The organism is Mesorhizobium neociceri (assembly GCF_013520985.1).
Taxonomy (GTDB): Bacteria; Pseudomonadota; Alphaproteobacteria; order Rhizobiales; family Rhizobiaceae; genus Mesorhizobium; species Mesorhizobium neociceri.
In genome coordinates this window covers 1-47,594 of sequence record NZ_JACDTY010000033.1, presented here as the reverse complement: position 1 = coordinate 47,594, position 47,594 = coordinate 1, and the positions used below count along the sequence as shown (strand labels likewise).

Annotated in this window: 36 protein-coding genes and 17 pseudogenes; 11 read left to right on the top strand and 42 right to left on the bottom strand. The window is 58.6% G+C overall.

The window, feature by feature from the left end:
- The 7 genes and pseudogenes from H0241_RS35490 to H0241_RS35980 all read right to left on the bottom strand — a co-directional run.
- Positions 1 to 185: pseudogene (locus tag H0241_RS35490) on the bottom strand (hypothetical protein); the annotation flags it as partial.
- A gap of 196 nt (positions 186 to 381) precedes the next feature.
- Positions 382 to 1,728 carry an aspartate aminotransferase family protein gene (locus H0241_RS33570; protein WP_181062004.1) on the bottom strand — a complete coding sequence of 449 codons (1,347 nt, stop codon included), beginning with the start codon at positions 1,726 to 1,728 and terminating at the stop codon, positions 382 to 384.
- Positions 1,729 to 1,781: 53 nt separating this feature from the next.
- Entirely contained in the window at positions 1,782 to 2,786 is a 1,005-nt protein-coding gene (locus H0241_RS33565) for a Gfo/Idh/MocA family protein (RefSeq protein WP_181062003.1), read from the bottom strand.
- Between the two features lie 152 nt (positions 2,787 to 2,938).
- Positions 2,939 to 3,784 carry a fumarylacetoacetate hydrolase family protein gene (locus tag H0241_RS33560; RefSeq protein WP_181062002.1) on the bottom strand — a complete coding sequence of 282 codons (846 nt, stop codon included), beginning with the start codon at positions 3,782 to 3,784 and terminating at the stop codon, positions 2,939 to 2,941.
- A 14-nt stretch (positions 3,785 to 3,798) separates the two neighbouring features.
- A complete protein-coding gene (locus H0241_RS33555; RefSeq protein WP_181062001.1) occupies positions 3,799 to 4,476 on the bottom strand; it encodes a hypothetical protein in 678 nt (225 codons plus the stop codon).
- Positions 4,477 to 4,493: 17 nt separating this feature from the next.
- Positions 4,494 to 5,078, bottom strand: a complete 585-nt coding sequence (locus tag H0241_RS33550) for a 2-keto-4-pentenoate hydratase (protein WP_181062000.1) — start codon at positions 5,076 to 5,078, stop codon at positions 4,494 to 4,496.
- 734 nt (positions 5,079 to 5,812) lie between these two features.
- Positions 5,813 to 6,260, bottom strand: a pseudogene (locus tag H0241_RS35980) (cytochrome P450); the annotation flags it as partial.
- Between H0241_RS35980 and H0241_RS36535 the strand changes: the two are divergent.
- Positions 6,189 to 7,031, top strand: a pseudogene (locus tag H0241_RS36535) (IS110 family RNA-guided transposase); the annotation flags it as partial. The pseudogenes H0241_RS35980 and H0241_RS36535 sit on opposite strands and share 72 nt — an antisense overlap.
- Here H0241_RS36535 and H0241_RS33535 read toward each other — a convergent pair.
- The 4 genes and pseudogenes from H0241_RS33535 to H0241_RS36305 all read right to left on the bottom strand — a co-directional run bounded on the left by H0241_RS33535 (position 7,026) and on the right by H0241_RS36305 (position 9,772).
- A pseudogene (locus H0241_RS33535) lies at positions 7,026 to 7,738 on the bottom strand (adenosine kinase). The pseudogenes H0241_RS36535 and H0241_RS33535 sit on opposite strands and share 6 nt — an antisense overlap.
- Positions 7,739 to 7,770: 32 nt before the next feature.
- A pseudogene (locus H0241_RS33530) lies at positions 7,771 to 8,699 on the bottom strand (serine hydroxymethyltransferase); the annotation flags it as partial.
- 39 nt (positions 8,700 to 8,738) lie between these two features.
- Entirely contained in the window at positions 8,739 to 9,080 is a 342-nt protein-coding gene (locus tag H0241_RS33525) for an ArsR/SmtB family transcription factor (protein ID WP_235984606.1), read from the bottom strand.
- 488 nt (positions 9,081 to 9,568) lie between these two features.
- Entirely contained in the window at positions 9,569 to 9,772 is a 204-nt protein-coding gene (locus H0241_RS36305) for a helix-turn-helix domain-containing protein (protein WP_407941794.1), read from the bottom strand.
- Positions 9,773 to 9,918: 146 nt separating this feature from the next.
- Between H0241_RS36305 and H0241_RS36300 the strand changes: the two genes are divergently transcribed.
- Entirely contained in the window at positions 9,919 to 10,179 is a 261-nt protein-coding gene (locus tag H0241_RS36300) for a hypothetical protein (RefSeq protein ID WP_328824957.1), read from the top strand.
- Between the two features lie 174 nt (positions 10,180 to 10,353).
- Here the strand turns inward: H0241_RS36300 and H0241_RS33510 are convergent, their stop codons facing one another.
- Positions 10,354 to 10,566 carry a helix-turn-helix domain-containing protein gene (locus H0241_RS33510; protein ID WP_065012446.1) on the bottom strand — a complete coding sequence of 71 codons (213 nt, stop codon included), beginning with the start codon at positions 10,564 to 10,566 and terminating at the stop codon, positions 10,354 to 10,356.
- A 124-nt stretch (positions 10,567 to 10,690) separates the two neighbouring features.
- On the opposite strand from H0241_RS33510, the gene H0241_RS33505 reads away from it, so the two are divergent.
- Entirely contained in the window at positions 10,691 to 10,942 is a 252-nt protein-coding gene (locus tag H0241_RS33505; RefSeq protein ID WP_181062008.1) for a DNA -binding domain-containing protein, read from the top strand.
- Positions 10,943 to 10,971: 29 nt separating this feature from the next.
- Here H0241_RS33505 and H0241_RS36530 read toward each other — a convergent pair whose 3' ends face one another.
- The gene (locus tag H0241_RS36530; protein ID WP_181061997.1) at positions 10,972 to 11,241 is read right to left on the bottom strand and encodes a DNA -binding domain-containing protein; all 270 of its coding nucleotides are present in this window, start codon (positions 11,239 to 11,241) and stop codon (positions 10,972 to 10,974) included.
- Here H0241_RS36530 and H0241_RS33495 point away from each other — a divergent pair.
- Positions 11,223 to 11,564, top strand: coding sequence for a hypothetical protein (locus H0241_RS33495; protein WP_181061996.1), 342 nt, complete (start codon positions 11,223 to 11,225; stop codon positions 11,562 to 11,564). The two genes, H0241_RS36530 and H0241_RS33495, sit on opposite strands and share 19 nt — an antisense overlap.
- A gap of 34 nt (positions 11,565 to 11,598) precedes the next feature.
- On the opposite strand, the pseudogene H0241_RS36525 reads toward H0241_RS33495, so the two are convergent.
- From H0241_RS36525 to H0241_RS33430, 14 genes and pseudogenes are all read right to left on the bottom strand, one after another.
- Positions 11,599 to 11,766: pseudogene (locus H0241_RS36525) on the bottom strand (transcriptional regulator domain-containing protein); the annotation flags it as partial.
- Positions 11,767 to 11,773: 7 nt separating this feature from the next.
- Positions 11,774 to 12,409, bottom strand: a complete 636-nt coding sequence (locus tag H0241_RS33490) for an acyl-homoserine-lactone synthase (protein ID WP_181061995.1) — start codon at positions 12,407 to 12,409, stop codon at positions 11,774 to 11,776.
- Between the two features lie 99 nt (positions 12,410 to 12,508).
- Positions 12,509 to 13,234: a LuxR family transcriptional regulator gene (locus H0241_RS33485; protein WP_181061994.1), complete on the bottom strand. Its 726-nt coding sequence runs from the start codon at positions 13,232 to 13,234 to the stop codon at positions 12,509 to 12,511.
- A 684-nt stretch (positions 13,235 to 13,918) separates the two neighbouring features.
- Complete coding sequence (locus H0241_RS33480) at positions 13,919 to 15,325, bottom strand: aminotransferase (protein WP_181061993.1); 1,407 nt, start codon at positions 15,323 to 15,325, stop codon at positions 13,919 to 13,921.
- Between the two features lie 161 nt (positions 15,326 to 15,486).
- Positions 15,487 to 15,984: an Lrp/AsnC family transcriptional regulator gene (locus H0241_RS33475; protein ID WP_181061992.1), complete on the bottom strand. Its 498-nt coding sequence runs from the start codon at positions 15,982 to 15,984 to the stop codon at positions 15,487 to 15,489.
- 68 nt (positions 15,985 to 16,052) lie between these two features.
- Positions 16,053 to 17,597, bottom strand: coding sequence for a fumarate hydratase (locus tag H0241_RS33470; RefSeq protein ID WP_181061991.1), 1,545 nt, complete (start codon positions 17,595 to 17,597; stop codon positions 16,053 to 16,055).
- A gap of 6 nt (positions 17,598 to 17,603) precedes the next feature.
- Positions 17,604 to 19,037 carry an NAD-dependent succinate-semialdehyde dehydrogenase gene (locus tag H0241_RS33465; protein WP_181061990.1) on the bottom strand — a complete coding sequence of 478 codons (1,434 nt, stop codon included), beginning with the start codon at positions 19,035 to 19,037 and terminating at the stop codon, positions 17,604 to 17,606.
- A 208-nt stretch (positions 19,038 to 19,245) separates the two neighbouring features.
- On the bottom strand, positions 19,246 to 20,172 hold the full coding sequence (locus H0241_RS33460) for a LysR family transcriptional regulator (protein ID WP_181061989.1): 927 nt from the start codon (positions 20,170 to 20,172) through the stop codon (positions 19,246 to 19,248).
- Between the two features lie 135 nt (positions 20,173 to 20,307).
- The gene (locus H0241_RS33455; protein WP_210285169.1) at positions 20,308 to 21,210 is read right to left on the bottom strand and encodes an HpcH/HpaI aldolase/citrate lyase family protein; all 903 of its coding nucleotides are present in this window, start codon (positions 21,208 to 21,210) and stop codon (positions 20,308 to 20,310) included.
- A gap of 118 nt (positions 21,211 to 21,328) precedes the next feature.
- Positions 21,329 to 22,480: a CaiB/BaiF CoA transferase family protein gene (locus H0241_RS33450; RefSeq protein ID WP_181061988.1), complete on the bottom strand. Its 1,152-nt coding sequence runs from the start codon at positions 22,478 to 22,480 to the stop codon at positions 21,329 to 21,331.
- Positions 22,480 to 23,748, bottom strand: coding sequence for a methylaspartate ammonia-lyase (locus tag H0241_RS33445; protein ID WP_181061987.1), 1,269 nt, complete (start codon positions 23,746 to 23,748; stop codon positions 22,480 to 22,482). Before H0241_RS33445 ends, H0241_RS33450 begins: the two co-directional genes overlap by 1 nt.
- A gap of 584 nt (positions 23,749 to 24,332) precedes the next feature.
- Positions 24,333 to 25,328, bottom strand: a complete 996-nt coding sequence (locus H0241_RS33440; RefSeq protein WP_181061986.1) for a D-alanine--D-alanine ligase family protein — start codon at positions 25,326 to 25,328, stop codon at positions 24,333 to 24,335.
- A 1,495-nt stretch (positions 25,329 to 26,823) separates the two neighbouring features.
- Complete coding sequence (locus H0241_RS33435) at positions 26,824 to 27,135, bottom strand: hypothetical protein (RefSeq protein ID WP_181062009.1); 312 nt, start codon at positions 27,133 to 27,135, stop codon at positions 26,824 to 26,826.
- A 31-nt stretch (positions 27,136 to 27,166) separates the two neighbouring features.
- Positions 27,167 to 27,419, bottom strand: a pseudogene (locus tag H0241_RS33430) (IS21 family transposase); the annotation flags it as partial.
- A gap of 864 nt (positions 27,420 to 28,283) precedes the next feature.
- Here H0241_RS33430 and panD point away from each other — a divergent pair.
- On the top strand, positions 28,284 to 28,733 hold the full coding sequence (gene panD, locus H0241_RS33425) for an aspartate 1-decarboxylase (RefSeq protein WP_181061985.1): 450 nt from the start codon (positions 28,284 to 28,286) through the stop codon (positions 28,731 to 28,733).
- A 35-nt stretch (positions 28,734 to 28,768) separates the two neighbouring features.
- Here panD and H0241_RS33420 read toward each other — a convergent pair.
- Positions 28,769 to 28,922, bottom strand: a pseudogene (locus H0241_RS33420) (IS630 family transposase); the annotation flags it as partial.
- 66 nt (positions 28,923 to 28,988) lie between these two features.
- On the opposite strand from H0241_RS33420, the pseudogene H0241_RS33415 reads away from it, so the two are divergent.
- From H0241_RS33415 to H0241_RS33400, 4 genes and pseudogenes are all read left to right on the top strand, one after another.
- Positions 28,989 to 29,147, top strand: a pseudogene (locus H0241_RS33415) (IS110 family transposase); the annotation flags it as partial.
- 86 nt (positions 29,148 to 29,233) lie between these two features.
- Positions 29,234 to 30,585 (top strand): IS3 family transposase gene (locus tag H0241_RS33410; protein ID WP_181061984.1). Its coding sequence is split into 2 segments (ribosomal slippage): positions 29,234 to 29,570 and positions 29,570 to 30,585, totalling 1,353 coding nucleotides; the frame shifts between segments, so codons are not numbered across the junction.
- A gap of 65 nt (positions 30,586 to 30,650) precedes the next feature.
- Positions 30,651 to 30,893: pseudogene (locus H0241_RS33405) on the top strand (transposase); the annotation flags it as partial.
- A 241-nt stretch (positions 30,894 to 31,134) separates the two neighbouring features.
- Positions 31,135 to 32,361: an ATP-grasp domain-containing protein gene (locus H0241_RS33400; RefSeq protein ID WP_181061983.1), complete on the top strand. Its 1,227-nt coding sequence runs from the start codon at positions 31,135 to 31,137 to the stop codon at positions 32,359 to 32,361.
- A 185-nt stretch (positions 32,362 to 32,546) separates the two neighbouring features.
- On the opposite strand, the gene H0241_RS33395 is transcribed toward H0241_RS33400, so the two are convergent.
- From H0241_RS33395 to H0241_RS33375, 5 genes and pseudogenes are all read right to left on the bottom strand, one after another.
- On the bottom strand, positions 32,547 to 33,014 hold the full coding sequence (locus H0241_RS33395) for a sarcosine oxidase subunit gamma (protein WP_235984604.1): 468 nt from the start codon (positions 33,012 to 33,014) through the stop codon (positions 32,547 to 32,549).
- A 28-nt stretch (positions 33,015 to 33,042) separates the two neighbouring features.
- Positions 33,043 to 33,602: pseudogene (locus tag H0241_RS33390) on the bottom strand (aldehyde dehydrogenase family protein); the annotation flags it as partial.
- Between the two features lie 187 nt (positions 33,603 to 33,789).
- On the bottom strand, positions 33,790 to 34,719 hold the full coding sequence (locus H0241_RS33385; protein WP_181061982.1) for a LysR family transcriptional regulator: 930 nt from the start codon (positions 34,717 to 34,719) through the stop codon (positions 33,790 to 33,792).
- A gap of 125 nt (positions 34,720 to 34,844) precedes the next feature.
- A pseudogene (locus H0241_RS35970) lies at positions 34,845 to 35,714 on the bottom strand (tyrosine-type recombinase/integrase).
- Between the two features lie 284 nt (positions 35,715 to 35,998).
- A pseudogene (locus H0241_RS33375) lies at positions 35,999 to 37,029 on the bottom strand (IS110 family RNA-guided transposase).
- A 97-nt stretch (positions 37,030 to 37,126) separates the two neighbouring features.
- Here H0241_RS33375 and H0241_RS33370 point away from each other — a divergent pair.
- Positions 37,127 to 37,382, top strand: a pseudogene (locus tag H0241_RS33370) (IS481 family transposase); the annotation flags it as partial.
- Positions 37,383 to 37,495: 113 nt separating this feature from the next.
- Here H0241_RS33370 and H0241_RS36520 read toward each other — a convergent pair.
- From H0241_RS36520 to H0241_RS33340, 7 genes and pseudogenes are all read right to left on the bottom strand, one after another.
- Positions 37,496 to 37,959 (bottom strand): annotated as a pseudogene (locus H0241_RS36520) (helix-turn-helix domain-containing protein); the annotation flags it as partial.
- A 293-nt stretch (positions 37,960 to 38,252) separates the two neighbouring features.
- Complete coding sequence (locus H0241_RS33365; RefSeq protein WP_181061981.1) at positions 38,253 to 39,383, bottom strand: DmpA family aminopeptidase; 1,131 nt, start codon at positions 39,381 to 39,383, stop codon at positions 38,253 to 38,255.
- Positions 39,384 to 39,490: 107 nt separating this feature from the next.
- A complete protein-coding gene (locus H0241_RS33360; RefSeq protein ID WP_181061980.1) occupies positions 39,491 to 39,874 on the bottom strand; it encodes a hypothetical protein in 384 nt (127 codons plus the stop codon).
- A 131-nt stretch (positions 39,875 to 40,005) separates the two neighbouring features.
- Positions 40,006 to 40,469 (bottom strand): annotated as a pseudogene (locus H0241_RS36630) (transposase); the annotation flags it as partial.
- A gap of 179 nt (positions 40,470 to 40,648) precedes the next feature.
- Entirely contained in the window at positions 40,649 to 42,427 is a 1,779-nt protein-coding gene (locus H0241_RS33350) for an ABC transporter permease subunit (protein ID WP_181061979.1), read from the bottom strand.
- 7 nt (positions 42,428 to 42,434) lie between these two features.
- Entirely contained in the window at positions 42,435 to 43,433 is a 999-nt protein-coding gene (locus H0241_RS33345) for an ABC transporter ATP-binding protein (RefSeq protein WP_181062006.1), read from the bottom strand.
- A gap of 249 nt (positions 43,434 to 43,682) precedes the next feature.
- Positions 43,683 to 44,738, bottom strand: coding sequence for an ABC transporter substrate-binding protein (locus H0241_RS33340; RefSeq protein WP_181061978.1), 1,056 nt, complete (start codon positions 44,736 to 44,738; stop codon positions 43,683 to 43,685).
- 332 nt (positions 44,739 to 45,070) lie between these two features.
- Between H0241_RS33340 and H0241_RS33335 the strand changes: the two genes are divergently transcribed.
- Positions 45,071 to 46,264 (top strand): IS30 family transposase, encoded by a 1,194-nt coding sequence (locus H0241_RS33335; RefSeq protein WP_407941793.1) that lies wholly within the window; start codon positions 45,071 to 45,073, stop codon positions 46,262 to 46,264.
- 40 nt (positions 46,265 to 46,304) lie between these two features.
- Here the strand turns inward: H0241_RS33335 and H0241_RS36625 are convergent.
- Both H0241_RS36625 and H0241_RS36620 read right to left on the bottom strand, forming a co-directional pair.
- Positions 46,305 to 46,691 (bottom strand): annotated as a pseudogene (locus H0241_RS36625) (reverse transcriptase domain-containing protein); the annotation flags it as partial.
- Positions 46,688 to 47,017 (bottom strand): reverse transcriptase domain-containing protein, encoded by a 330-nt coding sequence (locus H0241_RS36620; protein WP_456238142.1) that lies wholly within the window; start codon positions 47,015 to 47,017, stop codon positions 46,688 to 46,690. The pseudogene H0241_RS36625 and the gene H0241_RS36620, both read right to left, overlap by 4 nt.
- Between the last annotated feature and the right edge of the window lie 577 nt (positions 47,018 to 47,594).

Here is a 47,594-nt window from a genome sequence, read left to right as displayed (position 1 = left end):
CACGATCTTCGGCCGGCGCGATGCCGCTTAACTCGGCGACCAAATCGCCCCTTGCATGTTCCAATGTCATGGTGCGAAAGCTCCATGTTCATCGGCCTATTGCAAGGTGCCTTGGCGCATCGCTTACTGAACTCCTGCGCGACCTGGCGTTTGAACTCGATGCTGTGACTGCGGTGCTTTGCCATGGGTTCTCTCTCCGAAAACCCGGAAGGCTGGTCAATCCACATATCCCGATGTGTCCACCCTCAGGGGCGCACTCCATAGGGGGGTCAGATTTTGCACGCCAAAACACAGGCCGCGAAAACGCCAGAACCACAATCAAGTCGTTCGATCAACTCGGCGCGGCCGAAAACGACCACTTCTTCAGCAGCCTGCTAGCGTCTACGCCGCCTTTGCGCGTACATCTTCCAACGCGATCGCTATAGCCTCGCTTAGCAAACTCGTGATTGTCTCGATATTCTCCTGGGCCGCGATCAGAGGTGGGCAGATTACGACGTGGTCCCCAACATGGCCGTCAACGGTTCCACTCTGCGCATGTGTGATCAGACCCTTAGCTTGTGCGCTTTGATAGATCTTCGAGCTTAAGCCTAGCGCCGCCGGGAACGGAGCCTTCGTTTCCCTATTTTCGACGAGTTCCAACGTCATGAGCATACCTCGACCTCGTATGTCGCCGACATGCGGATGTTGAGCAAACCGGTCTTTAAGCTGAGCGGCTAGCACATTTCCTGTTGCCTTTACGTGGTCAAGAAAACCAGGAGCGCGCAGGATCTTTTGCACTGCTACCGCAGCCGCACATGCCGTGGCATGCCCGGAATAGGTATATCCGCCCTTAAAAGTTCCTGAGCCGCCTACAATGGCGTCGTAAATCTTCTGGTTCACCATGGTCGCGCCAATCGGCTGGTAGCCAGCTGCGATGCCTTTTGCAAAGGTCAGAAAGTCCGGAGCCACGCCATCCTGCTCGCATGCATGGAGAGTACCTGTTCGGCCCAAGCCACAGAAAACCTCATCCAAGATGAGTAGGACGCCATATTTGTCACAGATATCACGAATACGCTTGAAGTAACCTGGAACAGGCGGAGTCGCACCGCTCGTGGTGCCGGTCACAGTTTCTGCGACGAAAGCCATTACGCTTTCGGGCCCGAGCCCAAGAATTGCCTGCTCCAATTCATTGGCTGTGCGCAGACCGTATTGTTCCGGCGTCTCGCCTTCCAATCGGCCTCGGTACTCATAGCAAGGCGAAATGTGAAAGACGCTTGGGGATATGTCTTCAAATGGTGTTCGGCGTGCCACCTGGTATCCAACGCTTAGCCCCGTTAAGCCGGCTCCGTGGTAACTGCTCCGGCGTCCAATTACTTTTTTCCGCCTAGGATCGCCGACCTCCACAAAATATTGCCGAGCCATCATGATGGCTGTTTCCACCGCTTCTGACCCACTGTTCGTGAAAAAAACACGAGTTAGGCCCTCCGGAGCATCAGTCGTCAAAATGGATGCAAGTTCCTCGAGCGGTTCCGAGGTAAACATCCCGGCGTGGAAGAAAGCCATTTCACCGACTTGATGCCTAATGGCGTCAATTACCTCTTGTTGACTATGGCCGAGGCATGAGACGCAAGCGCCGCCGGCGTAGCCGTCGATGTATCGCTTGCCATCTCGGTCGAATATGTACATGCCGTCACCCTTGACGGCGACAGGAAGATGCCGCTTAGGAATTCGGTGGAACACGCTGCTCATATCAGCTCTCCTTGATTGGTTCTCATTCGAAACGGGGGCCGGATACCAAGAGTTTAGGTCGAGAGGCGGATTGTTCGCCCCCCCTCAGCCGCTGACGTGTAGGCGGCTTCGACAAGCTCCAGCACGCCAGCCGCGTCCTGGAAATTTGCTATTGCGGGGCTGCCTGCCTTCACAGCATCAAGCACATGTTCGACGAATTTGGAGTAACAGGGCTCGAGTTCGAAATCGGCAGCCACAAACTCATGCTCGATACCGGCTCTAACGTCTTTGATGACTTCGATGCCCTTATCAACGGACCGCAAGAGCCGGTCGCTGGCCCGAACAGAGAACGAAAAATCACGTTGCATGCCGGGGACGCTGGGGAATGTGTATCCACATTCGATTGTGCCGACAGCCCCGGAGTCGCTTTGAAGCGTGACGGCAATGAAATCTTCAATTGACAACTCGTTGATGTGTGATGTGGCAAAGGCCGATACAGCGACGATCCCGCTTTCACTTAAGGAGCGGAAAAGGTCGACCATATGAACACCAACGTTGATTAGTGGCCCGCCGCCGGCGATGTCGCGCTGCAGCATCCAAAGATTGCCCGCCTGCACATAACGGCTTGGCGGTCCAGCAATGAACCGAAAGCTGGCGTGGTCGATTTTAATCGGTCCTCCACTGCGAATGACCCTCATCGTGTCACTCAAGCGGAAGATAAAAGGAACCGCTACAAATGCCTGCTTCCGGGCCGCCTTCTCGGCCAGCTGTCGAACATCAACAGATCTTATCCCACACGGCTTTTCGATCGCGAAGGGAATGTCGTGATCCAACAACAGATTAGCTGAACTAGGCATGTCGATGTGCCGGCCAAACACAAATGCCAGATCGGGCCTCACCTGCGCGATAAGCTCCTTGCAACTTGCAAAGCACTTCGTCTTTAATTTTTGAGCGAGGGCGGGTCCGTTCGTTCCTGTGGGGTCGGACATGCCTACAAATTCGACGTCGGCTTTGAGCAGGGCGTCCAGGTAGAGCGGGACGTGCCAATGGGCCGTATCGATCAATGCAACTTTTATCAAGGGAGCATCTCCTTCGCGGCAAGTCTCATAGTGAAAGTGCTTCGACTCCTTTTCGGTACCGCAAGGGCTGTGCCGGATCTTGAGTCGCTCATAATCCTTGGCGCCAAGCGCGTCGCGGCACCGGTTCCCGTCGAGGGTATCAGGTCCGAAGGCTACCCACGGAGGACGACGGTTTGCCTTTGCCGACCGAGCCTACTGGCCCCCAACTCCACCACATCGCCCGGCTGTAGAAATACCGGGGGTTTCATTCCGAGTCCGACACCATGAGGCGTACCGGTGGTAATGACGTCCCCCGGCTCAAGCGCCATGAACTGCGAGATGTATGAGATCAGATATTTGAATGGAAAGATCATTTTGGCGGTCGATCCTGACTGCCTCATGTCCCCATTAACCGTAAGCCAGAGATCCAGGCTTTGAGGGTCGGGAACCTCATCTGCGGTCACAAGCCAGGGCCCAAGGGGGCCAAAGCTCGGCGAGGATTTCCCTTTGATCCACTGTCCTGAACGATGGATCTGAAATTCGCGCTCCGAAACGTCATGACAGACAAGATAGCCCGCCACAACCGACAACGCATCCTCTTCTGCCAGCTCAAAAGCACTCTCTCCAATGACAACGGCGACTTCAGCTTCCCAGTCCAACATGCGGGATTTTGGTGGCATAAGGACGTCATCGTTCGGTCCAACAATGCACGACGGCGCCTTTGAAAAGACAACTGGCTCCTCAGGGATCGGAGTATTGGTTTCGATTGCATGATCGGTGTAGTTCAGGCCGACAGCGATGAAATGTCGAACATCGGCCACCGGAGGTCCTAAACGAACATTGCTGTCAATAGTGGGCAATGACGACGCATCTACTGAACGCAGCATCTCCAGGCCGGTGCTTGAGAGCGTTTTTGCGCCAATATCCGAAATCACACCACCGAGGTCACGGATAGTTCCATCATTGTCCAGCAACCCCGGCCTCTCAGACCCGGGTGCTCCAAATCGCAATAGTTTCATGACTTTCCCTTAAACTACCCGGCCGCCGAATCGGTCTTCAAACGGGTATACTCGAGCGAATAACGGCCGACCTGCGCCTGCCGTACCATTGGATGTTGGAGGACAGCCTGCACCGGTGCTTCCAGAGACTCCACGGTGCAAGCTTCCAAAAGCATGAACCAATTGGGCGGCGCATCAAAGTCCGTCCGCCCCTCACTCTCGGCAGTGCGCACCTCCGTAGCTTCTTCATCAGATTTGCATAAATGCGCACCGGTTATGAGTGGTGCCTGCATAAGCTGAGATGCAAGCGGTGAGAGCTCGCCGGCTACCTGCTCGTCGTTGATTGTCGCAGGATGGAAGCGCACTGTCGCAAGGACGCCGCCCGGTCCAGGACCCTCCGACGACAAGACCCGCGCCAAACCGCGAGACGTATTGAGAAAATGCGATGCTGCGCGTTTTGTCCAAGGCGTCGGGGCATTGAGGCGCTTGGCATATTCCTCGCCTTTTATGACCTCGAATTGCTCAACTTCGTAGAGCGTAAAGAACTCAGGATGGGTGTCCATATCAGTCGCCCGATAGCGTCGCCCCCTTAAAAACCCAGAGATGCCGGTTCGCTCCGGCATGTGCTCGTGTATGTGCCACTGATAGAAGTCCTGGCGCCCGTCCTCGGATATTCCGTTCCAGATGGCAACCACGCCTTTGCCGCAGAGCATTAATCTCTCCTCAATTCTCAAAGCTGTTGAAATGCCACCGAGACTGGCGAGAACCCGTCAAACTCGGCCGCTATCTCATCACCGGATCTTGCTGTGTGAAAGCCTGTGTAGCTTCCCGTCGTCACAATCTCGCCGGGCCTCAAGACGAGCCCTCTTTCACGAAGATCGTTTGCGAACATGGTGAGGAGGCCAATAAGGTCTCCGTTTGGGTGCCCACCCGAGCTTTGGCAGACGGTGGTTCCGTTAATGCCGAGGCGAGCCTGAAGGGTGTTAAATGCCACGGGCCTCCAGTTTTTGTTCATCTCACCAACGACCAGCGCGCCGTTCGAGAGCAAGTCGGCGATCATTGCGTTGCGAGGAGTCGAGAAAGCTGTCGTCCAGCGGCTGTCTACGATCTCGATTGCTGCGCAGGCCCCGTCGATTGCCTCGATAATTTGCTCTCTCGCAAGGCCACCTTTGCCCGGAACTGGCTCTCTCGCGAAACGAAATGCAATTTCGCATTCGACACCACCGAGTCCGTAAGTTGTTTGAGAAATGGACGCCGGACTATGAAGAAGGCGGCTCGTGACGATTGGGGCAGATATTAGGTCTCCATCGGGCAAGGCAGCCACCTTCCAACCCGCGATGGGAACTGAAAGTCTGCTGACGACCTCAAGTTGGATACTTAGAGCTTGAGCGCGGCTCAGAGCCTCAAGTGTGGATAAGTCGGCTCCGACGCGCTGACCACCTTGGTGGGCAGCGACGAGACTCTGTGCGAGGGCACTCGAGGTTGGAGACACTGTGTTTGACATGGCATATCATCTGGAATGGCGTTTCATTATTGCATACGCTTTTCCATTGACCGGGTCAACCGGCGCCGGTCGTGCTTTCGCTGGTCGGCCCACTATTACCTCTGCACAGAGGATATGACCGATTGGGGCCAGGACAAGAGTATTCAAATCTTGCGCTGAGAGAGAACGGATCGTGAACTCTATGCCGTTGATGGATTGAGGTCGGAAGTCTGAGCGACCGGAACCCTTCAGGCATTTGATGCTCTGCATCCCAGGTGTAGATGCCGGTCAGATTGATGTGTTCCCAGCTCAGCTGCGCATTTCGCAAAAGCCGGACAGGGGTTCCGCTAATTCCCGGACAGTGGTGGTTTCGCTAATGTCGGGACAGTTTGGCGGCGACGGTCCTCGGGTGCCTTGTTGCGTTCATGGATGATTGATTTCGCCGTTTTCGGTGCCGGTCAAGAGGGGCGCGGCCTTTTGCTTTCGCATGCTGTCGCCCTGGAGCATCAAGCGCTGTGGGTCGGTAAGGGAGTGGGTTCCGAAGTCATCGAGGATGGTGAGTTTGCCTGCGCGACGGTGCTTTCGTGCCCCGCCACCAGCATGCCCGCCGCCAGGCCGATCGCCTCTTCCTCGGTCGCCTTGCCTTGGTCGACCGCCGCGAGGAGATCCGTCAGCAGGTTGTCGCCCGGATCCTGGCGCTTGTCCCACATCTTGCCGCGAATGTAGGCGCGCAGTTCTTCCCAGGCCAGGCGAGACGCGCTGCGCGGACCGCTTTCATGCTGGTGCGTCATCACCTCATCGGACAACCCGGCGAAAAAGGGCGTGATCCTCATAGAGCACGCCAATCAGCGCGCTGATGACCATGGCCGGAAGCGGAAAGGAGAGGTGGCGCCGCAGGTCGGCGGGCTGGGGCTGGGCGGCAAGCGTCTCGAACAACTGCGCGGCGATCGCCTCGACCTGCTGCGCGAGCAGCTTCACCCTGCGGTTGCTGAAGGCCGGCGCCACGACCGTGCGGGTGAGCTGACAGCGGTTTGGGTGCCGGACCGCGGGCACGAGGCGATGCGCGATCTCGTGCGGGCCCGTGAAGTAGCCCAGGAGGCTCAAAAGCGGGCGCGTCATCAGCTTCAGTCGTTCCTACTTCGACATGGCCGCATCTATTCGGGCCGCTGATCCTGGTCGCTGGCGCATACGCGGTGGATATCGACTCTGAAGTTCGAGCATCCGGCGCACTTCATCGTGCTCAAGGAATACTGCCAGGCGATCGAGGATGCGGAGGTGCGCTTAAAGCGTCTGACCGATCTGATCTCGTAGATGGCTCCTGTTGTCGAAGCCTATCAGGCGTTACCAGGCATGTCGTTGATTGCCGCCGTCGTCTTTGTTGCCGAAATTGGCGACATCCGCCGCTTCGAAAACCCCCTCTAGCTGATGGCCTTTCTTGGCCTCGTTCCGTCAGAGAGCTCGACAGGTGAACATGTCAAACGTGGTGGGATCACTAAGGCCGGGAACTCTCGGGCCCGGCGCATGCTGATCGAAGGCGCATGGGCTTACCGCTTCCCTGCGCGGGTAAGTCGACCCAAGTAAGCGCAGTTGGAAGGCCTACCGAGAAGCGTTTGCGAGATAGCGTGGAAAGGTCAGCTCCGCCTCTGCTCTCGCTATCGAAAAATGATCCTCGCGGGGATGCCCAAGGCCATCCCGATCACCGCGATCGCTAGAGAAATAGAGGCCTTTCTGTGGGCTATCGGTCAGGAAGTGCAACTAGAACCTCCTCATAGGATATTGCTATAGCAACCCCGCCTGCTCTGCTTCGCGGCGCAAATTCTGCCGTGGCCTTGGGCCGATCTGCTGGATCACCAATCCGGCCGCCAGTGAGCCAAGATCGCCGCAGGTCTTGAGGTCGCGGCCTTGCGTGTAGCCATGCAGGAAACCGGCAGCGTAGAGATCGCCGGCGCCTGTCGTGTCGACCAGCTCCTTGATGGCGGTCGCCTTGATCACCACGGTCTCGTCGCCGCGCACGATCACCGAGCCTTTTTCCGAGCGGGTGACGGCGCGATTTTGCAGTCCTTGCGGATAGCCTGCAGCGCCTCGTCGAAGGATTTTGTCTGGTAGAGCGACTTGATCTCGTGGCTGTTGGCAAAGACGATATCGACGGTGCCGGAACGCATCAGGTCGAGGAATTCGTCGCGGTAGCGGTCGACGCAAAACGAATCCGACAACGTCATCGACACTTCACGTCCGGCTGCATGCGCCAGCCTGGCTGTCTGCCGGATCGCCTCCTTGGCGCGCGGCGGATCCCACAGATAGCCCTCGAAATAGGTGACCTTGGCGCCGGATGCCTTATCGGCCTCGACGTCTTCCGGGCCGAGTTCGACGCAGGCGCCGAGATAGGTGTTCATCGAACGCTCGCCGTCGGGGGTGACGAAGATCATCGAGCGCGCCGTCGGCGGCTGACCTTCGAGCGGCCTGGTGTCGAAGGCAACGCCCTGGGCATGGATGTCATGCGCATAGATTTCGCCGAGCGCGTCGTTCGGTCCCGCAGATCAAGGATCAGCATGTGATTGTCAGTCCCGCCGGTGACCAGGTCGTAACCGCGATCCAGAAGCGCCTCGGCCAGAGCCTTTGCATTCCTGACGATCTGATGACCGTAGATGCGGAAAGACGTGGACGCGGCTTCCTGTAAAGCGACAGCTAGCGCGGCGATGGTATTCATGTGCGGCCCACCTTGCAGTTGAGGAAACACCGCGCGATCAATCCGTCTGGCGAGATTGTGTTTGCTCGTGGGATGATAGAGCGCCTGATAGCGATCTTCATTCTTTGACAAAATAAAGCCTCCACGGGGGCCGCGGATCGACTTGTGAGATGTGCTGGTGACGACGTCGCAATGAGCCACGGGATTCGGATGCGCTCCAGCGACAATCAGGCCGCTGATGTGCGCAATATCGGCTACGAGATAGGACTTCGCTTCCGAAGCAATTTCGGCCATTGCCGCGAAGTCAAAAATACGCGGATAGGCAGTTCCGCCGACCCAAATGAGTTTCGGCCGTTCCCGCCTGGCTGTCTCGCGCAAGCGGTCATAGTCAATTTGCTGCGTCTTTTCGTGCAGCCCATATGGGACGCGTTGATAATCAGTGCCGGAAAAGTTGACGGACCAACCATGAGTCAGATGGCCGCCTTCGGGTAAGCGCAAGCCCATGACTTTGTCACGGGGGCTCAAAAGCGCACGATAGACAGCCTGATTGGCCGGCGAGCCGGAATAAGATTGGACGTTGGCGTGCTCACTGCCAAATAGCGCTTTCAGGCGCTCGATGGCGAGGGTCTCAAGCTCATCGACGATCTCGTGCTCCTGCCGCCTCTGTCGTAGAAGCAGAGTTCGTGAACGTGGCAATCGACGTGGACCAAGGAAGACCATCCGTATGTGCCGGGCTCTGCGATTGCTGCGTCAGCGGAGTTCTTCATGGTAGTTTCGCGCTCCCATCTGGGCAGATCTTTTCACGATCAAGCAGCAGTTCCGTTCGACCACGCGTCTTGAACCGCCTCGAGCCGTTCCAGGTCCCGCCTATGATACCCATCGTCGTGGGGCAGGAGATCGACCAAGGATTGCACCAACCCTCCGTCCTTGCCCCCCGCATTGAGATGATATGAGGACCAAGGACGTTGTCCGTTGCCGCAAACAAAGTCGGCTCTGGCGAGCATCCGGACGTGTCGCGCAACGCGCTGCCGACGAAGATCGAGAATCTCCGCTAGTTCGCGGACAGTCAGGTCGGCATGCGCGCAAAGGCCCAGGATCCGAAGGCGATCAAGATGCGCTGCTATCTTTAGGCGATCGACGAGTATCATCATTGGTCAGCCCGACGCCAAATAGAAGAACCAAACCCTCGTCCTGCTGGCTTTGTCATTTCGCGCTCTTCGCAAATGCTGTTCGGCGGCGGAATATAAAACGACACCAGATTTCTGCCGCCGATGAACTCGAAAGTTGTGGTGAGCGTACCATTGACAGCGATTTGCGGTCGCAAAGTTTCCGTGAATTTCCCTTGAAGGATCCGTTGCAACGCCTAGACAATAACGCAACGAGATTGGCGAGGTGCTGGTAAGATGGCAAGCTGGCGAACTGCTTGGCCAAGCGGGAAGCGACCTGGGGCGCGGACGCCGAGCCGGCATGAAGGCTCTGGAAGACTTCGAGGCCGGCGATACCCGGCGATCACTCAAAGCTGGCGACGCGACTGGCAGCACGTGCCGTTCTTCGCCTAATCCGAGTGTGCCCAGCATCATCTACCGACGGATACGGCGAGATGTCCGCGGAGTGTCGGCGCCATCTCCTATAGCCCTTAACCCTCAGTGAGGTCGCACCAGTTCGATATAGCTGACAAGGAGGGCGTGACGATGGTGGGGTTCCTTTTGCCCTTCTTCAGCCCGCTGATGTACTGCTGGCTGAAGCCCGAGATCTCGGCAAGCTGCTTCTGCGTAAAGCCGGCCTTCTTCCTGATTCTGCGTGCATTTCGCTCGACCAGCTTGCGCGCTCCATGCGCCAAGGTCAGCAAGTCAAAGCCTTTGAGTTTTTGGCATCGATTTGCCCGAACCATCTGCCGCCGGGGGGCAGCAAATCCAGGGATGCGATAATGATGACGTTGGTCGCTCAAGCCAAGCACACCAGCTATCGGTCACGCAAGCGACGCACATGTGCGAGAACCTCGCAAGGGTCGATTTCGAGCACTTCCGTTACGTCGAGGAACTCAATGACGTCCATGCGACGTTCACCGCCCTCATACTTGGCCACGAAAGACTGCGGGCGGCGAAGTGCTTCGGCAACCTTGGCCTGGGTGAAGCCTTTGTTCTTGCGTGCTGCTATCAGCTGTTCCAGCAGCCGGCGTTGGCGGGGCGATCGAAGGGATTTCGGCATCAGATGAACCGGCCAGAAGGGAACCGGCTCACCGACTAATCCCAGTTTCGGATTATCCCATTTTAGGATATATTGCAGTCCACAAGGCAAGCTCGCCATGGAGCAAAACTGTATGGTCGAGACCGATGTCGAAGAAAGCGGGCTCAGTTCACGAGCGGTCGGTTGCGCGCGATCCAGATCGATTTCGGCAATCCAGGTTGGGCCGGATCGCCGTCACTGCGGCGGCCTAATCAGCTCACAAGGATCAACATCAAGCGCTTTTGCCAACCGGCCCAGCACACTAACGCTTGCGGAAACGCGAGCACGCTCGATCGAGCCCACATAGCGCATGCTGAGCTCTGTGCGGGCAGCCAATTCTTCCTGCGTCAGGTCCTGATCATGGCGCAAACGACGCATGTTGATCGCCATGACCTCCTTGAGGTCCATGCGAGATAGGGACCAGAACCGGAACTATCGTTCTAGGAACGATCGTTCCTATTCGCTATGGTGAGCCAACCGAGGAGAAGCCGTGCCCGATCATAACAAACCCCAAACCGGCAAGAGGGTCGCGATGAAACGCAAAGTCGAAGACGAAGTCCCTTGGTCGGAAAGCCTGACCGCTTACGACAATGAGCACTTCACGATCTATATGAGGCTCCTGGACGCGTCTGCCGACGACGCAAGCGAAGACGAGATGGCGCAGCTCGTCCTCGGCATCGATCCGATGCGAGAACCTGAGCGCGCCCGAATGGCGGTTCGCAGCCATCTCGACCGGGCAAACTGGATGGTTACGACTGGATACAAAGGACTGTTCGCGCGCTGACCGGCTCCAGGTGAGCTATTCCAATCATCTTAGACGAGGAAATCCCGATAGCCACGATCCATGAGCATGTGACCGCGCCGGACGGCACGGCGGATGCGATCGCGAAGGTGGTTGCGCGGATCCGTCCAGTCGGCTTGGACGCGTTGTTGGGCCAACAGGGCCATTGCGATTTGGCGGTGCGATGCCCCGCCTAGCGAGCCGTCGAGCGCTTGGAGGACAAAGCGCAGACGGCTGGCGCGCGCTTCGGGGGAAACAGCCTGTCGGGAAGTTGTCCCGTCGCGTGAAGAGCATTGAGGCATTCGAGCGCGTGCAAGTGCTGCCTCATCCGGTCGGCGGGCCAGATCGCGTCGACGGAAAGCCGAACGGGGCTCAAAACCTCCGCGCCCTCCACGACAAGCTGGAGGTCCCGGTCAGCATTTCGCAGCACGACGTGCTGGCGACCGTCCGCCGTGATCACGATTGTCGCCCGACATGGCAATGCAGCGAGATCAAACGAAAGCGTTTCGGCCGACAATGCCTTTTCCGCAATGAGCGGCAGAACATGCGGGCATTGGCGGAAGCACCAAAACACAGCCGCATCGCGCCTCAACGAGCTTGCGAAAAAGGAGCCCCCACTGCGTGAGATCGAGCGACGATCTCACCACTTCTACCTCGAACCACCTTTCTGCAAATTCTGCCTGCTCAAGCGAGAGCCTGCAGTCACGCTGGAAGGCCGGATTGCGCCGCAGAAACTCCCAGGCCCAGCCACGTCGCGTCAGGTGCCGCGTGTAGCGATAGGATTTCTCATCCTGCCAGTCCGGCCAGGCGGCGTCATTACCTATCATAACCATGTCAGGCGGCCGTGCAGCAGAGCACCGGGGCCCACAGTACGGGACTGCCAAGACTGCCATTGTGGCGGACCGCAGCAAGGCTCTCCTCTGAGACATCCAAACAGCCGGCAACGGCGCACGTGGTGCCGATTGTCTGGGGCGGACCGATCCGGGCCAGCGGCCATCCGGCGCGACGCAGGATTCGCTCCGTGCGCAAATCCGTAACCGTGACGATACGGGTGAGCGGCCGCGACAAACCGAACTCGATCATGCCACCGAGGAGTTGATAGGTCGCAACAGCAATACTCCCACTGCCCTTCGGTGCAGACGGTGGAAGATCAAGGGCGAAACGGCTGCTTTCCCAGACACTCGGTTCCTCGGATGCCGTTCTCTCCTCCAACAGCGTCGAAAAGACATCTCGCAACATCGTCGGCCCCGTCGAGGGTAGAAGGCGTACGCCGCCCCCGACGTGACCGGCGGAATCGCGCAACACAAGATAGTGCGGTTTCAGGGAATCGAATGAATCGATCTCGAAGCCGCCGGTCGTGCTCACGTTCCAATCGAGGCGCTCCTTAAAGACGCGGTAGCGCAAGCGGTGCATTTCGTGAGGTTCGTCGGCAAAGGCGCTGTAAGAGCCGGGCACAATAAGCTCAATCATGATGGTCCCTCGCAGGTATGACCCTGCCATTGGAGGCGAACCTTCATGCCGCGACTGCCTGTGCATTTGCACAGGTAGATCAAAGAGGGATTCTGTTCCTCAGAGGATTGATGATCGTGAGGAGGCCAGTAGCGTCACCGCCTGATTTTTGGTGCGCACGCCGAGTTTCTTCTTCGCATTGTCCAAATGGAAAGCGGCCGTGCGCTCCTTGACCCCCAAGATGCAGCCGATCTCCCAGGCGGACTTGCCCTTCGCCGTCCATTCCAGGCATTCGTACTCACGGGGCGTCAGCGAAACACCATCCACCGCCAGACCACCCGAAAGCTTGCGGCGAACGCCAATGTGAAAGCACGTCGCCATAATCTCGAGCGCCTGTTCATATTGCTCGGCGATGCGCAAAAAGCTCGGATCGAACCTGTCTGCCGCAAAGGTCATCGCAGCGACACCGCCGCGGCGGTCGACAAGTGGAATCGTCAGTCCGCAGCAGATGCCGAATTCGGCAGCCTCATCGAAAAGCTGTTGCTGTCGCGTTGAAATGCCGGCATGGCCGAATCCCGGTCCCCACTGAAAGGGACATTCGCTGCATCTTGCCCATTCTATGACCGGGTCAATCCTTTCATATTGGTGGCGCAAGTAGTGCGACGTCCAGCCGGAATGATAGTTCGATATCAGCCTGGGTTTTGTGACGCGATCAGACACCAGAGACAGATAGGCGAATGCGGGAATGTCGAAGGCGCCGGCGGCGCTGGCCAGTGCGTTATGGAAGTCGACTTCATCAACGCCCAAAGACAACTTTTCCAGCAAAGTTTCGAAGACGAGCTGCATTTTCTCCTGCGGCTGTTTCAATTAAACCTGGGACTTCCTGGCTTCTTGCCAGCTACGGCGAGAAGACTCGCCCCCCAAGATATTCGACGCTGGAGAAAATTCACCGCGGTGACTACTCCCCGGACCTTCGATCATATGAAAGGAGGTGCATGCGACCTCGACGCCGGCTGCCGTCAGCCGCTGGTCCGAAGCTGCGATTGTGGGCGGCCCCCATGGTGTAATAGAAATATCGAAGCCCGATGTGCCATCCGGATATGCAGATGACCTCCTTCTCGAACTCTCGATTGCGGACGCGCTACAATCACCCAGATCCAATGGGGCACCGCGATCCAGCGGGTCAAAAAAGGCGCCCTGCCGGCGGGGAGGTACACCGGCAGGGCGCGCCGCACAAACACCCTGATCGTTGGGCAACAGGACAGCGGCGGCAGAACTGATTTGGCTATCGCTTGCGATCGAAGTTATCCGAAGCATGCTTAGAATCTGACGGCTTCAAGTTTAGCAGTTTCGGTCGGCTCGGCGCGAAATGCGCTGTCAACCCCTCGTCACCAATGGGACACCAATGGGCGACCAGTCCTAACGCCAGCCTGACGTCAAGCGTTTGGTCCGTGGGAAAGTTCCTCCCAGGGACCACTTTACCCGGGACGGCGTCGAACCCGGGGCTCGCTTCCGTCGGCACTCGCATGTTCATATCGCACCCTCGGCCTTCAGCGCGCGATAGGTCGTCTCGACTGATTTCGCGGTTGCGTCGACGATTATGTCGATCTCCTTACGGGTGATGATCAAAGGCGGGGCAAAGCCGAGGATATCGCCGTGTGGCATAGCACGGCCGATGACACCATTTTCGAACAGAGCAGCAGCGGCGCGAACGCCGACCTGAAGATCGGATTCAAACGGTATTCTCTGCTTTGGATCTCGCATCAGCTCTACGGCGGCGAGGATTCCGACACCACGAACCTCTCCGACGATGGGGTGTCCCGCCAGTTCGGCATTCATGCGGGCATGCCAATACGGTCCGACATCGCGGACATGCTCCAGGATATTTCTTTCCTTTAGGAGTCGAATATTGGCGAGCGCGGCCGCAGCGCAAAGCGTGTGACCTGAATATGTCCAGCCGTGGCCGAGAGCGCCGTGCTTCTCTGTTCCTTGTTCCAAGACCGACCAGACCCGGTCGCCAATGATTGACCCGGAGATGGGCAGGTAGGCGGAACTCAAACCCTTGGCGATGGTCACGAAGTCCGGCCGCATGCCATAGAGGTGGGAACCGAATTGCTCACCGGTTCGTCCAAACCCGCAGACCACTTCGTCGGCGATCAGCAGGATATCGTACTTGTCGAGCACGCTTTGGATCGCGGTCCAGTATCCTTTTGGGGGCGGAATGATACCGCCTGTCCCAAGCACCGGCTCTCCGATAAAAGCTGCAACGGTCTCCGGGCCTTCAGCGAGGACAAGGGCTTCAAGTTCATCCGCGCAGCGTTTCGAGAACGCCTCCTCACTTTCGCCGTCATGCGCCTGGCGATAGTGATGCGGTGTCGTGGTATGGCGAACCAAATCCAGAGGCAGGTCGAAGAAATTATGGAAGAAGGCAAGGCCCGTTAGGCTCCCGGTGACCAGCCCAGACCCGTGATAGCCGCGATGTCGCGAGATGATCTTCTTCTTTTCAGGGCGGCCTAGAATGTTGTTGTAGTACCAGACCAGCTTGATGTTGGTTTCGTTGGCGTCGGAGCCGGAAAGGCCGAAAAAGACCCTTCGCATGTTCTGACCAAAATATTCGACCACGGCCTCTGCCAAGAGGGCGACTGGCTCTGTTCCTTGACTTGCATAGACATGAGCGAACGGCAATTCGTGTGCTTGCCTGGCAATGGCCTCGGCAATTTCCGTGCAGCCATATCCCATATTGACGCAGTAGAGCCCACCGAAACCGTCGAGGCTCTTTCGGCCTTCGGTATCCCAGATGTACACGCCTTCCGCACCGGCCATAATCCGGTTTGGCGTCTCGCCTCGGCTGTGTTTGGACAGATGGGTGGACGGATGAAAGACGAAGTTTCGATCCTTCTCTCTGAGTTGCTCGGTTCCCAGATTACTCAACCGCATAGTCCCTCTCCTCGCGATGGATTGGCGGTGGGCACTCGGCCGGCCGCCTCCTTAGCAATTAGCATACCGCAAACGCCTCTCCAGTTTCGCGGGAATGCATGTCCTTTGCCGACGAATTCGCGGAGTCGGGACCAAAAGCCGTAGAAACCACGCTTCGGCATTCACCGTTCCCTTAGTGCGGACAAGGGGATCGGCGAATTGGATTTCACAGGTTTGGTCACGACAAGACTGTAATATTGATCGATCCCCAAGCCTGCCTGCAGCAGTCCCTCCATGAAATCCTGATACGCAGCCATAGAAAGAGATGCGACGCGCAGCAGATAATCGATCCGCCCGCCGATAGCCCAGCAATCCAGGATTTCCGGAAATTCTCCGATCGCAGTCTCGAAGTGTCTTTGGTCCTCGAGGCGATGACGTTCCAGCACGACCTCCACCATGACAAAGACCATGCCGCCGATGAGGGCCGGACTCAGCCGCGCGTAGAACCCCTCAATAATCCCTGCTGTCTGGAGTGCACGGAGCCGCTCCGAGCAGGCCGACGCCGAAAGATGAACGCGTTTTGCAAGCTCGCTTTTTGAGATCCGGCCGTCTGACTGAATCTCTGAGAGAATCCGGAAGTCCCAGGCGTCCAGGCGCGCAGGATTGGGTTTCGACTTCATGACCTTCTGCTCTTAGCCGTTGTCGACAATGGAATTGACGCCAACCAACGGAGCCTGGCCGGCAAGGCTCAAACGCCGATGTTGCGCGCAATGCTGTCCGCCGCCATGCGCTTGCGCCACTCAAGAGGCCCGGAATTGTGAATGGAGTTTCCCTCAACATCGACAGCCATGATGACAGGCATATCCTGCACGTCGAATTCATAGACTGCTTCCATGCCCAGGTCTTCGAAGGCAATGAGCCGCGCTGACTTGATCGATTTCGATATCAGGTAGGCAGCCCCCCCTACTGCGATGAGATATGGCGTTTTGTATCTTACGATCGACTCGATGGCCGCCCGTCCCCTCTCCGCTTTGCCCACCACCGCGAAAAGCCCGGTTTCGGCGAGCACCTTTTCCGCAAAATCGTCCAAGCGGCTGGAGGTTGTTGGGCCAGCCGGTCCGACGACCTCATCTCTCACGGCGCGGACGGGTCCAACGTAGTAGATAACGCGTCCCTTCAGATCGAACGGAAGCGGCCTGCCAGCGTCGATCAATTCGACCATTCGCTTGTGGGCGGCGTCACGGCCTGTCAGCATCTTTCCAGACAGAAGGAGCGTTTCACCACAGCGCCACGATGCCGTCTCTTCCTTGGTCAACGCATCGAGATTGACTCTTCGCACGCCGGCTGGGCTCAATTCGTCGGTTCCAAGGTCGGGCCATGCGCGCAAATCGGGCGGCTCCAGCGTGATTGGTCCAGAGCCATCCAACGTAAACTTCAGGTGCCGGTTGGCGGCACATTGCGGAATGAGCGCCACGGGCTTGGACGCCGCATGGGTAGGATATGTCGCAACCTTGACATCGACGACTGTCGTCAGGCCACCAAGGCCCTGAGCGCCGATGCCTAGGGCATTAATTCGTTCATAAAGCTCGATCCGCAGTGCCTCCTCCGCACTTGTTGGCCCCCTCGCGATCAACTCCGCCATATCGATGGGCTGGTTCATAGCCTCCTTGGCCAGCAGCATCGCCTTTTCAGCGCTACCACCGATGCCAACGGAGATCAGTCCGGGCGGACACCACCCACTGCCAAGCGTCGAGACTGTGTCAATCACCCAGTCGGAAACGGAGGCGCTGGGGTTCAAGGTGGTAAAACGTGCCTTGTTTTCCGACCCGCCGCCTTTTGCGGCAATGGTGATCTCAATCTGGTTACCTTGTACAAGGTCGACGTGGACGACCGCCGGCGTGTTGTCGCGAGTATTGACGCGTCCGGCGAGCGGATCGGCAACGATCGATGCCCGAAGGGGGTTGTCCGGGTCGAGATAGGCCTGACGGACGCCCTCATTCACGAGGTCTGCGAAACTGGCCGTTGATTTGATCCGGGCATCCATGCCGACTTTCGCGAAGACCACCACAAGGCCGGTGTCCTGGCAGATCGGCCGCCTTCCGAAGGCCGCCATGCGGGAGTTCAGCAGAATCTGCCCTATTGCGTTCTTTGCCGCTGGGCTCTGTTCGCGCGAATATGCCTGCGAAAGTGAGCGGATATAATCTGGAGGATGATAGTACGAGATGTACTGAAGGGCGTCTGCCACGCTCCTTGTGATGTCCTTGCCGACGATGTTCCGTGATCTATTTCCCACCGGATCTCATCCAAATGAGCTGAGGCCGTTGACCATTTTCAAGATCTGGAAGCTCCGTACCCCCTGCTCGCCTCCTTCGTATCCATAGCCGCTCTGTTTGATGCCTCCATAAGGCGCATCCGCTGAAACCCCTTTCAGGTAATTCACACTGACAGCGCCCGCCGAAAGACTGTTGGTTAGCTTTCGTTGCGTATCGGCAGCGTCCGTGAAGAAGTAAGCGGCCAAGCCATACTCAGTGGCGTTGGCTTCCTCGATGGCCTCTTCGAGCGTATCGAACGGAGCCACGGTGAGGATCGGTCCGAACGGCTCTTCATGAAGCACTCTGGCATCCTTCGGCACGCCCGTCAGGATAGTTGGCGGCCAGTAAAAGCCCGGTCCGTCGAGGCGGGTTCCACCAGTCTCAATGCGGGCGCCGCGATCGACCGCATCCTTGGTCAGACGCTGCATGGCCTCGATTCGCCGCGCGTTTGCCATCGGTCCCATCTCCGTTGCAGGGTCGTCCGGTTGGCCGATCCTGATCTTGCGGGCTGCTTCCGTCATCCGGGACAAGAATTGCTCATAGAGAGACCGAGCGACGAGAATCCTGCTAGGCGCATTGCAGCTCTGGCCCGCGCACTCGAACTTGTATTCCGAAATTGCCGGTATCGCCTTTGCCAGGTCGGCATCCTCACACACAACGACCGGGGAGTGCCCACCGAGTTCAAGGATGCAACGCTGCAAATTATTTGCGGCGAGCGTGGCCAGCTGCTTTCCAACCGCGGTTGAGCCCGTGAAAGTCAAGACCTTCACGATTGGCGAACTGAGCAGATGCCGCGATATATGCACCGGCACGCCGAAGACCAGATTGACCACGCCCTCCGGGATGCCTGCTTCGTGCAACGATTCAACGATATGGACCGCCACGCTCGGTGTCTCTTCGGCCCCTTTGAGGATCACCGGGCAGCCTGCCGCCAGCGCGGGGGCCAGCTTGCGGGCGATGAGAACGGCCGGATAGTTCCACGGCGTAAAGGCAGCAACGACACCGAGCGGCTCCGGGACGATCATCCGGTTCGGACCCATCGGAATCGGGGCCGACAGCTCTTCGGCATGCCTGCCGTTCCATTCCAGAGTTTCGACGGCGCGTGCGTACTCACCTGTCGCTTCGGCAATCGTTTTTCCCTGTTCGGCCGACAGCTCCCTGGCTGCTGCTTCAATCTTCGTTGCCAAGATTCTTGCGGCTGCTACCAGGATTTCGGCACGCTCTTTTGCAGGCCGTGAAGACCAAGCCTTGCGGCTGCATTCCGCCGAAGCGAGGGTCTCATCCAGATCCGACACCGTCGCCGAGGCCACCGAGGCCAATACCTTCTCCGTTGCCGGATTAATCACCGGCAATGTGGCTCTGCTACCACCGGCCCGCCATTTGCCGTTGATGAAGAGCTCGTGGCTCCTGGCGTCTGACATCGCGTGCTCCACTTGCTGTAATCTGCCCAGTGCGAGACCAGCCGATATCGGGACCATGGGCTCGCTCGCTCTCTCTGCAGTTTCATCGCGATGGTCGCGGCGGGTCAAATATGGAATATTGGCGAACTCTATCTGGAATCCAGATCGATCTGATTCTGATCGCCGCAAGAAGTCATCGTCATGGCATTGCCATATAGATCGAGGATTATCAGGCCGCGTCAGGAGCCGCGGCTGCCCAGCCCCGGCTCTCAATTAATTCTCTGGCGACCTTGGGGATGAGCTTGCCGACGGCGGACACGGCCGCAGAACGCTCATCTTTCGGATTTACGGCAAGCACGACGGAGCGGGTAATCATTGGATCGACGATCTTGACCGTCCGCAACAGCCCTTGAGAGACTTCTTTCTGAACGGCCGAGGGGGCGAGAATAGAATGGGCTTTTCCCTCTATGACCATGTTGATGATCGTAGAGAGCGAGTCCACTTCAAACTTGACGTCCAGCGCGCAACCGTGTTGTGCGACGACGTCAGCCACCGAACGCCTGACATTGTTATTGCGCATGGGAACCGCCAGCGGGAACGCATGCAGGTCCGCCAGAAATATCGAGTCTGCGAAAGGCGGCTCATCCGACGGCACGACCAGACAGAGCTCTTCGCGCGCCAGGACCGTCATTCGCCCCACACTGTCCGCGGTGCGGTAGAGAACCGCCAGATTGAAGCGTCCAGCAGCCATCCACTCCTCCAGCGGTCCGGTCATGCCCTCGATCATCTTAAGCGAAATCCTCGGCAATTCGCTTCTTACCGACTCAATCAGGGGACCACTAAGGACGCGTGCGGCTCCGGACGGAATACCAATGGTCACCTCTCCGGAGGGAGCAGCCACCGAATTGGTCAGTTCCGCCTCAGTGAGCTGAATTTCCTTGAGAATCGACCGCGCCCGCTCAAGCAGTTTTATTCCGGAGGCCGTCACGCTGACGCCGGTCCTGTCGCGTACCAGCAGTTGAGTGCCGAAGCTTTCCTCCAGTTGACGCACATGCAGGCTAAGGGCGCTCTGGGCGACGTGGAGGAGCGCAGCTGCCTTCGTGAAGCTGCCTGCTTCCACTACGCCGACAAAATATTTTAACTGTCTAATATCCACGGTTTAAGGCACCCAGCTGAGGCACTCCCCAGTTTCTTTGTATCTATCTCGAAACAAGATGGTAATCAAGCTGCAATACTGCCGAGCCCATGCCGGGACAGGCGCCTTGTCCCGGCCGTTGAGCAGAGGCATAGGTCAGTTGCTGCCGGCAAGGGCTAGGATTTCGTGGGCGCGTCGCACGACCGGCGGGTCAATCATCTTGCCATCTATCGCGAAGGCACACAGGCCCCGCCCTGCGGCATCGTTTTCCGCCGCGACGACACGACGAGCCCACTCGAGTTCCTGTGCGCTTGGCGAGAAAGCCTCGTTAAATATGACCACCTGTGTCGGATGGATCGCCAAAGCTCCGGCAAAGCCAAGCCGCCGCGCATGCGCCGCGGCTTCACGAAGTTTACGAGTGTCCGAGAACTCGCCGATGCTCCCTACAAAGCCCAGCGGGAGCAAGCCGGCCGCGCGGGCGGCAAACAGAACAGAAAGGTTCGGTGTCAACAGGAGGTCGAACTCCGGCGAGCCGCCAACAGCTGCACTGAAGTCCTCGGGACCGAGCGCCATTGCGACCATCCTGGGGTGCGCCGAGGCAATGGCACCGAGCCTTTGCAAGGCGCCCGGGGTTTCGATCTGGGCAAGGAACCGGATGTGTCCCAGCGGAAGATTTCTTTCCCGTTCAAGTTCCGAAACCGCATTCGCGATCTCTAATACCCACTCTGCCGAATCCGTTTTGGGAAGAACCAATGCGTCAACACCCGTCATCACGGCCGCATCGAGATCGGCCGCCAAAGCACGCAAACCACGATTCACGCGGACTAAAATAGATGCGTCCTGGCGAGCCACCTTTGCCACGGATTCAGGAAGCCGCTTACGTGCCTCGCCCTTCTGATCCCGGGGGACGGAATCCTCCAGGTCGAGGATGACGCCATCTGCCCCGCGCTCATTGGCCGTCTCCACAAAGCGCGGAACGTGAGCGGGAACGAAGAGCAGGGATCTCCAGCGGGGTACAGACATTGCACTTCCAACGGCCGCTAAAGTGTCCTTGATCATGAAGTCGCCTCTGCGGTCGATTTTAGCGAGGGCGATGAGCGGCCAACGCACTGGCATTAGCCGAAGTATGAACGTTCTCTATAAGTCGCGAGCGCACTTGCCTTGCCAAGACGCGCGCTCACGCTGACGCGGCTCTTTCGCGCAAAAGTCCCAGAACCTCCTCGCGGACAGCGTCGGTATGAGCGCCAAGAGCAGGAACTGGGCGCAGCGAGGGGCGCTCAGAGTTGAAAATCGCCGCCGGCGCTATCGTCTCGACGGTTCCTTCGGGTGTGCCAACCTGCACCTTGCGAAGGTGTGGATGGCTTGAAACATCTGCCACTTCGTTCAGTCGGCCATATGCCAAGCCGGCCGCCTCAAGCTCCCGCATCGCTTCATGGCAGGACAGTTCAGAAAAGCGTTTCCCAATCATCTCATCAAGTTGCGCACGGTGACCGAGCCGCTCCATATTATCGGCAAAACCGGGTCCGCGTATAAGGTCCGGCTGCTTAAGGAATTTCTCGCAGAAATTTACCCATTCGCGGTCATTCTGAACCGAGAAGATGACCTCCTTGTCATCGGCGCAACGGTAGGCGCCATAAGGGGCTAGCGACGGGTGGTTCACGCCGGCGCGAACCGTCCGGTAGCCGCTATGGTCGTGCTGCAGAACCGGTACGTTCATCCAGTCGGCGACGGCGTCGAATAGCGAGACTTGTATGCTTGCGCTTTCACCTGTCCGCTCGCGGTGGTAAAGCGCCTGGAGGATGGCGCTATGCGCCGTCATGCCTGCGGAGATATCGCAAACCGACACCCCGACCCGTGACGGTCCCTGTTGCGTACCGGTGATGGCGCATAGACCTGTTTCGGCTTGGACGATAAGATCATAAGCCTTCAGATGAGAAAACGGCCCCCCCTCCCCGAAACCGGAGATGTCGCAGGTGATCAGCCGCGGAAAGCGTCGACGGAGATCCGCAGACCCGAAACCCAGTTTTTCGATGCTGCCCGGCTTCAGATTCTGGATAAAGACGTCAGCAACGGCAATGAGCGCTTCGAGGACGGCTCGGTCCGGCTCCGATCGCAGGTCCAGACAGACCGATTCCTTACCCCGGTTGAGCCAGACAAAGTAAGCACTCTGTCCCCGCACCAATTTGTCGTAGTTTCGGGCAAAGTCCCCTTCGGGCCTTTCGATCTTGATGACCCGGGCGCCTGCGTCCGCAAGCCGAGACGATGCATAAGGCGCGGCCACGGCCTGCTCCACGGCAACAACGGTGATCCCCCCAAGGTAGCTCTGCATCACGACACACCGCGCTTTTCATCCAACGTCGTCGTCTTGGCGCGGCGACGGTTCAGTATCGCCAGCAACCGGTTTTGTTCATTCCCGACAATTGAGAATGCCTCATCGACACCCATTCCGGGCTTCGCAAGCATCATATCGGCCTGGGTCGCCACTGATACATGGACCGAAGCCTGTGCGGAGAGATCTGTCTCGGTACAGCTTCCTCCGACATACGCTCCGACCTTGTTTGCCTTGCACAGGAGAACGGCACGCGCTGTGTCGGCAATTGAGCCGACATCGGGGGTTTTGATTTGGACGAGATGCGCGGCTTTTGCTTCGGCAAAGAGCCGGATATCCTCAAGCGTATTGCACCTCTCGTCTACGACGATGCGAGCGCTGGAACCCCGGTCATCCAAAATCGATACAATCCGGGCGTAGTTATCAATTTGGGCTTGCGTCGAGCCAAAATCCGCCGGGCACTCGATATTGAGCGTAAAGGCCGGAATGTTATCGGCAACCCCGCAGATAAAGTCGGCGATCCGCTGCGGCTCTAGGCCGAATTCCAGCCCTATCCAACCATACACATCGAAATGCAGCACCGGATGATAACCCGGCCGGCCGATTTCACGCGTGCGCGTGGCAACCCACTTGACAAACTCCACGAATGTCTGTCCGGCTGCGCCGAATTTCTGCCGTGAGTTTATCAGGCCGTGGGGAAGCACATCCACCGCCTTTAGAATCATTTTGTCGACGTTGATTTCGCGAGCATCGCCGCTCTGGCAGTAAATCGGGACTCTGCGCATCGGTAGCGGCAGATCAAACTCCGCGCATATGATCTCCGCCATTGTCGTGCGTTGAAGATGTGCCGCTGCGCGAAGCAGAGCCTGGCTGACGCCATACTCAAGCGCGAGGGGTAGCCGCTCTTGTTCGAATGGCTCGAAGACCTTCGCACAGGCATCAAGGTAGCGAAACGCGTCAACATCAACAAGCCGCGTCACGACCTGCGACGTCAGGTACGAGATTCGATCGGCGTCGAACAAGGAATCGCGTCCGCCAGCACCAGAGTACTGGACACTCATCATATCGCCCCAGACAACCGTGTCGTCGGTAAGAACCAATCCGACGCTAAGCGAAGATGCTGGAACGCGAATGGCTATGAAGCCGGATGTGACAGGTTCGCCCACATAGATGAAACCGTCCTGCGGGACCCCGGCCCTGATCGCAGCTTGGTCGTCATAGAAAAATGCACCATTGCCAGCCACAAGAAGGACGTCTTTGATCTGCACTTGCTTTGCTCAATTTCTGCCGGACTATGTTGATGGACGGATGCAGTACAAGCCGCTGCTCGCCAAATATGCGCCATATGGGATTCAGGTCGCCAATATAATCTCCCGGATGTTGCCATCGCGTTTCCAGATGGCCGGCACCTGCCAAACGGCGCCGACGCAAAGCGAAAGGGCCAAATATTCCTGAGAGTCCTCTCTGATTGGGATCGTTGACGTCAAGCTGCTCCTGTTCTTTTTCCGGATCGTATCGTCGCGGGTCACGCGCTTGTCTTCACGGCAGCGATGGGCCGCCGCATGACGGGCTTAGGAGAGCGAGGCGTCTCAATCTGTGCCGCGACCTTGCGGGCATCTGGACCCACAGGCTCTGGACTCTCAACGAGATCGCCTTGCCCATCGTCGCCGCGGACGATCCGGACATCACCCTTGCGGGCGAACCCTGGTTTCTTGTCCCTCCAGTTGTCGTCTCATTCAAGCCGCCGCGGAGGCAGGTTGCTTGACTTGGCGGAACTCGGTCGCATCGACCCACATGCGGTGCAGGATGACGATGCCGGCGCGCAAGTTCCTGCGTCGGCATGAACGGCCTGCTAGGGGATGCCGACTCCGAAATACCGCGTGTGGGCTACATCCAGAATGCGATTTACCAAGCTTGAGTAGCTGTGTCCGGCGGTCCTCGCGGCCAAGGCAAAAAAGCCGGTCGTGCCGAGCCCCGGCATGGCGTTAATCTCCAGAACAAAGGGCTTGCCGGAGCGATCGATCCGGAGGTCGACGCGGGCATAGTCCCGGCACTGGCAAGCACGGAAGGTCGCAACAGAAATATCCCGTAGCATCGTCGCAAGCCCGCTCTCGATTTGCGCGGGGCAAATCGGGAGCGGGGCCGCGACCCCCATGTTCTTCGCTTCCCAATCGAAAAGGCGTGTTTCGTGTTCGCCGAAGTCCAGCTCCACCAGAGGCAACACCTCGAGCTCTTCGTTTCCGAGCAGCGCGACAGCGATTTCTCGCCCGTCGATGTATTCTTCCACAAGCGCATCCTGCGCATACTGCCTGACGATCACTTCTACGGCCTGCCTCAACTGAGCAGGCTGATGTACGAGCTGCAATCCCAAGCTGTCGGTTTCGTAACGCGGCTTCACTACCACTGGAAATCGAAGTTCGCTGGTATTCTCTGTGCCAACACGCATTACGTGAAAGTTCGGCGTCGGAACCCCGCGACTGCGGATGAGCATTTTGGCGACCACCTTATCATCCGCCAGCCCATAACCGAGTGGGCTCGATCCGGTGTAGGGAACGCCCGCCATCTCGAGCATGGCCGGAACGTGGGTATAAGGGCACTCGCCCTGAATTCCGCCCGCCCAGTTGAAGGCGATTCCCGAAGGGCGGCCCTGCGGATCGGGTGGTATGAACCGCTCGAGCGTTGTGAGCAATCCTTTATCGCCTTCGCACAGCAGCGTCTCGTGGCCACCCTCTTGCAGTGCCGCCACCAGGCCTTCGACGGTCTCGCGGTCACGTCTCTCCGGACGAGGCTGGCCGAACCGATTGATCACGCCCGTACAATCATAATTATTAACGACGGCTACCCGCATGAGTTACTCCCTAATGTTTGATTACTGTCATGTTCATTCACTTGGATTTGATTTATTGGAGGGGAACAGCTCGTCTTAACGCCTCGCGCCCCGCCGGTGCAGCCGCCAAGCAGCGAACGGCTCCCGGCTTCTGGGTCGAACGCCACAAGCGCTTCATGGCGCGTCAGGTTAGCGAGCGTCGCCTCAACATCCCCTGTCATCGTCAGATCGTCTCGTTTCCGCTGCAGGCCCACGTCCGCCTGCCCGATTCGGCTGAAGCGGCTCGGCGTCCTCCACCCTGTAGGTGGTGCGCGAAGCACCTCATGACGCCCGTCGGAATCGAAGCAACCAAAGCTGCTGCTGGGGAATGACCGCGGAACTGGTAACTTTGGAGAGACCGCGATCTGTGTGGTCGACGAAATGGCCGGATCGTAAAGGAAATGCGTGCGGCGAACGAGCCTCGAGCCCTTTCGGCCGCCCTGCGGGACGTCGATCTGCCGATGCAACGGATAGGTGTAGAAGCGGGCAAAGCTTCGATTGTATCATTGAGTTGCATCGATTGACCAGGTTTCATATGGACTTCCTCGGTCCGAAACCGCCAGATCGCAATCTTCGTCACGGATACTCAACCGCGCCATGCAATCGGCGAGCCAACAAAGAGATCGTGCAAGTAAGAGGGCAAAACCATGTGTTTCGCGCCGCGACACGGAATACTTGCATGTCAGTGTGTCAGGTTCCGTACATAGGCGTCTTCAACCGGACAAGTTTAGGACACAACCGGAGATTGAATCACCGTCTCTCGGGATAGCGTCGAGCAGCCATTCGAGTTCGGCACGATCAACCCCGATGGCGCCCTACCCGCCGCCGTGATACATGTCGGAAACTTAATCTTCCGGCGGTCTAAAGGATGGTATAAGCACAGCGGATTCGGTTTCGAATTGCTTCGCCCGTCCGAAAAAGGGAGCGGCCAGCATTGCTGTCGGTAGTTACAGCTCTGCGCCAGATGATCGAGTTCGGCCGGCCGCGCCAGCTCAGCCGAATCGTGACCGTCACCGACTACGTATGGAGGGCCATCCTCATGCGGCTGGGCGACATGCTTCTCCGGCATCAGATACTGGATCTGGACAATTCGCCAGTCACCCTGATTCCTTGGCTGCTAGCATACCAGTCTCCAACAAGTGGTATGCCGACGTTGGATCAGACGGCGTGACGAACGGCGAGAAGCTTGTTCAGCGCTGGAATGAATGGGTTCTTCTGTAGGTTACTCGAACGGCGGACTGTCGGAAAAGCGGCGGTGATCTGATAGATCGGCTTTCCGACTTCTAAATAGGGATTCTGCTGCCTTCTCCGATACCCACTGTCGCATTGAAAGTTGCACGTCTACGGCCGCACTCCGGCGTCAGCCGGAGGAGCCGAAATCGTTGCCTTTGAATGTTAAGAACGCGAGACTGGGTAACTGAAGAAATCAAAACATTGGACGACGGCCTTGCGCTTGAGGACGGCAGTCGGAATCAGATTACCGCTCGTCATCGCAGCTCTCCTCCTTTGCCACGCCGGCGGCGGCCATCAGTACGTTGGCGAGCCGGGCAATCACGATGGTCCGTTGCGCTGAACTCAGCCCGTTCAGCTTCTGCGAGTCGAGCGGCAAGCTGAGTTGGTGAACGACCACGAGAGATCGTGTTGGGAGTGGCAGATTCTCATGTTGCGCCTCCGCGATGGTGAAACCATCCGAAGAGCCTTGCCGAAAATGGCGTTCGATCAAGAGCTTGTGAAGCTCAAGTAGCGCGGCAAGCGATACGAGAGCCTGGCCGACTGGATCGGCGTGCATGCACTCGTCAATCACCTCTATTTTGCGGAAGCCCCAGCGGGGTCTGGCGCATCGTCGGGCGCGCGGTCTTTCCAGGCCTCGAAGGTCTTGCAAAACCAGGTATAGCCAAAGCCGTCGGGATTGGCGGCGCGATACTCCTCCCACAGGAGCACCCGCGTTACGCCGCGGCGGCGTAACTCCTTCTCCACATGGGCCCAATCGGGAACCGGCCGGCTGGGGCTTTGCGACGCCGCCTTCGGCGCCGGGAAGAGCAGCAGCTCGAGGCCTTCGTCATCCATCCCCTTCTGGCAGCGGCCCCGTCTTCAAAAGGACAGTCATGCCAAAGTTGCTGACCCAGGTGGTTGTCTTCAGACCTTCAAAGTGGCCGGATATTGATCGGAATCGTGGCCGGTTTCATTCCGGAATGATGGCCGGCTTCAAATCGGAATACCCAACCGGTCAGCTTGGGAATCCGCGTCCAGAATGCGCCGCTGGTCATCTCGACACACCGCTCGATAACGCTCCACGATCGCCGCTGTCAGTTCCGACCGTGTCGCCATGCTGAGCCCCGCCACCGTCCCCGAACCGGAATGGCACGACCTGTCCGTCCCTTTCGGAACAGGGACACTATCGGTAACTTTTTGCTTGAGGCAATGCGGGGGTCAAATCCTCACTTCGCTTGACACCCCCCTGTCGCCTAGCGTCTCAAGTAACACATCCGACCATCTTGTCGGGTCCGCGACAGGCTTTTTGTACCAATCTTTTGTTGGCCTCAGACTACATAGCTGAAAAGCTGCCATATAAGTTTTCTTTGGCTCGATCAGCTATTTGGCGTGAGATTTGCTGAGTTGGTTGTAAGGCGGCGGAAGCTGTCGACTGGGCGACAATTGCTAAGGAAACGGACGTCAGGTATCCGTCAGATCTCATTCTGCGGAAAGAGGCATCTGCAGACCCGCGATGCCTCCACCTCGTAGCGAGCCAACCTGCGCCTGACCGACTCCGTCTGCTGGCGTACAATGACCGCTATCTCCGGAGTGATTGCCGATCCATTCTGAAAGCCGCGCTTCGATCTATCGCAGCGCATCGACCAATCCGTGTCGCTGCGACTAAGGGCCCACCGCCGTAGCCCGTCGGCGCGGCGATCCACGACTGTAAGAGGAAACCTGTAGATGAGAAAAGTCGTTGCAGCCAAGCTTCATGGCATCACCGTGACCGACGCGAATCTGAACTATCACGGATCAATAACGCTGGATCCAGATCACTGCGATGAGGCGGGTATTCTTCCGCTAGAATTCGTTGAGATCTGGAATAGGGCTTCAGGCGCGCGAATCAGCACGTATGTCATTTACGGTGAGAGGGGTTCTCGTTGCTGTGTTCTGAACGGAGCCGCTGCGCGCACCTGCCAGATCGGAGATGAGATAATCATTTGCTCCTCCACATACATTGAGGAGCATCAGATCGTAGAAATCAAACCGCGAGTGCTGACGTTCGACCGGGACAATTCTCTCCGCGACCGCTTGTTCTACGATTGTGGGTTCAACGATGATGGAACGATGACGTTCGCGATTCGCAAGGGCTTTCCTATCAACGCTCTAAACCCCGGTCGGGCCAATCGCTGATAACTCAAGAGGGACGGACCTAGAGCACGTCCGGTTTACTCCGGTTCATAGCCTGCGGCCATGAAGTAGTTTGCGCATTCTGGGTAAAAAGGTCGACGTGTCCCATAGGGCTGCGATTGTTCGCTCGGCCTTCGCCCACATGAGCATCTTGAGCTTTGGGAAGGCGTTTTCGATTGATGGTGTGGATGGCTCCTGCTTCCGCCGGCGCATTGCGGCATAGTCCGGAATGTCATTGTCCGAACAGAGGAGCCTTCCATGTCTGAACTTGCTACTGTTGAAATCGACCTTGCAAAAAGCGTCTTCCAGATCCATGATATCGACAAGAACGGTCGAGTTCTTGTGCGTCGCCAGCTTCGTCGCAGTCAATTGCTCGCATTTTTTGAGAAGCGTGCCCCTTGCTTGATCGGCATGGACGTCCGGTGCCAGCACTGATGGGACCAAATTGGCTTAACTGAGGACGGAGGATTTCTGGTCCATCGTAGCCTTTCAAAGGAGCGAAGATGGGACAGAAATCCGCGACAGGTAAAGCGCCAGCGGAGCAGGTCATCAAGGACACTCGCCGCGCGACCCGCAAACAATATTCGGCGGAGGAGAAGATCCGCATCGTGCTGGAGGGCCTGCGCGGTGAGGAATCGATCGCCGCGCTGTGCCGGCGTGAGGGGATTGCCGAGAGCCTGTATTACAACTGGTCGAAGGAATTCCTCGAAGCCGGCAAGAAGCGGCTCGCCGGCGACACGGCGCGCGCCGCGACCAGCGACGAGGTGAAGGAGCTGCGCAAGGAGGCGCGCGATCTCAAGGAGGTTGTCGCCGAGCAGGCACTGGAACTGCGGATTCTTAAAAAAAGCATGATCGCGGATGGGGGCGACGACGAATGAGGTATCCCGCATCCGAGAAGCTGGAGATCATCCGGCTGGTCGAGAACTCGCACCTGTCGGCGCGGCGCACATTGCAGAAGCTCGGCATTCCCCGCTCGACTTTCAATCGCTGGTATGACCGCTTCCTTGCCGGCGGCATCGACGCGCTGGAGGATTGCAGGCCTCGACCGAACCGGGTCTGGAACCCCATCCCCGAGGAGACACGTGATCAGATCATCGAACTGGCGCTGAACGAGCCGGAACTGTCGCCACAGGAACTGGCGGTCACGTTCACCGACACCAGGGGCTACTTCGTGTCGGAATCCTCGGTCTATCGCCTGCTTAAGGCCCATGACTTGATCACCAGCCCGGCCTTCATCGTCATCAAGGCCGCCGACGAGTTCCACGACAAGACGACAGCGCCGAACCAGCTGTGGCAGACCGACTTCACGTATCTGAAGGTCATCGGCTGGGGTTGGTTCTACCTGTCGACCGTGCTCGACGACTTCTCCCGCTACATCATCGCCTGGAAGCTGTGCACCACGATGAAGGCGGAAGACGTCACCGACACGCTGACCATGGCGCTGCAGGCTTCCGGCTGCGACAGCGCCAGGGTCGTGCAGCGGCCGCGGCTGTTGTCCGACAACGGCCCGTCCTACGTGTCTTCCAACCTTGCCGCCTGGCTATCCGACAACGACATGGAACACACCCGCGGAGCGCCCTGTCATCCCCAGACACAGGGCAAGATCGAGCGCTGGCACCAAACGCTGAAGAACCGCATCCTGCTCGAAAACTACTTCCTGCCGGGCGATCTCGAACAGCAGATCGCGACCTTCGTCGACCATTACAACCACCGTTGCTACCACGAGAGCCTCGGCAATCTCACTCCCGCCGACGTCTACTTCGGGCGCGGCGACATCATCATACTGGAAAGGGAAAGGATCAAACGCGAAACCATAAAGCAGCGCCGCTTGCTTCACCGCAGCGCGGCCGCCTAATATGACAACCCTGATGGGCCAGAGCCTCCGTTAGCTTATGCCGCCAGTTGTCCTAAAATCCCTGACGACGGACAGGCCGTATCTCGAAGATGGGAAACCGCTATATCCGACGATTGCTGTATCTCGGCGCCATGGCGCAGATCATGGTCAGACGGCGGTGCGGGTTGGGATCGGACTGGCTGTCGGATCTCTTGACCCGCAAAAAGACAAAAGTGGTCGCCATTGCGTTGGCGCACCGCATGGCACGAACAATTTTCGCCGTTCTTCGGGACGGCACGCGTTACGGGCCACAGGCTGCAATTTCCTAAATTCCTTGGCCAAGCAGTTCGCCAGTCGCGCGCCCGGCCAGTGGCTCGCCGATCCTCCTTGCGTCGTACCTCAGCCGTTGCAAATGAATCCTTCAAATAGATTTACAGGACTTTTACGATGGCAGATTGCAAACAATGTTACCTTGCTCAGCAAATCAAATGGCGCTCATCACAAAGCCTGAGGTCAGGCAGGGCTAAAAAGCTGATAGCGGCACAGCACAAAACGGAAGGTCAATAGACAATGGCACGAAGAGCGCTCATCCTGATTGAAGGCATAGAGAATAATGGTCCGCTGTTCATCCAAGCGGCCCGCCGTCTTGGTCTCCATCCAATTACCCTGTCGGCTGATCCAGCTCAGTACGACTATCTTGCACCTGAAAGTCTTGAGGCAATCCGTGTCGATACTGCCAATCTTGATTCCCTGATCCTCGAATGTTCCCGGCTGCGTGCGACCTATGACATTGCTGGCATAACGAGCGCCAGGGAGAGGTTCTATGCGACAGCCGCCAAGCTCTGTCAGTATTTCGGTCTACCGGGACCGAACCCTGCATCCATTGAACGATGCCGCGACAAATTTGCTCAACGTGAGCTCCTCGCGCAGGCTGGCATTCCAATACCTAGTTATCGCGTGGCAGCGAATGCGGCGGACGTAGAAAGCTCTGCCTTGCAGATCGGCCTGCCAGTGATTCTTAAGCCGATCGTGGGCGGCGGCAGCATGGGGGTTCGATTGTGCCACAACGTCGATGAGCTGGCCGAACATACGAGTTACCTGTTGGGCGGGGAGCACATTTGGCTGTCTTCGCCTAGGATACTGGTCGAAGAATTCGCACAAGGCGCCTTTTATAGCGTCGAGATAATGGGAAATGAGGTTGTTGGGATTGTCGCCGTTGATTTCGGCGCCCCACCGCATTTCGTCTTTCGTAAGACGACGTTTCCGGCCCCGCTGAGCGATGACGAGCATAAACATATCGCCGACGTTTCACTGAGCTGTTTGCGAGCTCTCGGTCTTGGCTGGGGGCCGACGAACATAGAACTCCGGTGGACGAAGCGTGGCCCGGTCGTCATCGAAGTCAATCCGCGTCTTGCTGGCTCAGGCGAACCTCAACTGCTCCAGTTGGCTTATGGTATCGATCTCGTCACCGAGCACATCAAGCTTGTCATCGGCGAGGAGTGGGATTTGCGCAGAAGGCATTCGCAAACTGCGGCCGCGTGGTTCCTCCTTCCTGATAGAGATGGCACACTCGATTGGATCAGTGGCGATGGTCGGGCGGCTGCTGTGTCAGGTGTCGCCGAGGTCACGTTGTATGCTAAACCCAAGACACCGATCGTTAGAAAAGGCGATTACCGAGACGCGATCGGATATGTCATCGCCGCTTCACCCGGTCGTGCGAGGACCGAGGCAATACTTCAGCATGCCGTCGACTTAATCGATTGGTCAATCACACCATTTCCGAACGTTAGCGAATGATTTGCCCACCCAGTTAGACCATTTTTTGGTTAGGGTTTTCCCCGTGATCTCCTGGCTGGGAAAGGAGCGGAGAACGATAAGGCACCGCGACTTCGGACCCGCAGACGGCGTTCGTCATCGAGCAGGGTGAGGACGGCACGCCGGCAGTCATGTACCGGCCGCGGAAGCGTCGGCAATCCACCCCGTCAGGCTCCTGCTGACGCTGCGCGGGACGAGAAGGTCGCACTCGAGTGCGGTCTGCGCAGCAGCAGGACCGGCACGCGATGGAGGCCGGTTTGGAGCGCCCGTCCCTCGGCTAGTGTCTCCCAATCCACCGCGACGCATCGCTCCAGCACATATTGAAGGCCCCTCCCGGAAAGCCGCAGCCGCACCCTTCCCTCGCCCAGCGGGAGCGCGCAGCCGAGTTTCGGATCGACATCGATAATAGGCGGCGGACCGTCCCAAAGCAGCCAGAACCAGCATGGCGCAACGCGGATCACGAGCCAGCTGTCATGACGAGCGGTGTCGCCGACTTCGGTCGGCAGCGGCCCGCCCAGTATCCGGGGCAGTTCCGCCTCGAATTGCGCCATCGCCCCGTCCCAGGCCTCGAACTGGATGATCGCGCAGTCATCCGCCGCCATTTCGAACCCTGTCATAGTCGAACCATCAGCCATGGAGCCGCTCTCCCTTCGGGTCGAGGAATATGGGTGAGACGATATGGACAGCCGCGCTCGGTGTCTCTTCGGCCCCCTTGAGGATCACCGGGCAGCCCGCCGCCAACGCAGGGGCGAGCTTGCGAGCGATGAGCACGGCGGGGTAGTTCCAAGGGCGTAAAGGCAGACACCAAGGGGCTCAGGGACAATCATCCGGTTCGAGTCCACCGGGATCGGAGCCGACAGCTCTTCGCCGTGCGTGCCGTTCCACTCCAGCGTTTCGACTGCGCGCGCGTACTCGCCTTTCGCTTCGGCTATCGTCTTGCCCTGTTCCGCCGACAGGTCCTTGGCCGCGGACGCGACCTTCTCTTCAAGGATCCGCGCAGCCGAAATGAGGAGTGCACCACGTTCCGTGGCAGGTTTAGATGACCACGCCACGCGGCTCCGTTCCGCCGACGCCAACGCCTTGTCGAGGTCCGCTGCCGACGCTGAGGCAACCTGTCCTATCGTCTTCTCCGTCGCCGGATTGATCGGCGGCAGAGAGGCTCCGTCACTACCGGCCCGCCACGTGCCGTTGATGAAAAGATCGTAGCTCATGGCATCGGACATGGCGTGCTCCGCTTTTGTGAATATTGTCGTAGAGCGCCGTGGAAACATCTAAAACGCTACGTTCGATCTTCTATCAGTTTCATCGCGATGGTCGTGGTTGGATCAAATATGGAAATTGCCGGGGGGCCTATCTAGAAACCAGATCGCCACGACCACGACCGGCTCTTGTCCCACATGAAGTGGAGCGTTAATTGGCTGCATCCGGCGCCGTCGCTGACCAGCGCCGGCTCTCGATCAGGTTCCTGACCACTACGGGGATAAGCTTGCGCACCGCGGAGACGGCCGGAGAACGCTCATCGTTCGGACTTACGGCGAGCACGACGGAACGGGTAATCACCGGATCGATGATCTTGACCGTTCGGAGCTGTACCTGTGAGGCCTCCTTCTGAATGGCCGACGGGGCGAGAATGGAATACGCCTGCCCCCGGGTGACCATATTGATGATCGTTGAGAGGGAGTCTAATTCAAACCTGACGTCCAGCTGACAACCATGCTGCGCGACGACATCCGCCACTGAACGACGGACATTGTTATTGCGCATGGGAACCGCCAGCGTGAACGCGTGCAGGTCCGCCAGCGCTATTGAGTCTTCGAAAGGCGGCTGGCCCGGCGGGACGACCAGACAAAGCTCTTCGCGTGCCAGCACCGTCATCTGCCCCACACTGTCCGCGGTGCGGTAGAAAACCGCCAGGTTGAAGCGTCCGGCAGCCATCCACTCCTCGAGCGGTCCCGTCATGCCCTCGATCATCTTGAGGGACACCCTCGGCAGTTCTTTCCCTACCGCTTCAAGCAGAGGGCCGCTGAGGACGCGAGCGGCTCCAGACGGAATGCCGATGGTCACCTCCCCGGCAGGAGCAGCCGCTGTGCTGGTCAATTCCGTCTCGGTGAGCTGAATTTCCTTGAGAATCGACCGCGCCCGCTTTAGCAGTCTCGCTCCGGATTCAGTCACGCTGACGCCGGTCCTGTCGCGCACCAGGAGCTGAGTGCCGAAGCTTTCCTCTAATTGACGTACATGCAGGCTAAGGGCGCTCTGAGCGACATGAAGGAGCACAGCTGCTTTCGTGAAACTGCCTGCGTCAACGACTCCGACGAAGTATCGTAACTGCCTGATTTCCATTGTTTGAAGAGTCCACTGAGGTACTCTCCCCAGGTCCCCAACGTCTATCTCGAATCGAGATAGTTAGCAAGCTACATTACCCCCCGAGTTCCGACCGGGTTGTCCAAGCTTACGAGAGGCATTGTTCAGTTACTGCCGGCGAGGACCAGGACCTCATGGGCGCGCCGCACCACCGGGGTGCACCATCTTGCCATCCATCGCGAAAGCATACAGACCCTGCGCTGCGGCATCCTTTTCCGCCGTGACGACACGGCGTGCCCATTCGATTTGGCCTGGGCTAGCGAGAAAGCCTCGTTCAAGATCGCCACCTGTGCCGGATGGATCGCCAAGGTCCCTGGAAAGCCAAGCCGTCGCGCATGCATCGCGACTTCACGGAATCTACTCGACAGGTTGATGTGGCCGAGCAGAAGCTGGATGATGCGGATCGGTGCCGTTCTCCAGAAGATGCCTGGCGAAAGAGTGCCTGAGCGTGTGGACCGTCACCCGCTTGTCGATGCCGGCGTGCGTATTTCGCAAAAGCCGGACAGGGATTCCGCTAAGTCGCGGCTGTCCGCGACTTACCGAAATCGGTGTCCGGGACTTACTGAAACATGCAGCCGGCGGCCGCACGCGCCGAGCGACAGGCCGAATCACCTGCACATCGATAGGGCGATCGGCGCCGCGCCCGGGAAACAGCCAGTCCTGCGGCTTCGCCAGGCGCCAGTAAATCCGCAGGATGCGCAGAAGCTGCGCCGACAGCATCAGGGTGCGGTCCTTGCCGCCCTTGCCGTGCTCGACCCGAATGACGCCGCGCCGGCTGTCGATGTCGGCGACCCTTAGGCCGACGGTCCCGAGGCGCGAAGGCCAGCAGCGTAGGCTGTCATCAGGGCCGTGCGCGTCTTCAGGCTCGAGACCGCTTCCAGGAACCTGACCACCTCGTCGGCGCTCAACACCACTGGCAGCGTGCGTGGTAAGCGGGCGTAGACAATGCGCTCCGGGATCTCGGCATGCGACAGAGGCGGTCCGTCGAGCGATACAGCATAGTCATGTCTTGACGGCGCCCGCGGATCAAGGTTTTGTTTCGGCGATGGGATGATCGCGGGTGCGGTCATGTCTCCGGCCTATTGCTGCGGTACGATGACCGCTTGGCCCTGATGGTGTCCGCTGATCCTTTGGCCTGATCAAGAGAACGAGCTCGAAGCTCCGACTATGTTGCAGGCTTTCGGGATCTATCCTCGTCTGTTCTCATCACGTCACTGTCACCCTCGATTCCGGTTCGCGGCCTCAGTCGCTGATGCTGTTACGCCGTCGTGCCTGCGTAGTGTGTTTCGTCGCGCATGAGCGCGAAGACGATGCGCGCGAGCTTGTTGGCGGTCGCCACGGCGACGAGCTTGATGGGCTTGGTCTCAATCAGGTGATCCGCCCAGCGCCTCAAAGCATCGCTGCAGCGTCTGCGGTGGAAGAGAACCGCGTGGGCGCCGACGACGAGTAGCTTGCGCAGATATCGATCGCCCATCTTGGAAACGCGCCCCAGCCGTTCCTGGCCGCCTGATGAACTCTGTCGCGGCGTGAGCCCGAGAAAGGCAGCGAACTCACGCGGGCCGGAGAAAGCGAAGAATGCTCGCGGCAAGCGCAGAGGCCGTGATAAGACCGATCCCAGGAACACTCATCAGACGGCGTGCCGTCTCATCAGCTTTGGCGAGAGCCAAAATGGCGTGATCGCTTTGCGTGATTTCCTGATCGAGTTCGTTCAACCGACGCACTACAGGCAACAGTGCCGAGCGCACGATCGCCGGGATCATGTCGTTGCCTTCCGCGATGAGAACCGCCAGAGCGCGTGCATTGTTCGGCCCCTGCGCGGCGATGGCCCCGATCTCGGCCAGATGACTGCGCAGTTCGTTGAGAAGTTGCGTGCGCTGCGCCACCAGCAGTTCGCGCAACCTTGTGATGCATGAGCGCTGCCTAGTTCTCGACCGATCGCACCGGCACAAATCGCATGGAGGGCCGCGTTACCGACTCGCAGATGGCCGCTGCATCCGCGGCGTCATTCTTCTGGCGACGAACATAGGCCTTCACGTCTGCTGGCGGCATCAGGCGAACGTCATGGCCAAGCTTCATCAACTGGCGAGCCCAATGATGGGCCGAGCCGCATGCTTCCATGCCGACCAGGCAGGCAGCCGCTCGAAGAAGGCCATGCACATCCTTACGCCGCAGCCCACGAGACATGACGACACGGCCGGCGGCGTCGATCGCATGGACCTGGAAGACGTGCTTGGCCAGATCAAGGCCGATGGTGGCGACAGCATGAAGATCGGTGGTAGTCTTGTTCATGGGCGGTGCTCCTTCAGATGAGTGCTCGACAGCAGCCATCTTGGCACGCCTCTCACGAGGATGATGCCGTAGCGGGCGCCGTCCACCCCATCAAGGGAGCTTGAGGGCGCTGGCCAAGCGCTATGGGATCAACCAGAAGACCGTCGCGAAGTGGAAGGGACGGACCACAGTCGCCGACCTGCCGACCGGACCAAAGGAGCCGCGATCGACGGTGCTCTCCGTCGAGGACGAGGCGGTCATCGTCGCCTTTCGGCTACACGCTGCTGCCGCTCGACGACTGCCTCTATGCGTTGCAGCCGACAATCCCGCATCTGACGCGCTCTTCCTTGCACCGCTGCCTGCAGCGCCACGGCAGCCGGCCTCGCACGCCGTGTAGATGATGGCGCCGTATGTTTCGAAGCCTCGGTCTGAGCCATTGGGAGCGCAGGTACGGGAGAAGGATCGGCGTGATGTTCTCCTGTACGTCGAGATCTGCCGTTGTGTGCCATTCAGCGCGATCCATCAGCAACACGGTGTGCGCCCTTGGCGACATGGGGGCTGATCTCGCCAAGCTGGAGCTGCATGGCTTCGGTGTCGGCATGTGGCAGCATCTTTGCCGCGTGTCGGGAAGATGGCGCCGAACAGACAGCCGTTCTTGTAGCGTTGATGAGCGAGTTGTCGGGAACGCGTGCCATATCTTGCCCATTGGCGAACCAAGCCGTTCTTCTGCGAGAATCCCATCCGGCCCGGCTTCGTTGAATCGGTGTGCCCAATCGCGCAGGCTCTGCCGGTCCATCCCGCCGATCCTGGCCGCGTCTGTCCGACTCATCGCGTCAAGCGCCTCCGCCAGTGAAAGCAAACGGTGCTTGCCGCGCGTCCTTCGAAGCCCGTGCCAACCGGGCGAAACTCCGAGGCCGAATAGTCTGTCCGCAATTGAACTGCTGATCCCATAGGCGAATACCCTTCGCTCCAAAGCATCGTAAACCGATCGCGTAAGAATGGGGGAGCGAGTCACAAATCGGCAACGCTGGGACCATATGATCGCCCAAGCGGTGTGGCTCTACTTTCGGTTCCGCTCAGCCGTGGCGGAGCCATGGCCTGAAATCAATCCGCAGGGCAGAGCGTATCGCGGGTATCCCGAGTTCAAGTTAAGGTGACATCGCCCTCGACAGGCACCTCGCCGATCACTTGGAAGGCCTGGTAATGGCAGCGTAACAGCGTCCGATGAGTCCCTTCCGTTCGGATCATGCGCTCAGTCGTCCATAGTTGTACATGACCTGTTTTAAAGCGTCGTGGTCGATAGCTGCAACACGCCGATTCTCGCGCCCCACCATGGGCTCGGCTGCCACCATGGCATTGATAATTGCCTCCTCCACGGATTGCGCCGTCGCTTCGAACAGTGTGTCGAGCTTATTGTTCGGTATGAATGCGAGGTCGCCCATTGCGGGCGCGGCCGCCGACTCACTCTTGGTGAGGTTTGCTGTTGAGAAGGCAAGACACAGATCGCCAGAGCCGTCTCCTGACGGTGTACCGGTGCGGCCGATGCCGAGGCCGGCGCGCCGAGCGATCCGTTCCAGTTGAGTGGGCATAAGCGGTGCGTTGGTCGCAACGACGACGATGATCGAGCCCTGCTCGCGGACCCAGAGCCGGTCCCCAGTTAAGTGTTCGCCAACCGGGACGCCAAGAACCTTCAAGAGGGGACGAATGCCAAAATTCGCTTGCACAAGACACCCGATCGTGTAGCTCTCACCGAGCTGTTCTATGACGCGGGACGACGTTCCTGTGCCTCCCTTAAACTCGAAGCAGATCATCCCGGTTCCACCGCCAACACTGCCCTCGGCCAAAGGCCCGTCGGACGCGCTATTGAGAGCCTGCATCACATGCCCTGGAGTGACATGGAAGGCGTTCATGTCGTTGAGATAGGAGTCGCATGTCTCTGCAACGACAGGCAGCATCCAACTATAAGCCCCAAACCCTGTATCGGGCTTCTCAATCATCCATTGCAACATCGCCTGATGAACGGTTCCAAGGCTATGGGTGTTCGTGATGCCAATAGGCCCTAAAAAATATCCAGCTTCCTTAATCCAATGCGTGCCCGTCATCTCGCCGTTTCCGTTTAGCGAGTGGAAGCCTGCCCATACGGGGGCCCTTAGAGGCCCAGAGCGGCCCCGCGGAAGAATGGCTGTGATCCCCGTGCGCGCCGATCGATTGCTCGATCCAGGTGGATCGCTTATCACGGTGGCATAGCCCACTTCTACACCGACAACATCGGTAATGGCGTTGAGAGGTCCGGTCTTTCCGGCAAACGGCAGTCCCAGATCGCGTGCCCGCGGCTTTGTCGAGGGTCCGGACATCGAACTCTTATCGACTTTCATTAAGAGTGTCCTTTGGCCAGGTTTTTTTGTCTGTTTCACTATGCCGACTCCAGGTGTTCGCGCCAGCTCGGCTTACGAGCCTAATTCCAACGTCTACCAAGTATGGGTCAGCTGCGATTGAATTCGCCAATATAATCTCCCGCGCGGAGCCATCGCGCTTTTAGATGGCTGCCGCCTGCTTTCAAAATGCCGAATGCCCTCTCGATGTGCATACCGGAGGACGTACCTGTACCTGAACTCGGGATACGTGGCCTGCCTTGCAGGTTGATCTGAGGCCATGGCTCCGCCACAGCTTTCCAATCCGCGATCGTTTGGAGGCGGTAGCGCAGCATTACATGCCGAGCGTTGTAAACGGGCTGGAACAAGGAGATGTCGGAATAGCGGAGAATAAGAGCGCTGAAGGCTCCCGGTGATCGAACGCTTTTGGCAGACCAGGTATGATCGTCAAAACCGTCTCCAGGCAAGGCATCGCCACGCCGCAAAGCCGTCATCGAACCGATTGCGCATTCGGACGGCCTTGGCTCCCGGTGCTTGAGCGCCCTTGACGGACCGGAAGTCGGCCGAGCGTTGCATCCCCCGTAAAGGGAGATCGTTCAATCGTTCTCGATGCCCACAATCAGGGAATATTCATCGCCCGATGACAGGTGAGGAAGCCGTAGTGGCGGATGCGATGGAAAGCATCGCGCGGCGTGTGCAGGAGAAAGCGACGGATGAAATCCTGCGCCTCGAGCATCACGACCTTCGTCGTGCCGCGATGGCGATAGTCCCGCCAGCGGAATGCGACCCTATCGTCGGCCATGCTGATCAGTCGGGAATTGGCGACGGCGACGCGATGGGTGAGGCCATGAGACTTTGTCAGGTCGGAGAGATCAACGAGGAACCCCAACCCGCCTTGACATAGGCCGCTCGGCATTCTTCCAGAAAGGGATAGCGGATCAGGCGCTACAGCACGCGCGGGCAGGAAGAACCCCAGCCGGCAGGTGACCCATTACCCTACATCGGGAGATGCCCCCTCGGCACGACGCAATGGAGGTGGGCGTGAATAGTGCAGGCGCGGCAACGGAGGCTGTGGAGCTGCGCCGAGAGGCGCGCGTTGGTCGACCTGGGGAGCGCGGCGGGGGAGTCGGTGACCGAGGTCGCGCATGCGTTCGGCGCAGCTGGATCCCAGCTCTATGCGTAGCGCAAGTAGATGGTAGGCGGCGAGCTCGATGCATCAGCCTAGCTAAAGAACGAAGCGAGCCCCTCTGATACTGAACGCTCCGTCCTCAAGCTGCGGTTGCTGGACGCGCGCGTTGAAGGCCTAGCGTCGATCTCCACCCCGTAACGAAGAGGATCATTAGGATAAACAGCGGCAAAAGAATCAATAGAGTCGCTACTGCGGCAATTGTCGGGTCGATCTGGTGACGAATATCCTCCCACATCTTTAGAGGCAGGGTGCGCATCGAGATCCCTGCTACCAAAGATGTAATGACGACCTCATCAAAGGAGTGAAGGAAAGCGAACACAGCGCCGCCGATAATACCCGGCCGAATCAGCGGCAGCGTCACCCTGATAAAGGTCTGCAGTGGTCCAGCCCGCATGCTCATGGCTGCCTGCTCCAGCTGAGGGTCGAAATTCGCCAGCGACGCCGAGACGATCACAACCACGTAGCCGATGGCTCCGATGGTATGCGCCAGGACAATGCCGGTCATTGAACCGAGCAGCCCGAGTTTGACTAGCCCCAGATAGGTCGCTATGCCGACGATGATAACCGGAAAGGTGATCGGCGCAAGCATCACCATGGTCAGGAAGCTGCGCAGGTGCGGAAGGGTGCGGTTGAGCCCGACGGCGGCAAGCGTGCCGACAATGGTCGACAAGATGGCGACCATAACGCCGACTTGGGTGCTGGTCCAGGCGGCGGCGTACCATGCCGGATTACCAAAGAAGGATCTATACCACTGCAGTGAAAAACCCGAGGGAGGGAATTCCAAATACTTTCCTGCACTGAAGGACATGATGACGACGAGAAGCTCTGGAAACAGCAGGTAGCACATAACGAGCACGAGAAACGTTACGCCGACTAACTGCAGCCAACGGCTGTCACCACCTGCTCGGTAGAGCTGTGCCATCCAACGTTTAGCCCGATAGGGAATAAAAAACTCACCGACAAAGCGCTTCATCATGGCGAATAAAGGAGAAAGACTGTGCCGTGACTTCAGCGATGGTTGCACCGTGCGGCGCGACGTACCTGAAAGATCAAGCCCGACTATGGCGAGCATGACGATGGCGACCGTCAGGAGGACAAAGGCCGAGGCGGCGAGACGTCCCATGTCAAACGAGCTACGGACCTGCGACGCAATGAAGGTCGATAGCATGGCATCCCCCAACCCGCCGAGTGCCGCTGGCGTGATGTAGAACCCGAGGCAGATCACAAAAACCAACAGACAGCCGCTGCGCACGCCCGGCATGCTGAGCGGGAAGAAAACGCGCCAGAAAGCGGTGGACGGTCGCGCGCCCATACTGCGAGCCGCTGACATTAGCGATTTATCGATGCCCATCATGACACTGACCAGAGGCAGGATCATCATAGGAAGCATGATGTGCACCATTCCGATATAGACGGCCATGCGGTTGTAGATGAGCGGGCGCGGACTGGAGATAAGTCCGTGGTCAAGCAGCAGATTGTTTATCAGGCCGCCATCGCCAAGAATAACGATCCACGCATAGGTCCGCACCAGCCCACTGGTCAGATACGGCACGAGCACGAGCACAATAAGCGCCATGCGTAGCCGTTTCGAGGCGGCCGCGATCAGATAGGCCGTGGGATAGGCGATTAGGAGGCAGATTGCTGTTGCTACCACACTAATCTCAATGGTCTGTAGGAGAACGCGAACATTTGCCGGCGGGCCGAAAAACGCCTCATAATTGGCGATCGAAAAAGCCGGTGCGTTAAAGCTGATCAGGAATAGCTGAACGATTGGTATCCCGAATACAATGAGAAGCACAGCGAGGGCTGGCCCTGTGAGAGCGATGGGCATTCGGCCAAATTCCCGAAGCGTCTTCATCGGAACCTCACGCCGCGACAAAGCGAACGTCGGACCGCAGCCAGTTGAGGCGTACCTCTTCGCCAGGTCTGAAAATCTGTTGGTCCGCAGCCACGTGCTCGCGAACAATAACCACACTGTCCCCGGCGCGTACCTGGTACTTCCGCAAGGGGCCAGCGTATATCATGTCTTCGACAATGCCGCAGACAAACTGTCTTTGGTCCGCGTCCACTCGCCTTGGAGCCCCCCTCTCGGCAACGCAGATACGCTCTGGCCGGAGCATCGCGACGGTGCCCAAGGGCGGCGCGACATCGGATTCGGCCTGGAACCCGGGGGGTTCAAGGAAATTGGCCTCCCCCAGAAACTCCGCGGCGAATCGTGTCGCGGGTCGGTCATAGAGAGCCTCAGGTGTATCGATTTGCTCGATTTCCCCGGCGCGCATGACGACGATGCGGTCCGATAGCGTGAGCGCCTCCTCCTGGTCGTGCGTGACGCAGATGGTCGTTTTGCCAAACTCCCGGTGCAAGCTTTTAATCTCGACTTGCATCTGCTCGCGAAGGTTGCGGTCGAGGGCACCCAGCGGCTCGTCTAGCAGGAGAAGCGGCGGATCGGCGATCAGGGCGCGGGAAAGCGCCACACGCTGTTGCTGCCCACCGCTCAGTTGTGATGGCATACGGCCGCCGAACCCTTTGAGGTGGACCCGCTCAAGCATTCGATCGACTTGGATCGCCCGCTCGGCGGCCTTCATGCCCCGCATTTCAAGCGGAAATTCAAGGTTGCGGTGCACTGTAAGGTGCGGAAACAGCGCATAACCCTGGAAGACGATGCCTTGGTCGCGCCGGTATGACGGCACTGCGGCTACCGACTTCCCTGCAATCAGAATGTCTCCGCTTGTAGGCGCGGTGAACCCGGCGAGCATCATCAGCGCTGTGGTCTTACCTGAACCGCTTGGACCGAGAATCGTCAGGAACTCGCCGCGACGGACCGCAAGTGACAGCTCCTTTACCGCACAGACCTCCCCATACATCTTGGTGACGCTTCGGAACTCTATCTGCGCAGAAACCTTGTTTTGCTCGGATGGTTTATTTTCGGCAATCAGCCGGTTAATGTTTCGATGCAAGGTCACAAATGATCCTCTAATACTGTGCCGTCACGTAGCTGCAGGCCTCAAGCTCCGGAGCGCAAGAAGCGTCGGACGAAGCGGCTCCATCGAGAGTTCAGAGATCGGAAAGCGACGGACCGGTTTTCCGTCACCTCCGGTACCTCCGATCGGCGATCACTGAAGAATCCACTCGTTCCAACGCTGTATAATTCTGTCGGTGTTGGTCTTGCCGTCCGATCCCACCTCATTGTACCACTTGGAGTTCATTGTTATGCTGGATGCCGCGTAATCAGGATGGCTGGCGAATTTGCGTGCGACAGCTTCTGGTAATAGTTTGAACGCATTTTGGTTAGTTGGGCCGTAAGGCATCAGCTGCACAAAGGCTGCTTGCCTATCAGCGCGGGTCATGAATTCAATGAATCTCTGTGCGTTCTTAGGATTCGGGCTGCCCTTTGGGATGGCCCAGCTTTCCCATGTCATCTTTTGCTGATTTCGATTGATCTCGAGCTGCGCGCCTTGGTCGATCAATGCAACAGCGCGACCATCATACGACTCCGCCAGGTCGACAACCTTGTCGTGCAGCATTTGTTGGATCTCGGATCCCGTAGCGGTCCATTTGCGGATATGCGGTTTTATCTTGTCCAAGCTCGAGAAAGCTCGATCGATATCCAAAGGGTAGAGAGCGTGAGCAGGCACACCGTCTGCCAGTAGAGCTTCTTCCCAAGGTCCGGCTTCTCCGTACTCGCCAGTTGGCAACGTGCGAACTCCGGGATACTTCACGACATCCCAAAACTCTGCCCAAGTAGCGGGCCGCGGTTTGTCAGCTGGGAACTTCTCGAGGTTGTAGACCATGCATAACGCGTAAACAATCGACCCGACACCGTGCGAACCCTTTGCGAAGTCCAGCATCGCGTCCAAATCGTCTGCCTTGTAAATAGAGTAATCAATCTCTTCGAGGTAGCCCTTTTGCGAAGCCAGCAAGGTTGTGCCCGGGCTGACAGGAACCACATCAACCGAAACAGTATTGGTCGATGTCATTAGCTGAAGCTTGACCAGGGAAAACTCATCGGCAACGGGGGTCACTTTGATTCCCGTCTCTGCTTCGAATGGCCTTGCATAGGCTTCCATACAGGCGTTTGCGTAGTCGCCGCCATTGAGCATGGCTATCACCTCGCCCGCGGATTGGGCTGCAGCGCGGCGGGGTCGATAAGACATCGCACCTACTGCCATTGCGGATGCTCCGTGAATGAAACGTCTGCGGTTTATCGACACCACTTTTCCTCCTCCTCATTGTTCCCGCCGCTGGGCAGGAATAGTTTGTTGTTTTGGAACTGCAGCCTTAGTCTCAGATACTAGCGTAGTCTCGACCAAACTCACCCCAGGGGCCGATGCCATAGGTCAGAACGTCGTCTTTGGAGTCACGCGCCGGGTCTCAACGCAGTGCATCAGGTTGTGCGCAGACTATTGATGAGGCGTTTTAGTACCTCAACAACATCAAACGGCCAGTGCCTCCCGTCAAATGCAGTTTGTGTATCGGCCTCATCTAGAAGCGAGATGGCTATCTGAGCACCACGTTAGGTATTCGGCTGCGGTCGTGGCTGACCGGTGCGCCATCGCGCCTGTCAGAGCGATACCTTGCGTTTGCGGAACGTGAGGAGATCGCACTTCTTCGCGTTCAGGGCCTTTCGAGACGCGAGATCGGACGCCGACTTGGCCGATCCGCCTCGACCATCTCCCGTGAGCTACGACGCAATGCCGCGACGCGCAGCGGCGGGCTGGAATATCGTGCATCGACAGCCCAATGGCACGCCGACCGATCGGCCCGTCGGCCCAAACCGACCAAGCTTGCGCTCAACACAACCTTGCGCACTTATGTGGAGCAGCGACTCGCCGGCGTCGTCATGTCCCCAAGTGGCGCCGCCGTTCCTGGTCCTGCCGTTCGGTGGAAGGGCCGCCGGCACGGTCCGCGAAAGGATCGGCGATGGGCCAGGGCTTGGAGCCCGAAGCAGATAGCCCGACGCTTGCCGATCGACTTCCCGGACGACAAGACGATGCGCATCAGCCACGAAGCCATCTATCAAGCCCTCTTTGTTCAGGGTCGGGGAGCGCTACGCCGCGAACTGTCGGCCTGCTTGCGAACGGGGCGCGTGCTGCGGGTCCCCAGGGCCCGCGTACGCAGTCGAGGTAAGAGCTTTGTCCTGCCGGAGATGATCAGTCAACGCCCCGCCGAAGCGGCCGATCGCGCGGTGCCGGGTCACTGGGAAGGAGACCTCATCCTTGGTCTTGGCAGCTCGGCGATCGGCACGCTAGTTGAGCGTACGACACGCTTCACTATGTTGCTGCATCTTCCCCGGCTTGCGGGGCATGGCAAAGCTCCGCGCATGAAGAGTGGCCCTGCTCTCGCGGGACACGGGGCCGAAGCCGTGCGCGACGCGATTACGCGCACCATCATCACCTTGCCCGAAGAACTGCGGCGTTCGCTGACCTGGGATCAGGGAGCCGAAATGGCTCAGCACGATCGTCTCAAGATCGATGCAGGTGTCCAGGTCTACTTCTGCGATCCGCAAAGCCCCTGGCAGCGCGGCACCAACGAGAACACCAATGGGCTCCTGCGTCAGTACTTCCCGAAAGGCACCGACCTGAGCACCCACAGCGCCGACGAGCTCGCCGCGGTGGCAGCGGCCCTCAATGCCCGACCGAGAAAGACGCTGGGCTGGAAAACGCCGGCGGAGGCGCTTGACGAGTTGCTGCCATGAGTGAACATAATTGGTGTTGCGACGACTGCTTGAATCCGCCTTGGGCGCCGCGATCGCTGTGATGGATGATGGATCCCGGTGTCGGCCTACGCGCCGCAATCGCTTGGTCGAGCGCCTCGATCGCCAGTTCAGCCCTGGGATGGATCGCCAGCGCCCAACCGATGACTTTGCGGTCGACCGCCGCGAGGCGGCCAAACTCAATCAGGCGGATCTTGTCCGGGTGGAGCGACAGCGCAAACTCCTCAAGCCTCGCACGCATCGCATCGAGAAAGCGACGGGCGTCGCCCTCATGCTCGAAACCGACGATCACATCATCGGCATAGCGCACGATCATCATGTCGCCGGTGGCTTCGCGCTGTCGCCAGCGCTGAGCCCACAGGTCGAGGGCGTGGTGCAGGTAGATATTGGCCAACAGCGGCGAAATCACGAGCCTTGACCCGTTTCCCTGTCATCTACCGTCACGATGCCGTCTTCGAGGATGCCCACCTTCAACCATTTGCGGATCAGGCGGATGATGCGCTTGTCGCCGATCCTGTGTTCTATGAAGCGAACCAGCCATTCCTGACTAACGGCCCCGAAAAAGTTCTGGATGTCGGCGTCTAGAATCCAGTTCACCTTCCGCTTTTTGATCGCTACGCACATGGCGTCCAATGCATCGTGCGGCCCTCGTCCGGGCCGAAACCCGTATGAGAAGCCGCAGAAGTCGTCTTCGTAGATGGCGTTGAGCACCATGACGGTTGCTCCTTGGACGATCTTGTCTTCCAGAGCGGCAATCGCCAGCGGCCGCTGCTTGCCGTCCGCCTTCGGTATAAACGTCCGGCCGACGGTTGCGGGCGGTACGCTCCCCGTTGAACCCGTTCATGAAGATCCTTGAGCCGGAGCTCGAGGTCTGCCTCATAGTCCTGCCACGTCATGCCATCCACCCCGGGGGCGGCCTTGCGCCGCCTAAGCGCATAGAACGCCGTCCGCAGCGTGTCGACATTGATATGGTGGAAGAGCGCGGTGAACCTTTCCTTCTTCCTTTGCCTTGCGGCATTCCGTACGCGGTCCAGCGCCTGGGAATTTCGAGCCCGGCTCTGTGTCCGGTGCATGTGTTGCTGTTCCGCATTCCCCTTGGTCTCCGGCCTTGGCTCCACCAACTCCGCCGCCGGCTGCCCGGCTTTGTTCGTCGGCTTCACAGCTACTATGCCGGAGTCAGACTTATCCTGTCCGTTCATCACCGGCTACGGCTCCTCGCCTCCCCGATGCGGACCGACACGGCTATCGCCGCCCGGCCGGGCAGGAGATCTCCCAGGTTCCGACGTGTTCCTTTCGTGCGTGATGTGGCCCT

What these genes read in the sequence shown, in the direction of transcription:
- H0241_RS33440 (WP_181061986.1), bottom strand. Translation starts at nt 25,328, where the DNA reads ATGCGGGTAGCCGTCGTTAATAATTATGATTGTACGGGCGTGATCAAT.
- H0241_RS36530 (WP_181061997.1), bottom strand. Translation starts at nt 11,241, where the DNA reads ATGCCTCAATGCTCTTCACGCGACGGGACAACTTCCCGACAGGCTGTT.
- H0241_RS33485 (WP_181061994.1), bottom strand. Translation starts at nt 13,234, where the DNA reads ATGCAGCTCGTCTTCGAAACTTTGCTGGAAAAGTTGTCTTTGGGCGTT.
- H0241_RS33435 (WP_181062009.1), bottom strand. Translation starts at nt 27,135, where the DNA reads ATGCACGCCGATCCAGTCGGCCAGGCTCTCGTATCGCTTGCCGCGCTA.
- H0241_RS33570 (WP_181062004.1), bottom strand. Translation starts at nt 1,728, where the DNA reads ATGAGCAGCGTGTTCCACCGAATTCCTAAGCGGCATCTTCCTGTCGCC.
- H0241_RS33480 (WP_181061993.1), bottom strand. Translation starts at nt 15,325, where the DNA reads ATGCGGTTGAGTAATCTGGGAACCGAGCAACTCAGAGAGAAGGATCGA.
- H0241_RS33525 (WP_235984606.1), bottom strand. Translation starts at nt 9,080, where the DNA reads ATGATACTCGTCGATCGCCTAAAGATAGCAGCGCATCTTGATCGCCTT.
- H0241_RS33450 (WP_181061988.1), bottom strand. Translation starts at nt 22,480, where the DNA reads ATGCAGAGCTACCTTGGGGGGATCACCGTTGTTGCCGTGGAGCAGGCC.
- H0241_RS33360 (WP_181061980.1), bottom strand. Translation starts at nt 39,874, where the DNA reads ATGACGGCTTTGCGGCGTGGCGATGCCTTGCCTGGAGACGGTTTTGAC.
- H0241_RS33395 (WP_235984604.1), bottom strand. Translation starts at nt 33,014, where the DNA reads ATGGCTGATGGTTCGACTATGACAGGGTTCGAAATGGCGGCGGATGAC.
- H0241_RS33560 (WP_181062002.1), bottom strand. Translation starts at nt 3,784, where the DNA reads ATGAAACTATTGCGATTTGGAGCACCCGGGTCTGAGAGGCCGGGGTTG.
- H0241_RS33510 (WP_065012446.1), bottom strand. Translation starts at nt 10,566, where the DNA reads ATGGACCTCAAGGAGGTCATGGCGATCAACATGCGTCGTTTGCGCCAT.
- panD (WP_181061985.1), top strand. Translation starts at nt 28,284, where the DNA reads ATGAGAAAAGTCGTTGCAGCCAAGCTTCATGGCATCACCGTGACCGAC.
- H0241_RS33555 (WP_181062001.1), bottom strand. Translation starts at nt 4,476, where the DNA reads ATGCTCTGCGGCAAAGGCGTGGTTGCCATCTGGAACGGAATATCCGAG.
- H0241_RS33340 (WP_181061978.1), bottom strand. Translation starts at nt 44,738, where the DNA reads ATGGCAGTAGGTGCGATGTCTTATCGACCCCGCCGCGCTGCAGCCCAA.
- H0241_RS33365 (WP_181061981.1), bottom strand. Translation starts at nt 39,383, where the DNA reads ATGAAAGTCGATAAGAGTTCGATGTCCGGACCCTCGACAAAGCCGCGG.
- H0241_RS33455 (WP_210285169.1), bottom strand. Translation starts at nt 21,210, where the DNA reads ATGATCAAGGACACTTTAGCGGCCGTTGGAAGTGCAATGTCTGTACCC.
- H0241_RS36300 (WP_328824957.1), top strand. Translation starts at nt 9,919, where the DNA reads ATGTGCGAGAACCTCGCAAGGGTCGATTTCGAGCACTTCCGTTACGTC.
- H0241_RS33505 (WP_181062008.1), top strand. Translation starts at nt 10,691, where the DNA reads ATGAAACGCAAAGTCGAAGACGAAGTCCCTTGGTCGGAAAGCCTGACC.
- H0241_RS33400 (WP_181061983.1), top strand. Translation starts at nt 31,135, where the DNA reads ATGGCACGAAGAGCGCTCATCCTGATTGAAGGCATAGAGAATAATGGT.
- H0241_RS33350 (WP_181061979.1), bottom strand. Translation starts at nt 42,427, where the DNA reads ATGAAGACGCTTCGGGAATTTGGCCGAATGCCCATCGCTCTCACAGGG.
- H0241_RS33345 (WP_181062006.1), bottom strand. Translation starts at nt 43,433, where the DNA reads ATGTATGGGGAGGTCTGTGCGGTAAAGGAGCTGTCACTTGCGGTCCGT.
- H0241_RS33385 (WP_181061982.1), bottom strand. Translation starts at nt 34,719, where the DNA reads ATGGAAATCAGGCAGTTACGATACTTCGTCGGAGTCGTTGACGCAGGC.
- H0241_RS33475 (WP_181061992.1), bottom strand. Translation starts at nt 15,984, where the DNA reads ATGAAGTCGAAACCCAATCCTGCGCGCCTGGACGCCTGGGACTTCCGG.
- H0241_RS33465 (WP_181061990.1), bottom strand. Translation starts at nt 19,037, where the DNA reads ATGTCAGACGCCAGGAGCCACGAGCTCTTCATCAACGGCAAATGGCGG.
- H0241_RS33490 (WP_181061995.1), bottom strand. Translation starts at nt 12,409, where the DNA reads ATGATTGAGCTTATTGTGCCCGGCTCTTACAGCGCCTTTGCCGACGAA.